Genomic DNA, 56940 nt, shown 5'->3' with positions numbered 1-56940 from the left:
TGCCGAGGTGATCGCCACGGTGGACGCCTGGCTGGACGACAACCGTCCGGCGACCGTCGTGCTCGATCCGGTCATGGTCGCCACCTCCGGCGACCGTCTGCTCGATGAGCGCGCGGAGGCGGCACTGCACCGCCTCGCGCGGCGGGCCGACCTGCTCACCCCGAACATCGCCGAACTCGAGGTGCTGGCCGGACGGCGGGTCATCGGGTGGGACGACGCGCTCGATGCGGCGCGCGACCTCGCGGCAGCCGTCGATGCCCTGGTGCTCGTCAAGGGCGGGCACCTCGACAGCGACGACGCACCCGACGCCCTCGTCGGAGCGGAAGGCGTGATCTCCCACTTCTCCGGTGCGCGCATCGCCACCACCAGCACACACGGCACCGGTTGCTCGCTCTCATCCGCTGTGGCCACGCGCCGTGCGGCAGGGGCCGACTGGTCGCTCGCGATCGCCGACTCTCGCGCCTGGCTGCGCGAGTCGCTGCGCGCAGGAGCGGCGCTCGGCGTCGGGCGCGGTCACGGGCCGGTCAACCACTTCGCCGGCCTCTGGCAACGCGGCGGGCTCGGCACGCGACCGACCGCCGATGACGTGCGCGCCGAATGGTGGGCCGGTATCGCGAGCATCCGTCACGACATCGACGCGCTGCCATTCATCCGCGCACTCGCCGACGGCACGCTCGATCGGGCGACATTCCTGCACTACCTGGAGCAGGACGCGCTGTACCTGCGTGAGTACGCGCGGGTGCTCGCCGAAGCTGCGCGCCTCGCACCCACTGCGGCGGAACAGGCGTTCTGGGCTGAGGGCGCACACGGCGCGATCGCCGGTGAGCTGGCCATGCACGCCTCGTGGCTCACACCGATGACCGGGGTGTCGGCGGCCACGTTCTCGGCCGATCCCACCCCCGTCACGACCGGCTATCTGGACCACCTGCGTGCGACGGCGTTCACCGGCGACTACTCGACCCTGATCGCGGCGGTGCTGCCGTGCTTCTGGCTGTACGCCGACCTCGGCGAACGCCTGCACAGCGGTGCCTTCGGGCCGGAGCCCCTCGATCCGGCGCATCCGTTCGCCTCGTGGCTGGCGACATATGCCGACCCGACGTTCGCGGTCGCCAACGCGCAGGCCATCGCGTACGTCACCGCAGCAGCCGCCAGATCAGATGATGCGCAGCGGTCGCGCATGCGCCGAGCGTTCGACCTGGCCGCCGCGCACGAACGGGCCTTCTTCGATCTTCGGTGACGGCGAACGGCGCGGCGGCCCGGTCGCGTCAACTTGCGCCCGGTGGCGACGACTCGATATCGTCACCGCATGCCTTCGGCCCCGCACAACCGCACGACGCTCTCCCCGAGCGTCGCCGTTGTGCGCCCGCGCCGACGCCGCGGCGGCCGCCGACCATAGGCGACCCCGCTCTGCGCCGACGCTTCGGCGCGGCTGCCGGTGTCGCCGCCTCGGCCCAGGCCCGTCATCGGGCGCACACCGACCGTTAAGGTAGAAGCATGACGTATACCGTCGCCGTCTCCGGCGCATCCGGCTACGCGGGGGGCGAGATCCTGCGGCTCCTCGCCGCACACCCCGACATCGAGATCCGCACCGTGACCGCGCATTCCAACGCCGGCCAGCCGCTCATCGAACACCAGCCGCACCTGCGCTCCCTGGCGCACCTGACGCTGCAGCCCACCACCCCCGAGGTGTTGGCCGGGCACGACATCGTGTTCCTCGCCCTGCCGCACGGCCAGTCCGGCCAGTACACCGACGCCCTCGGCGACACCCCGCTGGTGATCGACGCCGGTGCCGACCACCGGCTCACCTCGCAACAGGCCTGGGACGCCTTCTACGGCGGCCACTTCCACGAGCCGTGGGCGTACGGTGTGCCCGAGCTGCTCACGGCCACCGGAAAGCAGCGTGAGCAGCTGCGGGGCGCTTCGCGGATCGCGGCTCCCGGCTGCAACGCATCGACCGTCAGTCTGAGCCTGACCCCCGGCGTCGCCGCCGGAGTGATCGACCCGTCCGACATCGTCACGATGCTTGCCGTCGGCCCGTCCGGCGCCGGCAAGAGCCTCAAGCCCCACCTGCTGGGCAGCGAACTGCTCGGCACCGCCAACCCGTACGCCGTCGGCGGCACGCACCGGCACATCCCCGAGATCCGCCAGGCGCTCGCCGCGGCCTCGGGAGCCACGCCCGACAGCATCCGCATCTCGTTCACCCCCGTTCTCGTGCCGATGGCGCGTGGCATCCTCGCCACGTCCACCGCGCCGATCGTCGAGGGTGTGACCGACGCGCAGATCCGCGACGCGTGGGAGCAGGCCTACGGCGACGAGACCTTCGTGCAGCTGCTGCCGCAGGGATCGTTCCCGCGCACCGCTGACGTGCTCGGCGCCAATACCGCGCTGATGGGTCTGGCGATCGACCGGGCGGCCAACCGCGTCACGGTGGTCACCGCCGTCGACAACCTCGTCAAGGGCACCGCCGGCGCTGCCATCCAGTCCATGAATCTCGCGCTCGGCCTTCCCGAGGGCCGCGCGCTCACCGTGAACGGAGTAGCGCCGTGAGTGTCACCGCACCCCAGGGCTTCGAGGCGGCCGGCGTCGCCACGGGGCTGAAGTCCACCGGAGCCCTCGACGTGGCCGTCGTCGTCAACCGCGGCCCGCGCAAGATCGGCGCGGCGGTGTTCACCACGAACCGCGCCAAGGCCAACCCGATCATCTGGTCGCAGCAGGTGATCGCCGATCGCATCGTTGAGGCGATCGTGCTCAACTCCGGCGGCGCGAACTGCTTCACCGGGGCCTTCGGGTTCCAGACCACGCACCAGACCGCCGAGAAAGCCGCCGAGCTGCTGCAGGTCAGCGCCGGAGATGTGCTGGTCTGCTCGACCGGGCTCATCGGCACCGGCGACGAGGTCTTCCGCGGTCGGGTTCTTGACGGCGTCGAGCGCGGCGTCGCCGCGCTGAGCGCAGACGGCGGTCAGGACGCCGCCGCGGCCATCATGACCACAGACACCGTCGCGAAGACCGCATCGGTGACGCGATCGGGCTGGACGATCGGAGGCATGGCCAAGGGCGCGGGGATGCTCGCACCGGGACTGGCCACCATGCTCGTCGTCCTCACCACCGACGCCGACCTCGAAGCGGTCGAGGCGGATGCTGCGCTGCGCCGGGCGACGGGGGTCACCTTCGACCGGCTCGATTCGGACGGCTGCATGTCGACCAACGATCAGGTGACGCTGCTGGCCAACGGTGCCACCGGCATCCGTCCCGACCTCGAAGAGTTCACATCGGCCCTGACCGAGGTCTGCCGTGAGCTGTCGCAGAAGCTCCAGCAGGATGCCGAGGGCGCCAGCCACGACATCACGATCGTCGTCACGAACGCCGAGAGCGAGGCCGACGCCGTCGAGGTCGGCCGATCGGTGGCGCGCAACAACCTCTTCAAGGCGGCGATCTTCGGTAACGACCCCAACTGGGGGCGGGTGCTCGCCGCGATCGGCACGACCGACGCGCGCTTCGACCCCTACGACGTCGATGTGTCGATGAACGGTGTGCGCGTCTGCTCCGCCGGTGGTCCCGACCGTCCGCGTGAAGAGGTCGACCTCACCCCGCGGGCGACGCTTGTCGAGATCGACCTGAAGACCGGCGACGCGACCGCGACGATCCTCACCAACGACCTGACCCACGACTACGTGCACGAGAACAGCGCCTACGCCTCATGACAGATCTGCAGGACACCGCCCCAGAGGAAGCCGCCTACAAGGCCGCCACCCTTATCGAATCGCTGCCGTGGCTCAAGCGCTTCCGCGATCAGATCGTAGTCGTCAAGTACGGCGGCAATGCGATGGTCAGCGACGAACTGCAAGAGGCGTTCGCGCAGGACATCGCCTACCTGCGGTACGTCGGCGTGCAGCCGGTGGTCGTGCACGGCGGCGGCCCCCAGATCTCGAACATGCTCGACCGGCTGGCCATCCCCAGTGAGTTCAAGGGCGGATACCGGGTCACCTCCACCGAGGCCATCAGCGTCGTGCGGATGGTGCTCACCGGGCAGATCAACCCCACACTGGTGGCGAAGATCAACTCGCACGGCCCGATCGCGACGGGACTGAGTGGTGAGGACGCCGGGCTGTTCGGCGGGCGTCGACGCGGCATCGTGCTCGACGGTGAAGAGGTCGATCTTGGCCGCGTCGGCGACGTGGTGCAGGTCGACCCGACACCGGTGCTCGACCACCTCGCGGCCGGTCGCATCCCCGTGGTCTCGTCGATCGCGCCCGACCTCGATCACCCCGGTCAGTCGCTGAACGTGAATGCGGATGCCGCGGCCGCGGCCCTGGCGACGGCTCTGGGGGCCCGCAAGCTGGTGATCCTCACCGATGTCGCCGGGCTCTACGCCGACTGGCCCAACCGTGATTCGTTGGTCTCGCACATCACGGCGACCGAGCTCACCCAGATGCTGCCCACGCTCGAATCGGGAATGATCCCGAAGATGCGCGCGTGCCTCGACGCGGTCGAGTCGGGGGTCGATGCGGCGGCGATCATCGACGGGCGGGTACCGCACTCGGTGCTCGTGGAACTGTTCACCAGCAAGGGAATCGGCACAGAGGTGGTCGCAGGATGACGAACTGGAACGACGACGCGGCACGCGATCTGATGAGCCTCGGCGGACGGCTCGCGCTGCTCACGCGCGGTGAGGGCTCCTGGGTGTGGGATGCCGACGACAACCGCTACCTGGACTTCCTCGGCGGCATCGCCGTGAACTGCCTCGGTCACGCGCACCCGGTGTTCGTGGAGGCGGTCTCGGCGCAGGCGGCAACGCTGGCGCATGTGTCGAACTACTTCGCCACGCCCCCTCAGCTCGAGATCGCCGCGCGCCTGAAGCGCCTGGCGGGAACCGGTGAGCGCGGCCGCGTATTCCTGGCGAACTCCGGTACCGAGGCCAACGAGATGGCGATCAAGCTCGCCCGGTTGCACGGTGCACAGCCGTCAGCGGGGGCGGGCGCTGCCCGCACGCGCATCCTCGTCGTCGAAGGAGCGTTCCACGGACGCACGATGGGCGCACTCTCGCTCACCCCGAAGGCCGCCTACCGCGACCCGTTCCTGCCGGCCGTGCCCGACATCGTCGCCGTGGAGCGCACGCTGGAGAGCCTGGAGGCGGCGTTCGCAGAGGGCGGTGTCGCCGCGATGATCGTCGAGCCCATCCAGGGCGAGGCCGGTGTGGTCGAGCTGCCCGAGGGCTTCCTCGCGCGTGCGCGCGCGCTCACGACAGCTCACGATGCGCTGCTGATCCTCGACGAGGTGCAGACCGGGTCGGGACGCACCGGTGAGTGGTTCGCCTTCCAGCGTGAGGGCGTGATCCCGGATGCCGTCACGCTCGCCAAGAGCATCGGCGCGGGCTTCCCGCTCGGCGCGCTGATCACGTTCGCCTCGGCGAGCGACCTGTTCTACCCGGGCACGCACAACTCGACCTTCGGCGGGAACCCGCTGGCCAGCGCGGTCGCCAACGCCGTGCTCGGCTTCGTCGAGGACGAGCACGTGCTCGACAACGTCAACGCGCGTGGCGCGCAGCTGCGCGACGGCGTCGCGGCCCTGCCGCTGGTTGCGGGCACTACCGGCGCGGGTCTGCTCATCGGCATCCGGTTGAGTGCCTCGGTTGCGCCCGCGGTCGCCGCCGCCGCTCAGGAACGCGGGCTGATCGTCAATGCGCCGACCCCCGATGTCATCCGCATCGCTCCCGCCTACACGATCGGCGACACCGAGGTGCAGGAGTTCCTCACCCGGCTCGGCGCAGCCCTCGCCGACGTCGCCGCCACCACCACGACACCCTCGGAGAAGCCATGACCCGCCACCTGCTGCGCGATGACGACCTGACGCGCGCCGAGCAGACCGAGATCCTCGATCTCGCCCTCGAACTGAAGAAGGACCGCTGGGCGAACAAGGCCCTGGCGGGGCCCCAGACCGTCGCGGTCATCTTCGACAAGTCCTCGACCCGCACCCGCGTCTCGTTCGCGGTCGGGATCGCCGACCTCGGCGGCTCGCCGCTGATCATCTCGACCGCGAACAGCCAGCTCGGTGGCAAGGAGACGCCCTCCGACACCGCGCGCGTGCTCGAGCGTCAGGTGGCGGCGATCGTCTGGCGCACCTACGCGCAGTCGGGCTTGGAAGAGATGGCGCGCGGTACGCGCGTGCCGGTCGTCAACGCCCTGTCGGACGACTTCCACCCGTGCCAGCTGCTGGCCGACCTGCTCACGATCCGCGAGCACAAGGGTGAGCTGGCCGGGCTGACGCTGACGTTCTTCGGCGATGGGCGCAGCAACATGGCTCACTCGTACCTGCTCGCCGGTGTCACGGCGGGCATGCATGTGCGCATCGCTTCGCCCACCTCGTACGCCCCGCGCGCTGATGTCGTCGCCGCGGCCGAGGCCCGTGCCGCCGAGACCGGCGGGTCGGTCACACTGCTGACCGACCCGCGTGAGGCCGCGCTGGGCGCTGATGTCGTCGTCACCGACACCTGGGTGTCGATGGGCAAGGAGGAAGAGAAGATCATCCGCCTGCGCGAGCTCGGCGGATACAAGGTCACCACCGAGATCATGTCGCTGGCTGACCCCGAGGCGATCTTCATCCACTGCCTTCCCGCGGATCGCGGCTACGAGGTCGACTCCGAAGTGATCGACGGCCCGCAGAGCGTCGTCTGGGACGAGGCCGAGAACCGGCTGCACGCGCAGAAGGCGCTGCTTGTCTGGTTGCTGGAGAAGAAGACGCAGGCGACGGATGCTGGCGCGAGCCGCGAGGGAGTAGCCCAATGAGCGCGACGAACGGCGAGGGAGCGCACGGCACCAACGAGGGATCACTGTGGGGCGGACGCTTCGCCACGGGCCCCTCGCCGGAACTGGTCGAGCTGAGCCGCTCCACCCACTTCGACTGGGCGTTGGCGCTGTATGACATCGCGGGCTCCCACGCGCACGCCAAGGCGCTCGAAGCAGCCGGCTATCTGGATGCCGCCGAGGCCGAGGCGATGCACGCCGGACTCGACCGGCTGGCCGCTCGTGTGGCGGATGGCTCGCTCGTGGCGCAGCCCGGCGACGAGGACGTGCACGGTGCGCTGGAGCAGGCGCTGATCGCCGAGGTCGGGGCCGAGCTGGGCGGCAAACTGCGCGCCGGTCGTAGCCGCAACGACCAGATCGCCACGCTGGTGCGCATGTACCTGCGCGACCACTCCCGCGTGATCGCCCGCGACCTGCTGCGGGTGATCGATGCGATCGTCGCTCAGGCCGAGTCCCACCCGAACGCCATCATGCCGGGTCGTACGCACCTGCAGTCGGCGCAGCCGCTGCTGCTGGCCCACCACCTGCAGGCCCACGCCTGGCCGCTTGTGCGCGACCTCGAGCGACTGCGTGACTGGATGTCACGGGCATCCGTCTCGCCCTACGGCGGGGGAGCACTGGCCGGTTCGTCCCTGGGTCTTGACCCGGCGCTCGTGGCCAGAGAACTCGGCCTGTCGGGTCCTGCCGAAAACTCGATCGATGGGACGTCGGCGCGTGATGTCGTCGCCGAGTTCGCGTACATCGCCGCGCAGATCGGCATCGACCTGTCCCGGTTCTCTGAAGACATCATCATCTGGAACACGCGCGAGTTCGGCTTCGTCACGCTCGATGACGGCTTCTCGACCGGTTCGAGCATCATGCCGCAGAAGAAGAACCCCGATATCGCCGAGCTCGCGCGCGGCAAGGCGGGGCGTCTGCTCGGAAATCTCACGGGTCTGCTGGCGACGCTGAAGGGGCTTCCGCTGGCGTACAATCGGGATCTGCAGGAGGACAAGGAGCCGGTGTTCGACTCGGTGCAGACGCTGGAGGTGCTGCTGCCGGCGTTCGCGGGCATGGTCGCCACGATGCGTTTCGATACCGCGCGGATGGCGGAACTGGCCCCGGAGGGCTTCTCGCTGGCGACGGACGTGGCCGACTGGCTGGTGCGCAAGGGTGTGCCGTTCCGGGATGCGCACGAGGTCTCTGGCGCGCTGGTGCAGGCGTGCGAGGAGCGGGGGACCGGACTGGAGGATGCCGACGACGACCTGTTCGCGCAGGTCTCGCCGCTGCTCTCGCCCGAGGTGCGGGAGGTGCTGACGATCGAGGGATCGGTGGCGTCGCGTGCCGGGGTCGGCGGGACGGCACCCGTCCGGGTGACTGAGCAGCGGGCCGAGCTGGTGGCGCGCGCGCAGGCGTCGGCGCACGCCCTCGGCCTCTGACGGATTGCTTTTGTCTGACGGATTCCCGTCGCACGACTGTTCGCGAGAAATAACTCATACGGTTATATTTCGCGAATAGTCGTGTTACGGTTATGCCATGACTGTCGTGGCAGTGATCGCTGACATCATCGGCTCGCGTCGCCTCGAAGACCGGACGGCGGCTCAACGCACGTTCGACGAGACGATCGCCAGAGTCGAGAGCGAGCATCCGCTCGCCGAACAACCGTTGCGGCCGACCGTCGGTGACGAGCAGCAGGGTGTCTACGGCGGCCTGGTCGAGGCGCTGACTGCGGTGTTGCTTCTGCAGCTCGCGCTTCCGGACGGGGCTGAGTTCCGGTTCGGTTTGGGCGTAGGGTCCGTCACCACCGTCGAGTCTGCGCATCGCGAACTCGCTGACGGGCCCGGATGGTGGGCGGCGCGCGATGCGATCGAGTTCGTGCACGCCCGACAGGAGCGGGCCCTGCCGAGCGCCCGCAGCTGGATCGTCGGTGCCCCGGGGCAGGATGAGGGCATGGTTGCTCTCATCGCCGCATCGAACGCCTATCTGATGGCCCGCGACGAGATCGTCGTGCGCATGACGGCGCGGGAGAGGCGCATCGCCTACGGCCGGTTCGGGGGCATGTCGCAACGAGACCTCGCCGAGCAGGAAGATGTGACGCAGCCGAGCATCTCGAAGTCACTGCGCAGCTCGGGGGCAACCGCGTTGCTGGAGGGGCTCGATGCGCTGCGAGGTGGCCTCTCGTGATTCTCGCCGGCCTCACCCTCGCGGCCATCGGCGCCGCCGATCTTCTGCGGCGATTCGTGCCGCGCCGTGCGCCGCGCCTGCTTGTGCTGTGCGTGCTGATCGCACTCGTCATCACCGTGGGCATCTGCAGCGACGCCCTTGTGCCGGCCGTGATCGCCGTCGTGCTCGGCGGCGCCTGGATATGGACGATGCCGCTGGAAGCCACAGGGAGGGCATCCTTCTGGCCCGCCGTGGTGCTGGCCGCGATCGTATCCGCGACCACGGCGCTGATGCCCGCGCGAGATGCGCCGGGCCTGATCGGGGAGGTATGGCACCTGCCGGCGCCCGAGGGTGAGATCGCCTTCGATGTCGCCGTGCTGGCTGTCGGCGTCGTGCTTTTCGTCGGGGAATCGGCGAACCTGATCGTGCGCGCCGCGCTGGACCGGGAGGGCACGTGGAGACCCGCCGAGCAGGGTGGGCTGTTCCGAGGTGGACAGCTGCGTCAGCCGCCGCAGGCCGCCACCGGCTTTCAGGGTGGCCGGCTGATCGGTCCGCTGGAGCGCTTCCTGGTCGTCGTGCTGACGCTGGCGGGCGCCTACGCGCTGCTGGCGGCGATGCTCGCGGCGAAGGGCATCGTGCGTTTTCCCGAGATCTCGAAGGACGGCGAGACCGGGGCGCGGGCGGAGTACTTCCTGGTGGGCAGCCTGGTCAGCTGGGTGGTCGCCCTGGGAGCGGCCTTCCTGTTGTGGTGGGGCATCCGCGTCTGATGAACCGGCGCGACGCGTGCGCGCTGATAGCCTGAGTGTCGTGTCTGAAACCGCTCTGACGACAGCGCCCGTGGCGCTCGACCCCGCGTTCGAGAACGTGTGGGACGAGCTGGTCTGGCGTGGGCTCGTCCACGTGTCCACTGATCAAGAGGCGCTGCGCGCCCTGCTCGGCGGAGACCCGATCACGTATTACTGCGGCTTCGACCCGACTGCTCCCAGCCTGCACCTCGGCCACCTCGTGCAGCTGCTGACGCTGCGCCGCATCCAGCTGGCCGGCCACAAGCCGCTCGGACTCGTCGGCGGTTCCACCGGTCTGATCGGCGATCCGCGACCGACGGCCGAGCGCACGCTGAACACCCGCGAGACGGTCGCCGAGTGGGTGGACCGCCTGCGCGCGCAGGTATCGCGCTACCTCAGCTTCGAAGGCGACAACGCCGCCCGGATGGTCAACAACCTCGACTGGACGGCGCCCCTGAGCGCCATCGACTTCTTGCGCGAGATCGGCAAGCACTACCGCGTTGGCACGATGCTGAAGAAGGATGCTGTCGCCGCGCGCCTGAACTCGGATGCCGGCATCAGCTACACCGAGTTCAGCTACCAGATCCTGCAGGGGATCGACTTCCTCGAACTGTACCGCCAGTACGACTGCGTCCTGCAGACCGGCGGATCCGACCAGTGGGGCAACCTCACCAGCGGTACCGACCTGATCCACCGCATCGAGGGAGTCTCGGTCCACGCGATCGGCACGCCGCTGATCACCAACAGCGACGGCACCAAGTTCGGCAAGAGCGAGGGCAACGCCATCTGGATCGACGCCGAGATGACGAGCCCGTACGCGTTCTACCAGTTCTGGTTGAGCACTGCGGATGCTGATGTCGTCGAGCGTCTGAAGGTGTTCACCTTCCTCAGCAGCGCCGAGATCGCCGAGTACGCGGCGCTGGTCGAGAGTGAGCCGTTCCGCCGTGCCGCGCAGAAGCGCCTGGCGCTCGAAGTGGTCACGACGGTGCATGGCGCCGAGGCGACCGCGGCGGTCATCGCAGCATCCGACGCGCTGTTCGGTCAGGGCGACCTGGGCGCACTCGACGCGACCACGCTGCGCACGGCACTCGATGAGCTGCCCAACGCGACGGTGCCGGCGGGCACGCCGGTGGTCGACGCGCTCGTCGCCACGGGCCTGGTCTCCAGCGCATCCGAGGCGCGGCGCGCGATCTCGCAGGGCGGCGTCACGCTGGACGGTGAGCGCGTCGCCGACGACTCGGCGCTCGTGCAGGGGACTCTTCCGGGCGGCGTCTCGGTGCTGCGCCGCGGCAAGAAGACCCTCGCCGGCGTGTTCATCGGCTGATTCCGCGACGCCATGCCGTTCACCCCGAGCCACGCGGTCGTCGCGTTGCCTTTCGTGCGCACACCGCTGGTGCCGGCGGCGATCGCGATCGGGGCGATGACCCCCGATCTGCCGTTGTTCCTGCGCGGCTTCGGGGTGCCGTACGGGTTCACCCATTCGGTGGCGAACGTCGTGTGGACGACGCTGATCGCGTTCGTGCTGTTCGTGGTTTGGCGGGTGGTGATGCGCCCGGGCCTGGTGGCGCTGGCTCCGGATGCCCTCGCGGCACGGCTGCCCGATCAGTGGCGGCAGACGGGTCGGCGTGCCGTCGCCGAAGCCGTCGGCGCGCGTGCGCGGTTCGGCTATCCGCTGCTGCTGGTGCTCTCCTTGATGATCGGTGTGATCTCGCACATCGTCTGGGATCTGTTCACGCATGAGGGTCGCTGGGGCGTCGAGGCGATTCCCGCCCTGCAGGCGGCGTGGGGACTGTTGCCCGGATACAAGTGGCTGCAGTACGGCTCAAGCGCCTTCGGATTGGCGCTCATCGGCATCTGGATGCTGATCTGGCTGCGTCGACGCCCGGTCGCCCCGCGCCCGGCGTTGCTGCCGACGTGGCTGCGCTGGGCGTGGATGGCGGCGCTGCCGATCGTGCTCGTGTCGGCGTGGATGCTGGGGCTCGCGGCCTACGGACCGCTGACCGACGAGTTCACTGTGCGGCATCTGGCGTACGCGACGCTGCCGGCGGCCTCCGGACTGTGGGGTGTGTTGACGGTGCTGCTATGCGTCGCGATCGTCATCGTGCCGCGACGCACAGCGGCTCCGACCGCTCACCACGATGCGGTGTCGGCGCCCCATTCCCGCAGAGACGCATAACGCGTCGGAGCGCCCGGCCAGGTGACGGCGGGTACAACGGTGGTGACGTCATGCCCACCCACCGTGAAGGACTGGGTCTCGGGGTTGGTAGGTGGCTGAGCTGACTCGTCGTGCGCTGATTCCGGTCGGCGGGGCATGCCGAGCAGTTCGGCTGCCACGCGCCGCAGCGACGTGCTGACGAACCAGGTGCCATCTTCGGATGCCCGGCGCCGCAGGGCATCGGCGATCCCCGCGGCCAGCAGATACCCGGCGGAGTGGTCGAGCGCCTGCGCGGGCAGCGCGCCGGGCGTCTCGCCATCGGCCGATTCGCACCACGCGATGCCCGACTCGGCCTGAACGAGGCTGTCGAAACCGCGGGGTGAGTCTGCGCCGGGCCAGGCGGTCAACTGCGCGATGAGAAGGTGCGGATGCCGTTCGCCGAGCAGCTTCGGTGATAGCCCGAGGCGCCGCAGACCCTCGGGGCGATAGCCGAGCACGACGACATCGGCGTCGTGGAGCAGCGACTCGACGAGGTCCGACTCGGATGCGATGTCGACAAGCGCCGTGCGCTTTCCATGCCCGGTGTCGAGATGCTGCCACGCGAACTCGGGGCGCGTCGGCGCGTCGATCCGCAGCACGTCCGCTCCGGCGAAGGCCAGCGTGCGTGTGGCGACAGGGCCGGCGATCACGCGGGTGAGGTCGAGCACGCGCACGCCGTCGAGCGGGCGTGACGCGTTCGAGCGGGGGAGTGCGCGTTTCGGCGCGTTGCCGAGACGCTCGATTGCGACGATCGGATGCTGCCGCAGGGCCGCGTCGGTGGCTGGGTCCTCCCGGCGCACTGGCACGCACAGCCCGCCGCGCGCACGGACGGCCGCGACGGCATGCTGGGTCGAGGTCGCTGCCAACAACGCGCGGAGGTCATCGGACGACGCGTGCGTGTCGAGACTCAGACCGGCGCACAGAGCAACAGCATGGTGCGGATAGTTGGCATGGGTGCGCACCCACCCGTCGGCGGTGCGCCAGAAGCCCGACAGCGGAGACCAGACGTCCGGCTGCTCGCCGTCGATCAGCAGATGGCGGTCACTCCGGTATGCGGCGGCTACCCGCTGCGGATCCGGCGATGAGTTCGGCGTGCCCGCGAGCGCCGCGCCTGCGGCGGCGACGCTGCGCGCGGCCAAATCGCCTACCGCCAGGTGCGCAGGAAGGGGAACGGCGGACTGCAAGCCTGTTGCGGGAGACGACATGCGTCGAGCCTAGAGGCGTCACGTAGCGCGACACGCCCGGGATGCGCGGGTGATTTGCCGGGATGCCCGGATCCACGTAAATTATTACTTGTTCGCCCCAAGCGGTTGAGCGGAAGGCCTCAGGGCCTGGCTCCCCTCCAAGCAGCGAACATCTCATCTTCCACCACCAGTCATGATGGTGTAGGGTAGAGATCCGGGTTCCGGTCCGGCTGCACAGCAGCCCCGGATGACCCGAACTTAGATTGTGAAGTTGCCTTGCGCGTCTGGCCTTTGTTGGTTGGTGTGTGGGTGCGTCCGATCCTTGAGAACTCAACAGCGTGCACTTGTCAAATGCCAAATTATCCTCGTCCAGTCTTTTTGGCTGGTTGAGAATTCCTTTGGATCAAATTATATGTGAATGTCAGCAATGATGTTCGTTTTTTGGTCATGATTGAACTCGCTGCCTGTTCGCCGTTTTCCCGGTGGGTGGGTATGCATCGTTTTTTTACGGAGAGTTTGATCCTGGCTCAGGATGAACGCTGGCGGCGTGCTTAACACATGCAAGTCGAACGATGAAGCCTAGCTTGCTGGGTGGATTAGTGGCGAACGGGTGAGTAACACGTGAGCAACCTGCCCCTGACTCTGGGATAAGCGCTGGAAACGGCGTCTAATACTGGATATGTCCCATCACCGCATGGTGTGTGGGTGGAAAGATTTTTCGGTTGGGGATGGGCTCGCGGCCTATCAGCTTGTTGGTGAGGTAATGGCTCACCAAGGCGTCGACGGGTAGCCGGCCTGAGAGGGTGACCGGCCACACTGGGACTGAGACACGGCCCAGACTCCTACGGGAGGCAGCAGTGGGGAATATTGCACAATGGGCGAAAGCCTGATGCAGCAACGCCGCGTGAGGGATGACGGCCTTCGGGTTGTAAACCTCTTTTAGCAGGGAAGAAGCGAGAGTGACGGTACCTGCAGAAAAAGCACCGGCTAACTACGTGCCAGCAGCCGCGGTAATACGTAGGGTGCAAGCGTTATCCGGAATTATTGGGCGTAAAGAGCTCGTAGGCGGTCTGTCGCGTCTGCTGTGAAATTCCGAGGCTCAACCTCGGGCTTGCAGTGGGTACGGGCAGACTAGAGTGCGGTAGGGGAGATTGGAATTCCTGGTGTAGCGGTGGAATGCGCAGATATCAGGAGGAACACCGATGGCGAAGGCAGATCTCTGGGCCGTAACTGACGCTGAGGAGCGAAAGGGTGGGGAGCAAACAGGCTTAGATACCCTGGTAGTCCACCCCGTAAACGTTGGGAACTAGTTGTGGGGTCCTTTCCACGGATTCCGTGACGCAGCTAACGCATTAAGTTCCCCGCCTGGGGAGTACGGCCGCAAGGCTAAAACTCAAAGGAATTGACGGGGACCCGCACAAGCGGCGGAGCATGCGGATTAATTCGATGCAACGCGAAGAACCTTACCAAGGCTTGACATACACGAGAACGGGCCAGAAATGGTCAACTCTTTGGACACTCGTGAACAGGTGGTGCATGGTTGTCGTCAGCTCGTGTCGTGAGATGTTGGGTTAAGTCCCGCAACGAGCGCAACCCTCGTTCTATGTTGCCAGCACGTAATGGTGGGAACTCATGGGATACTGCCGGGGTCAACTCGGAGGAAGGTGGGGATGACGTCAAATCATCATGCCCCTTATGTCTTGGGCTTCACGCATGCTACAATGGCCGGTACAATGGGCTGCAATACCGTGAGGTGGAGCGAATCCCAAAAAGCCGGTCCCAGTTCGGATTGAGGTCTGCAACTCGACCTCATGAAGTCGGAGTCGCTAGTAATCGCAGATCAGCAACGCTGCGGTGAATACGTTCCCGGGTCTTGTACACACCGCCCGTCAAGTCATGAAAGTCGGTAACACCTGAAGCCGGTGGCCTAACCCCTTGTGGGAGGGAGCTGTCGAAGGTGGGATCGGTAATTAGGACTAAGTCGTAACAAGGTAGCCGTACCGGAAGGTGCGGCTGGATCACCTCCTTTCTAAGGAGCACTGCGGTTCTTCGGGACCGACAGAGCCGGATTCACACCGAATGTGTGTGACCGGAGCTCATGGGTGGAACATTTGACATGGCTCTTGGTGAGTCTTCTGGTTTTAGTACGCCGCTTGCGGTGGGAACGGACTGGGGGATGAGCTGGGGGCCTGCACGCTGTTGGGTCCTGAGGGACCGGGCCGGCCTTCCCTGTTGTGGGGTGGGTTGTTCTGTTTCCTTGTGGCCCCTTTCGTCGTCTCCCTTTGTGGGGGGTGGTGTGGGGGGACCGCCCGTACTTTGAGAACTACACAGTGGACGCGAGCATCTTAAAGAATTATTTGCTGCCAGTCTTTTCCTGGGCTGGTGGCTTCTCATGTGATTTCAAGTCTTTAAGAGCAAACGGTGGATGCCTTGGCATCTGGAGCCGAAGAAGGACGTAGCAATCTGCGATAAGCCTCGGGGAACTGATAAGCGAGTTTTGATCCGAGGATGTCCGAATGGGGAAACCCCGCCAGGCGTTTGTGCGACCTGGTGACTCCCGCCTGAATATATAGGGCGGGTAGAGGGAACGTGGGGAAGTGAAACATCTCAGTACCCACAGGAAGAGAAAACAACAGTGATTCCGTGAGTAGTGGCGAGCGAAAGCGGATGAGGCTAAACCGGGTGTGTGTGATAGCCGGCAGGTGTTGCATGCCCGGGGTTGTGGGACTTTTCTGATCATTCTGCCGAGTGGTCGACGTGATGTGACGGTGTAGACGAATGGTCTTGAAAGGCCAGCCATAGTGGGTGCCAGCCCCGTAGTTGAAACGCTGCTCACAGCGTGAAGAGTATCCCAAGTAGCACGGGGCCCGAGAAATCCCGTGTGAATCTGTCAGGACCACCTGATAAGCCTAAATACTCCCAGATGACCGATAGCGGACAAGTACCGTGAGGGAAAGGTGAAAAGTACCCCGGGAGGGGAGTGAAATAGTACCTGAAACCGTTTGCTTACAAACCGTTGGAGCCTCCTTAGTAGGGGTGACAGCGTGCCTTTTGAAGAATGAGCCTGCGAGTTAGTGATATGTGGCGAGGTTAACCCGTGTGGGGTAGCCGTAGCGAAAGCGAGTCTGAATAGGGCGATTCAGTCGCATGTCCTAGACCCGAAGCGAAGTGATCTATCCATGGCCAGGCTGAAGCGACGGTAAGACGTCGTGGAGGGCCGAACCCACTTAGGTTGAAAACTGAGGGGATGAGCTGTGGATAGGGGTGAAAGGCCAATCAAACTTCGTGATAGCTGGTTCTCTCCGAAATGCATTTAGGTGCAGCGTTGCGTGTTTCTTGCCGGAGGTAGAGCTACTGGATGGCCGATGGGCCTCACCAGGTTACTGACGTCAGCCAAACTCCGAATGCCGGTAAGTGAGAGCGCAGCAGTGAGACTGTGGGGGATAAGCTTCATAGTCGAGAGGGAAACAACCCAGACCACCATCTAAGGTCCCAAAGCGCGTGCTAAGTGGAAAAGGATGTGGAGTTGCTTAGACAACCAGGAGGTTGGCTTAGAAGCAGCCACCCTTGAAAGAGTGCGTAATAGCTCACTGGTCAAGTGATTCCGCGCCGACAATGTAACGGGGCTCAAGCACGCCACCGAAGTTGTGGCATTGACATTTTTGGTAGGCCTTCGTGGTCCAGCCGTGTTGATGGGTAGGAGAGCGTCGTGTGGCGAGTGAAGCGGCGGTGTGAACCAGCCGTGGACGCTACACGAGTGAGAATGCAGGCATGAGTAGCGAAAGACGTGTGAGAAACACGTCCTCCGGAAGACCAAGGGTTCCAGGGTCAAGCTAATCTTCCCTGGGTAAGTCGGGACCTAAGGCGAGGCCGACAGGCGTAGTCGATGGACAACGGGTTGATATTCCCGTACCGGCGAAGAACCGCCCAAGCTAATCCAGTAATGCTAAGTGTCCAAAGCCAGTCATCGTCACCTTCGGGTGGCACCGGCTGGTGGAGCACACGACCCTATGCTGGTGCGGCTAGCGTATTAACAGGTGTGACGCAGGAAGGTAGCCCAAGCCAGGCGATGGTTGTCCTGGTGCAAGTGTGTAGGCCGAGTCATAGGCAAATCCGTGACTCATGATGGCTGAGACACGATGCGGATAAAAAGTGGGTGATCCTATGCTGCCGAGAAAAGCATCGACGCGAGGTTCAAGCCGCCCGTACCCCAAACCGACTCAGGTGGTCAGGTAGAGAATACCAAGGAGATCGAGAGAATCGTGGTTAAGGAACTCGGCAAAATGCCCCCGTAACTTCGGGAGAAGGGGGGCCATCCACTTATACCCACTTGCTGGGAAAAGGGTGTGGTGGCCGCAGAGACTAGTGGGTAGCGACTGTTTACTAAAAACACAGGTCCGTGCGAAGACGCAAGTCGATGTATACGGACTGACGCCTGCCCGGTGCTGGAAGGTTAAGAGGGCCGGTTAGCCGCAAGGCGAAGCTGAGAATTTAAGCCCCAGTAAACGGCGGTGGTAACTATAACCATCCTAAGGTAGCGAAATTCCTTGTCGGGTAAGTTCCGACCTGCACGAATGGCGTAACGACTTCCCAACTGTCTCAACCGCGAACTCGGCGAAATTGCATTACGAGTAAAGATGCTCGTTACGCGCAGCAGGACGGAAAGACCCCGTGACCTTTACTACAGCTTGGTATTGGTGTTCGGTGTGGCTTGTGTAGGATAGGTGGGAGACTGTGAAGCCATGACGCCAGTTATGGTGGAGTCATTGTTGAAATACCACTCTGGTCATATTGGATATCTAACTTCGAACCGTGATCCGGTTCAGGGACAGTGCCTGGTGGGTAGTTTAACTGGGGCGGTTGCCTCCCAAAAAGTAACGGAGGCGCCCAAAGGTTCCCTCAACCTGGTTGGCAATCAGGTGGCGAGTGTAAGTGCACAAGGGAGCTTGACTGTGAGACTGACAGGTCGAGCAGGGACGAAAGTCGGGACTAGTGATCCGGCAGTGGCTTGTGGAAGCGCTGTCGCTCAACGGATAAAAGGTACCTCGGGGATAACAGGCTGATCTTGCCCAAGAGTCCATATCGACGGCATGGTTTGGCACCTCGATGTCGGCTCGTCGCATCCTGGGGCTGGAGTAGGTCCCAAGGGTTGGGCTGTTCGCCCATTAAAGCGGTACGCGAGCTGGGTTTAGAACGTCGTGAGACAGTTCGGTCCCTATCCGCTGCGCGCGTAGGAAGTTTGAGAGGATCTGACCCTAGTACGAGAGGACCGGGTTGGACGAACCTCTGGTGTGCCAGTTGTTCCGCCAGGAGCACCGCTGGTTAGCTACGTTCGGGATGGATAACCGCTGAAAGCATCTAAGCGGGAAGCCGGCCTCAAGATGAGACTTCCATCACCTTCGGGTGGAGAGGCTCCCAGCCAGACTACTGGGTTGATAGGCCAGATGTGGAAGCACGGCAACGTGTGCAGCTGACTGGTACTAATAAGCCGATGACTTGATAACACCAATTCTTTCCAAAGATGAACGCGTCCACTTTGTGGTTCTCGACGTACGGTCGGAACCAAACAACACACCCACGAGTGTGTTGCCGACACATGTCAATAGTGTTACGGCGGCCATAGCGTGAGGGAAACGCCCGGTCACATTCCGAACCCGGAAGCTAAGCCTCACAGCGCCGATGGTACTGCAGGGGGGACCCTGTGGGAGAGTAGGACACCGCCGGACTTCTCTTAAGTAAAATGGCCACCCAGAGCTGGGTGGCCATTTTGCGTTTTACAGTCATACAGGGAGTCAGAATGTCAGATGAGCAGCGGGACCGCCGTAACGAAGGCGATGGCGCGCACAAGCGACGTTCGGACTCCGACCGCAGCAGCGACAATCGCAAGCCGCGGTACTCGGACTCCTCCTCGCGTCGCCCGCGTCGCGATGACGAGCGTCGCCCATATGGGGACCGCCCGCAGGGCGATCGCCCCTATGGAGACCGCCAGAGCCGCGGCGATCGCGATCGTTCGCAGGGTGACCGGGGTCGTCCCCAAGGTGAGCGTCGTCCGTATGGCGATCGTCCGCAGGGTGAGCGTCGTCCCTACGGCGACCGTCCGCAGGGCGACCGCCCGTACCGTGGCGATCGTGACCGTCCGCAGGGTGACCGTCCGTACCGAGGGGAACGGGATCGTCCGCAGGGTGAGCGTCGTCCCTACGGCGACCGCCCGCAGGGCGACCGTCCGTACCGTGGCGATCGTGACCGTCCGCAGGGTGACCGTCCGTACCGAGGGGAACGGGATCGTCCGCAGGGTGAGCGTCGTCCCTACGGCGACCGCCCGCAGGGCGACCGTCCGTACCGAGGGGACCGGGATCGTCCGCAGGGTGACCGTCCGTACCGTGGGGACCGGGATCGTCCGCAGGGTGACCGTCCGTACCGTGGGGACCGGGATCGTCCTCAGGGTGACCGTCCGTACCGTGGGGACCGGGATCGTCCTCAGGGTGACCGTCCGTACCGTGGCGACCGTGACCGCCAGCAGGGTGAGCGTCGTCCCTACGGCGACCGTCCGCAGGGTGACCGCCGTCCGTATGGCGATCGTCCTCAGGGTGACCGCCCGTACCGCGGCGATCGTGACCGCCCCCAGGGCGAGCGTCGTCCCTACGGCGACCGTCCCCTGGGTGAGCGTCGTCCCTACGGCGATCGTCCCCAGGGTGAGCGTCGTCCCTACGGCGATCGTCCCCAGGGTGAGCGTCGTCCCTACGGTGATCGTGACCGCGACCGCTCCCAGTACGGGCGGGATGACCGCGGCTCCAAGCAGTCTTACCGCGACCGTCCCCGCGGGGGAGTGGACCGGCCGCAGAACGAGTTCGCGCCGGTGCGCGAACGCGTACCCGAGCCGCCGCTGCCCGAGGAGATCACTCCGAAGGACCTGCACCCGGCCGCGCGCAACGAGCTGAAGACCCTCAGCAAGGAGAACGCCGAGCAGGTCGCTCGGCACCTGGCGATGGTCGCCCGTCTGATCGACGATGAGCCGGCACGCGCGCACGAGCACGCGCTGGCGGCTTCGCGTCGCGCCGGCCGTATCGCCGTCGTGCGTGAGACGCTCGCCATTACCGCGTACGCAACAGAGGACTTCGCTCTTGCCCTGCGTGAGCTGCGCACCTACCGCCGTATCTCGGGCAAGGACGACCAGATCGCCCTGATCGTCGACAGTGAGCGCGGCGTCGGCCGTCCTGACCGCGCCCTCGAAGAGGGACGCGGCGTCGACCGGGCCGCGCTGACCCCGGATGTGCGCGTCGCCCTGGCAATCGCGATGTCCGGTGCGCGCCTCGACCGCGGCGAGACCGAGCTCGCGCTTGGCGAACTCGAGATCCCCGAACTCAACCCTGACCGTGCCTTTGAATGGAGCCCCGCGCTCTTCTCGGCATACGCCGCAGTGCTCGAGGACCTCGGTCGCGCGGACGAGTCGGCTTTCTGGAACCAGCGTGCCGAGGTGGCGACGTCCGCTCTCGGCCTTGACGGCCAGTTCGACGAGATCTTCGTCGAGGACGGACTCGTCGAGGACTTCGACGATGACTTCGAAGAGCCCGTTGACGGCACCGCAGATGACACAGCAGACGCCGTTGACGCCGCCGTTGACGCCGCAGACGCTGCTGACACAGCAAGCTCCGATGACAACGCTGAGCCTGTAGCATCCGACGACTCTGTATCCGACGACGCCGTATCCGACGACGCCGTATCCGACGACGCAGCATCCGACGAGACCGAAGGGGAGCCCGAGCGCTGATGGCTCTGTTCCGCCGCGCGAAGCCGGCATCCACTCCGCTGACCGACCGCGACGCTCTGCTCGCCGATCTCGATGGCGTCGTGTATGCCGGACCTCACGCGTTGCCGCACGCGATCGAGAACCTGAATCGCGCCGGTGAGTCGATGCGCCTCGGGTACATCACGAACAACGCCTCGCGGACGGACGCCGACGTCGCGGCTCACCTCACGGATCTGGGCCTCACAGTCGCACCCGACGAGGTCGTCACGAGCCCTCAGGCTGCGATGCGCCTGCTGTCGACGATCGTGCCGGCCCCGGCCACGATCTTGATCGTCGGGGGCGAGGGGCTCGTCGTCGAGGCACAGAAGGCCGGTTACACGGTGACGCGCAGTGCCGAGGATGCCCCGGCCGCCGTCGTGCAGGGCTTCGCACCCGAGGTGGCCTGGACCGACCTCGCCGAGGCCGCTTTCGCGCTGAAGCTGCCCGAGGATGAGGGCGGCATTCCCTGGATCTCGACCAACACCGACTGGACGATTCCGCGCGAGCGGGGGGTCGCGCCCGGTAACGGCACGCTCGTGTCGGCCGTGCACACCGCCATCGGACGGCTGTCGACGGTTGCGGGCAAGCCTGAGAAGCCGATCTTCGAAGAGGCCGTCGCACGATTCGGCGCACAGCGGCCGCTCTTCCTCGGCGACCGCCTCGACACCGACATCGCCGGTGCCGTGCGCGCGGGCATCGACTCGGCTCTCGTGCTGACGGGCATCGACCGTCCCAAGCACGTGCTGGCTGCGCCGCAGGGATCGCAGCCCGACTACATCCTCGCCGACCTGCGCGACCTGCACGTTCCCTACCCGGCTACTGCCGAGAAGGACGGCGTCTTCACGGTCAACGGCGCCTCGGTGCGCGTCGTGGATGCCGACGTGCAGATCCTCGCCGAGGGGCAGGCGCAGATCGATCTGCTGCGTGCCGGTGCCGCCGCGATCTGGGCGACCGGGCGCGCAATCTACGCGTTCCGCGTGCCCGAGCGCCTCTACGCCGACCCGTTCCATCGCCCCTGAGCGCCATCCGTCCACAGGTCAGGGCGTCGCCATCGTCTGCCGCGGCGCACGGGATACAGTGGACGGATGGAGCACCCGCGTGACGAGCCGACCGACGCGCTCTGGAGCCGCCTGCGCCTCATCGAGGGGCAGCCGCTGGCTGATCGTGCCGCCGCGTATGCAACCGTGCACGACGAGCTGATGAAACGGCTCGAGAGCGCTCCGCGCACCGACGACCGCGACGCGGTCCGCTGATGCCCCGGCTCGACGCTGCTCTCGCCGCGCGCGGTCTGGCGCGCTCGCGCACGCACGCGGCCTCGCTGATCGCCGAGGGGCTCGTGCGCATCGACGGCGTGATCGCGATCAAGGCCTCGACGGCGGTGACGGACGACGCGGACCTCGCCGTCGACGGCGGTGATCACTACGTGAGCCGCGGGGCGCACAAGCTCATCGCCGCATTGGACGGCTTCGACGTGGCGGTGCAGGGCCGCCTGGCACTCGATATGGGTGCCTCGACCGGTGGCTTCACGCAGGTGCTGCTCGAGCGCGGCGCGCGGCGCGTGCTCGCGGTCGACGTCGGTCATGGTCAATTGGCGCCCGCTCTCGCGGCTGATCCGTCCGTCGTGCTCGTCGAGGGCTTCAACGTGCGCCATATGACCGCGCAGACCCTCGCCGAGGCCACAGGCGAGCCCGCGCGCCCGGATCTGATCGTGGGGGATCTGTCGTTCATCTCGCTCGCGCTGGTGCTGCCCGCGGTGGCCGAGACCGCTGGTGCGCACGCCGATATCCTGCTGCTGATCAAGCCGCAGTTCGAGGTCGGGCGCACGGCCGTCAAGGGCGGCTTGGTCACCAGCGCCGCGGCTCGCGTGGACGCGGTCGAGCGCACGCTGTGGAGCGCGCACGACGCCGGGCTCGGAACCCTCGGCATCCTGCCGTCGCCGATTCTGGGTACGCACGGCAACGCCGAGTACCTGGTGCACCTCGCTCCCGGGCGCGGCACCGATCCGTCACAATGGACGGAGCAGATCGCACAGTTGGCAGGAGGACGATGAACGAGCGCCGCATCCTGGTCGTCGCCCACGCCAAGCGGGAGGACACCGTCGTCGCGGCACGGCGAGTCGTCGATGCCCTGCGTGATGCCGGAGCGACGCCCGTGCTGCCCGCGCCCGATCACGGCGAGTTCGCCGAGATCGACGAGCGGTTCGCCGACGTGGCAGTGCTGGGCGAGGAGATCGCTGCCGAACAGCTGGAGTTGGCCATCGTCCTCGGCGGCGATGGCACGATCCTGCGCGCCGCCGAGCTGGTCCGCGGTTCCGGGGCGCCGGTGTTGGGTATCAACATGGGCCACGTCGGGTTCCTCGCCGAGATCGACCGGGACGACATGGATGCTGCCGTGCACCGCGTCATCGACCGTGACTACGAGGTCGAGGAGCGTCTGGCACTGTCGGTGCGCGTCAAGGACGTCGCCGGTGAGGTCGTCTACGAGACGTGGGCGCTGAACGAGGCCACCGTCGAGAAGGCCAGCCGTGAGCGCATGATCGAGGTGGTCGTCGAGATCGACGGGCGCCCGCTGTCGAGCTTCGGCTGCGACGGCATGGTCGTATCGACTCCGACCGGATCGACCGCATACAACTTCTCGGCGGGTGGACCGGTGATCTGGCCTACCGTCGAGGCGATTGCTGTCGTGCCGCTGTCGGCGCACGCGCTGTTCGCCAAGCCGCTCGTGGTCGGGCCCGAGGCCTCGGTCGCGATCGAGATGCTCGAGCGCACCGATGGCACGGGCATCCTGTGGTGCGACGGTCGCAGGTCGCACGAGCTGCCGCCCGGAGCACGCGTCGTGGTGCGCCGCTCGGCGCAGCCGGTGCGGCTGGCGCGTCTGCACCCGACCGCGTTCACGAACCGCCTCGTGCGCAAGTTTCACCTGCCTGTCGCCGGATGGAGGGGCGCACCATGATCGACGAAATGCGCATCCGCGGGCTTGGCGTCATCGATGACGCCGTGCTCCCGCTCGGGCCGGGGTTCACCGCCGTGACCGGTGAGACCGGTGCGGGCAAGACCATGGTCGTCACCGGGCTCGGCCTGCTGCTCGGCGCGCGCGCGGACTCATCGGCGATCCGGGCCGGCGCGTCACAGGCATCCGTCGCCGGCGTCTGGGTCGTGCCGCAGCAGGGCGCGGTGACCGACATCGTCACCGACGCCGGGGGAGAGCTGGAGCCGGCGGGGGATGCTGCCGAGCTGTACGTCTCGCGCACACTCAGCGCCGAGGGGCGCAGCCGTGCCAGTGTGGGCGGTCGTCCGGCACCGGCCGCCGTGCTCTCGGCCCTCGCCGAGGAGCTCGTCGTCGTGCACGGCCAGTCCGACCAGCTGCGCCTGCGGTCGGCCGCCGCGCAGCGTGACGCGCTCGACCGGTTCGGGGGACAGGCCGTCGCCGACGCTGTCGCCCGGTACTCCGAGCGCTACCAGGCGTGGCGGGCGTTGGATGCCGAGATCACCGAGCTCTCTGAGAACCGCGACCGGCGCGCGGCTGAGGCCGCGCAGTTGCGCGAGCAGCTCGCCGAGATCGAACAGCTTGAGCCGCAGCCCGGTGAGGACGTCGAGCTCAATGAGCGCGCTGAACGCCTGGCGAACGCCGAGGAGCTGCGTGTGGCGGCATCCGTGGCGCGTTCGGCGCTCTCCAGCGAAGAGGATGCCCCTGACGTGACGGCGCTGGTCGCCGAGGCGCGGCGGTCACTGGAACGCGCTCCGGATCCGCAGTTGGCCGGGATCGCCGAAGGCCTCACCGATCTCGGTTACCGCACGGCCGACCTCGCACTTCAGCTGTCGGGCTACCTCGCCGACCTCGACGACTCGGGCCCGCACGAGCTCGCGGCCGTCGAAGAGCGCCGCGCCGCGATCGGCGGGCTGATCAGGCAGCACGGGTCGCTCGAGGCGGCGCTGGAGGTGTGGCGCACCGGATCGTTGCGCCTGGCCGAGCTCGACGACGACGGCGACCGCATCGAACGCCTCGAAGCCGACGCCGCGCGCGTCCGCGACGAGCTCGACGAAGCCGCGTCGGCATTGACCGCTGTGCGCACCGATGCCGCGGCGCGCCTCTCGCACGCCGTCACTGAGGAACTGCACGCCCTCGCGATGCCGGATGCCCGATTCGAGGCACGTGTCTCGGCCGGAGCCGAATCGCGCCATGGTCGCGACGACGTCGCCCTGCTGCTGGCGCCGCACCCCGGCGCTGAGCCGCGCTCGGTCTCGCGAGGCGCCTCGGGCGGTGAGCTGTCGCGCGTGATGCTCGCCATCGAGGTCGTCATCGCCGGAACCGACCCGGTTCCGACCTTCGTCTTCGACGAGGTGGATGCCGGCATCGGCGGCGCCGCGGCGATCGAGGTCGGCAGGCGCCTGGCGCAGCTGGCCCGCACGTCGCAGGTGATCGCCGTGACACACCTCGCCCAGGTGGCGGCGTTCGCCACCAACCACCTGTCGGTGGTGAAATCCCATGATGGTGCCGTGACAGCATCCAGCGTCACGCGTCTGTCGGGGGAGCCGCGCGAGGCCGAGATGGCCCGTCTGCTCTCGGGACTCGCCGATTCCGACGCCGCACTGACCCACGCCCGTGAACTGCTGAGCCTCGGCTCGAGCGCGACCTGATAGGATAGAAGCCCGTGATGAACTCTTCTGCAGCGGGACCCGACAACGACACCACAGCCACCACGAAGCACATCTTCGTGACGGGCGGTGTCGTTTCGTCTTTGGGTAAGGGCCTCACCGCAGCCAGCCTCGGAAACCTGCTCACGGCACGCGGACTCCGCGTCGTGATGCAGAAACTCGATCCGTATCTCAACGTCGACCCGGGCACCATGAACCCGTTCGAGCACGGCGAGGTCTTCGTCACGGACGACGGCGCTGAGACCGACCTCGACATCGGCCACTACGAGCGCTTCCTGGGCATCAACCTGTCGCGCGCCGCGAACGTGACGACCGGGCAGGTGTACTCGCAGGTCATCGCCAAGGAGCGCCGCGGCGACTACCTCGGCGCGACCGTGCAGGTGATCCCGCACATCAGCGACGAGATCAAGCGGCGCATGCGCCTGCAGGCCGACGAGACCCCCAAGCCCGACGTGATCATCACCGAGGTCGGCGGCACAGTCGGCGACATCGAGTCGCAGCCGTTCCTCGAGGCCGCGCGCCAGCTTCGTCACGAGCTGTCCCGCGACAACGTCTTCTTCGTTCACGTCTCGCTCGTGCCGTTCATGGGCGCCTCCGGCGAGCAGAAGACCAAGCCGACCCAGCACTCGGTGGCGGCTCTCCGCCAGGTCGGCATCCAGCCCGATGCGCTGGTGCTGCGCAGCGATCGTCCGGTCAGCGAGAGCAACCGCAACAAGATCGCGCTGATGTGTGACGTCGACAACGAGGGCGTGGTCAACACCGTTGACCTGCCGAGCATCTACGACATCCCCTCGACGCTGAACGAGCAGGGGCTGGATTCGTACATCATCCGCCGCCTCGGCCTGGACGCCAAGGCACGCGACGTCGACTGGACGCGCTGGAACCAGGTGCTGCACGCCGTGCACAACCCCAAGCACGAGGTCACGATCGGCCTGGTCGGCAAGTACATCGACCTGCCCGACGCCTACCTCTCGGTGACCGAGGCGCTCAAGGCCGGTGGCTTCGCGCAGGAGACCAAGGTCAACATCCGCTGGGTGCCCTCGGACTCGTGCGAGACGCCCGAGGGTGCTGAGAAGGCGCTCGGTGATCTCGATGGCATCCTGGTGCCCGGTGGCTTCGGCATCCGTGGCATCGAGGGCAAGGTCGGCGCGCTGCGCTTCGCCCGCGAACAGGGCATTCCGACCCTGGGCCTGTGCCTGGGTCTGCAGATGATGGTCGTCGAGTTCGCCCGTCACGTCGCCGGCATCGACGGTGCGTCGTCGACCGAGTTCGACCCCGAGACTGCGGCGCCCGTGATCGCGACGATGGCCGAGCAGATCGAGATCCTCGACGGCGGCGACCTGGGCGGCACCATGCGTCTGGGCCTGTACGAGGCTGCGCTGAGCGAGGGATCGCTGGCCCGCGAGCTGTACGGCGCAGAGACGGCATCCGAGCGCCACCGCCACCGCTACGAGGTCAACAACGCCTACCGTGCGCGCCTGTCCGAGGCGGGGCTCGTCTTCTCGGGACTCAACCCCGAGCTCGACCTGGTCGAGTACGTCGAGCTGCCGCGCGACGCGCACCCGTTCTACATCGCGACCCAGGCGCACCCCGAGCTGCGTTCGCGTCCGACCGAGCCGCACCCGCTGTTCCGCGGTCTCATCGGCGCGGCCATCGAGCGGCACCGCTCGAGCGAGCTGTTCAGCGAAGACGACTGATCAACGGATGACGCAGTTGCAGGACGAGCCGTTCGCGCCCGAGGTGATCAGCAGCGATCTGATCCACAACGGCTGGGTGTGGGACGTGCGCTCCGACCGGATCCGGTACGGTGACGGCGAGATCGTGCGAGAGTACGTCGCGCACACCGGCGCGGTCGCGATCGTCGCGCTCGACGAGGATGACCGGGTGCTGTTGATTCAGCAGTACCGGCATCCGATCCGTCATCGCGACTGGGAGCTGCCCGCCGGTCTGTTGGACGTGCCGGGGGAGGACCCGCTGTGCGCCGCACGGCGGGAACTCGCCGAGGAGACCGACATCACCGCCGAGAACTGGGAGCACCTGGTGTCGTCGTGGACGACGCCGGGCGGCAACGACGAGATGATCCACGTCTTTCTCGCCACCGGGATCTCGGCGGCCGAGGTCGCGCACGCCCGCGAGGCGGAAGAAGCCGACATCCGTGTGGAGTGGGTGCCGCTGGCAGAGGCTGCGGATGCTGTGCTTGCCGGGCGCATGCACAATGGCATCCTCTCCATCGGCGTGCTCGCCGCGGAGCGGCGGCTGCGTCTGCAACGGCACGACAAGGGCTGACGTGCAGCTCGATCGGGCGCTGGACGCGTACCTGCGGCACGTCACGATCGAGCGCGGCCTGTCGGAGCACACGATCGCGGCCTACCGCCGCGATCTGGGCGGGTACGTCGCGTGGCTCGAGGCGCGCGGGGTGGCGACGACGGATGCCATCACCGCGACGATCGTGTCGGAGTTCATCGCCGAGAGATCGAGCGCGCAGCCGCCACCGGCGGCGACTAGCCTCGCGCGGCTGCAGTCGGCGGTGCGTGGTTGGCACCGGTTCCTCGCGCGGGAGGGCATCGCGCAGGATGACCCCTCGGCGCGGTTGCGTCCGCCGAAGACGCCGCAGCGGTTGCCGAAGGCGCTGACGATCGAGCAGGTCGAGCGTCTGCTGGCCGCGCCCGCGCCGGATGAGCCGATCGGCATCCGCGACCGTGCCCTGCTGGAGCTGTTGTACGCCACCGGTGCGCGTGTGTCGGAGGTCGTCTCACTCGATGTCGACGACCTCGCCCACGGCGATGTTCTGCGCGTGCGAGGCAAGGGCGATAAAGAGCGGATCGTGCCGGTCGGGTCGTACGCCAGAGCCGCCGTGGAGGCGTACCTGACCCGGGTGCGCCCGGCGCTCGCGGCGAAGGGTGCGGCGTCGGCGCGTCTGTTCCTGGGAGCACGGGGGGCGCCGCTGTCGCGTCAGAGCGCCTGGCTGGTGATCCGCGCGGCCGCCGAGCGCGCCCAGATCGTCGCCGATGTGTCACCGCACACCCTGCGGCACTCGTTCGCGACGCACCTGCTGCAGGGCGGTGCCGACGTGCGCGTGGTGCAGGAGCTGCTGGGCCACGCGTCGGTCGCGACGACGCAGATCTACACGCACGTGTCGGTGGACACTCTGCGCGACATCTACGCCACCTCGCATCCGCGGGCGCGCTGAGCCCGCACGAGGCGGCCGGTTGCCGCGCGCCGAGCGGAATCCCGGCCGTCGTACGGCTACAATCGACCAAGCACGGAAGGCGGAAACGGTGGCGCAGAAGGCGACGATGTCCAGGTCGAAGACAAACCAGGGAGACGATGTTCCCCTGGGGCCGACCGGTCGTCCCTACCAGGGCTTCGCCACACCGGCACCGCTTGACAGCCACGGGCCGGCGCGCATCATCGCGCTGTGCAACCAGAAGGGCGGCGTGGGCAAGACCACGACCTCCATCAACCTCGCCGCGTCGCTCGCCGAGTACGGCCGCCGCGTGCTGGCCGTCGACTTCGACCCGCAGGGCGCGCTCTCGGCGGGGCTGGGTATTCCCACGCACGACGTGCCGACCGTCTACGACCTGCTGCTCGACATCAAGCGCGACGCGCACGAGGTCATCGTGCCCTCGAACGTCGAGAACCTCGACGTGCTGCCCGCCAACATCGACCTGTCCGCGGCTGAGGTCCACCTCGTCAACGAGGTGGCCCGCGAGACGATCCTCTCGCGCGTGCTGCGCCAGGTGTCCGGCGAGTACGACGTCATCCTGATCGACTGCCAGCCCTCGCTCGGTCTGCTCACAGTCAACGCGCTCACCGCCGCGCACGGCGTGCTGATCCCGCTGGAGTGCGAGTTCTTCGCACTGCGCGGTGTGGCGCTGCTGATCGAGACGATCGACAAGGTGCGCGACCGACTGAACCCCTCGATCACGCTCGACGGACTGCTCGCGACCATGTACGACCCGCGCACGCTGCACTCGCGCGAGGTGCTCGAACGCGTCGTCGAGGCATTCGGCGACGACGTGCTCGAGACCGTGATCGGCCGCACGGTCAAGTTCCCCGATGCGTCGGTGTCGGGCGTGCCCATCACCGAGTTCGCGCCCGAGCACGCCGCAGCCCAGGCGTACCTGCGATTGGCGCGGGAGCTGGTCGCCCGTGGCGCTGTCGCCTGACACCGAGCCGGCCACGGCGGCAGAGCCCGCTGAGTCCTCGGACGGCTTTCGCATCTCGCTGTCGAACTTCGACGGACCGTTCGACCTGCTGCTGAACCTCATCTCGAAGCATGAACTCGACATCACCGAGGTGTCGCTGAGCCGGGTCACCAACGAGTTCATCGCGTATCTGAAGGAGCTCGACGGCGAGGAGGAGCTCGAGCAGGCCTCGGAGTTCCTGGTCGTGGCCGCGACGCTGCTCGACATGAAGGTCGCCGGGCTGCTGCCACAGGGAGAATTGGTCGACGCCGAAGCCGTCGCGCTGCTTGAGGCGCGCGATCTGCTCTTCGCACGTCTGCTGCAGTACCGCGCCTTCAAAGAGGTGTCGTCGTGGTTCTCGCGCTGCCTGCAACGCGAGGAGCGTCGGCACGTGCGCGCCGTACCGCTCGACGAGAAGCACCGCAGCCGCACGCCGGAACTGGTGTGGTCGCTGTCGGCATCCGACTTCGCGGCCCTGGCGATGCTTGCGTTCGCGCCCAAGCAGATTCCCACCGTCGGGGTCGACCATCTGCATGCGCCACTGGTCAGCATCCGCGAGCAGGCGGCGGTCGTGGTGACGCTGCTGCGCAGCGCCGAGTCCCTCACCTTCCGCGACCTCGTCTCGGGCATCACCGAGCCGGGCGTCGTCGTAGCGCGGTTCATCTCGGTGCTGGAGCTGTACCGGCATGCCGCGCTGTCGTTCGAGCAGCTCGAGCCGCTCGGTGAGCTGACACTGCGCTGGTCGGCCGAGAGCTGGTCGGACGAGCAACTGGCGACGTTGGGCGCTGACTATGACCGTTGAAGGAGCATCCGTGCAGAACGAGGCCGAGCCCGAGACGCCGCTGGCCGAACGCATCGAGGCGATACTGCTGATCGTCGACGAGCCGATCGCGCTGGTTGCGCTGGCCGCCGCCGTGCACGCGCCCGTGCCGGCCGTGCGTCAGACGCTGGAGGCGCTGGTCGAGGACTACGACGGTCGCGGCGCGGGGCCGCGCCGCGGCTTCGAGCTGCGTGAGGTCGGCGGGGGCTGGCGCCTGTACGTGCGCGAGGACCACGACGATCTCATCGCCGATTTCGTCGGGGGACAAGCGCCCGCCCGCCTGTCGCAGGCCGCACTGGAGACGCTCGCGGTGATCGCCTACAAGCAGCCTGTCACACGCGGGCAGGTCGCGTCGATCCGTGCGGTCAACGTCGATTCGGTAGTGCGCACGCTGCTCGGACGCGGCCTGATCACCGAGCTGTTCGCCGACGCCGAGACCGGCGCCATCAACTACGGCACGACCGACGCGCTGCTCGAGCACCTCGGTATCAACTCGATCGACGAGCTGCCGCCCATCTCGCCCCTGCTCGATGACGGGGCCGACGGATTCGACGAAGGGACGCTGCGATGACCGGCGACGACAACACCCCCGCCCCCGAGGGCATCCGCCTGCAGAAGGCTCTGGCCAACGCCGGGGTCGCCTCGCGCCGAGTGATCGAGCAGTACATCGTCGAAGGGCGCATCCGCGTCAACGGCCGCACGGTGACCGAGCTCGGCACCCGGATCGACCCCGAGAACGACCTCATCGACGTCGACGGCACCGCCGTACAGCTCGACGTCTCGAAGCGCTATGTGATGCTCAACAAGCCCACCGGCGTGGTCAGCACCATGAAGGACGAGAACGGGCGGCCCGATCTGCGGCGCTTCACCAAGGACTGGCCGGAACGGCTCTACAACGTCGGTCGCCTCGACGCCGAGACCAGCGGGCTGCTGATCCTGACGAACGATGGCGACCTCGCGCACGTGCTCGCGCACCCCTCGTTCGGGGTCACCAAGGTGTACATCGCCAAGGTCGAGGGGCGGGTCACGGCGCAGACCATTGCGACGCTGACGCGCGGTATCGAGCTGGAGGATGGGCCCATCGCAGCCGACAAGGCGCGGCTGCTCGACTCGTCGGGCGACTCGAGCCTGGTGGAGCTGACGCTGCACTCGGGTCGCAACCGGATCGTGCGGCGCATGATGGCTGCCGTCGGGCATCCGGTGATCGATCTCGTGCGCCGTCAGTTCGGCCCGCTGCACCTGGGAACGCTCCCGGTCGGCAAGGCACGCGAGCTGACTAAAATCGAACGTGGCGCGCTGCTGACTCTCTCGCGCCAGGATTCCCGGGAGAACGAGTGAGCGAGACCACCGGCGTGCGTGCACCCCAGGTCGCTGCGCGACTCTCGGGCACGGTGCGGGTCGTCGGCGCCGGCCTTCTCGGCGCCAGCATCGGCCATGCCCTGCGCGCGAAGGGGGTCGACGTCGTTCTCGCGGACGCCTCGCCGTCGCAGTTGCGCCTGGCCATCGACTACGGTGCCGGACGCGCGGCCCGCGACAATGACGCCCCGACCCTGATCGTCGTCGCCGTGCCGCCGGATGTGACGGCCGACGTCATCCAGGCCGAACTCGCCGCGTACCCCGGTGCCGTCGTCACCGACGTCGCCAGCGTGAAGCTGCAGCCGTTCGACCAGTTGCGCGCCCGGGGCATCGACCTCACCCGCTACATCGGCTCGCATCCGCTCGCCGGGCGCGAACGCGGCGGGGCGATCTCGGCGCGCGCCGACCTGTTCATCGGTCGCCCCTGGGTGGTGTGCCGCGACGAGCAGACGCGGCCCGCTGACCTGGCCCTGGTCGAAGCGCTCGCCCTCGATGTCGGCGCGATGCCCCTGGAGATGACCCCCGAAGAGCACGACCGTGCGGTGGCCATGACCTCGCACGTGCCGCAGGTGGTGGCAAGTCTGCTCGCCGCCCGGCTGGCCGAGGCCGACGAGGGATCGCTGCGTCTGGCAGGTCAGGGTGTGCGCGACACCACGCGCATCGCCGCGTCGGCGCCCGAGCTGTGGGTGCAGATCCTGGGCGCCAACGCGGCTCCCGTCGTCGAGGTGCTCGATGCGCTCGCCGACGACCTGCGGAGCGTCGCGGACGCGCTGCGCGCTCCGGATGCCGCCGGCGCGCGCCGTACCGTGGCCGACGCCATCCGCCTCGGCAACGAGGGCGTGGAGCGTCTGCCGGGCAAGCACGGTCAGAACCGTCGATTCGAGACACTGGTCGTCATGGTCGACGACACCGCCGGTCAGCTGGGGCGCCTGTTCGGCGAGCTCGGCGAACTGGGCGTGAACGTCGAGGACCTTCGCCTGGAGCACTCTCCGGGCGCCCAGTTCGGTCTCGCTGAGATCAGTGTCGCGCCGGCCGCGCTGCGCGGTGCGATCGAGGGACTGGAAGAACGCGGCTGGCGGATTGCGGGGAACACCAATGACTGACCTCTCGACGGACTCGGCGCACCAGGCGCGCAAGTTCATCGCGATCGACGGCCCGGCCGGGTCGGGCAAATCCAGCGTCTCGAAAGAGGTCGCCCGCCGGCACGGCTTCGGCTACCTCGACACGGGCGCGGCCTACCGGGCGCTGGCTTGGTACGTGCTCGATCGTGGATTCGACACGGCGGATGCCACGGCTGTGCGGTCGGCAGCATCCGACTTCCCGTTCGCTCAGGCTCTCGACCCCGATGACCGGCGCGTGTCGGTGGGCGGCGTCGACGTGACCGACGCCATCCGCGAGCCGCGGGTGTCGTCCGCGGTCAGCGGCGTCGCGCGCGTGCCCGAGATCCGGGCGCAGGTGAACGAGATGTTCCGGCGGATCGTGGCGGAGGCCGAGTACCCGGCCGTCGTCGTCGAAGGCCGTGACATCACCACGGTGGTGGCGCCGGACGCCCCCGTGCGCATTCTGCTGACCGCCGCCCCCGAGGTGCGTGCCGCGCGCCGCGCGGGCGAACTGGCCGGCGAGAACGCCGCAGCTGTCGCGGAGGCGCTGCACAAGCGCGACGCATCCGACAGCACCGTCGTCGACTTTCTCAACGCTGCCCCGGGCGTTGACGTCGTCGACTCCACAGACCTTGATTTCGCGCAGACCGTCGACGCCGTGCTTGCGGTCATCGACCGGCGCGACGCAGACACAGGAGCATGAACATGGCCGACGAAGAAGAATACGAAGGCGCGCCCGACCAGCTCGCTGACAAGCTCGCCGCGATCGACGAGAACGCTGCCGAGCAGCGCGCTGACTTGATGCGCGCGACGCTCAGCGACTACGAGCTCGACGAGGACGACGCCGACCTGCTGGCGGGACTTTCGCTCGGCGAGGACGGCATCGAGTACTCGCCGGCTCTGCCGGTGGTCGCCATCGTGGGACGCCCGAATGTCGGCAAGTCCGCCCTGGTGAACCGCATCCTCGGTCGCCGTGAGGCCGTCGTCGAGGACACGCCGGGCGTGACCCGCGACCGGGTGACCTACAAGGCTGAATGGATGGACCGGCGCTTCTCGCTGGTCGACACCGGCGGGTGGGAGCCCGACGCCAAGGGCATCGACCGGTCGGTCGCCGCCCAGGCCGAGGTCGCGATCGACCTCTCGGACCTGGTGCTGTTCGTCGTCGACGCGAAGGTCGGTGCCACATCGACCGACGAGCACGTCGTCAAGCTGCTGCGCAAGAGCGGCAAGCCGGTGTTCCTCGTCGCCAACAAGATCGACGACGCGCGCCAGGAGCCCGAGGCCGCCGCGCTGTGGAACCTGGGTCTGGGCGAACCGCACCCGGTCTCGGCGATCCACGGTCGCGGGGTCGCCGACCTGCTCGACCTGGTCATGGCGAAACTGCCCGAGGTCTCGGCCGTGGCCAAGGCCGAGATCGGCGGGCCGCGTCGCGTCGCGATTCTCGGACGCCCGAACGTGGGCAAGTCGTCGCTGCTGAACAAGGCCGCGGGCGAGGAGCGCGTGGTCGTCAACGACCTCGCCGGCACCACACGCGACCCGGTCGACGAGATCGTCGAGATGGGCGGCAAGATGTGGCGGCTGGTCGACACCGCCGGCATCCGCCGTCGTGTGCACCTGCAGCAGGGCGCCGACTTCTACGCATCGCTGCGCACGTCTGCCGCGCTGGAGAAGGCCGAAGTCGCCGTCGTCGTGCTCGACGTCAGCCAGCCCATCAGCGTGCAGGACCTGAACATCATCGACATGGTGCTCGAATCCGGGCGCGCGCTCGTGCTGGCGTTCAACAAGTGGGACCGCCTGTTCGACGACGACATGGAGAACATCGACCGCCGCCGCTACCTGGAGCGCGAGATCGAGCAGGATCTGGCGCACGTCGCGTGGGCTCCGCGCGTGAACATCTCGGCCAGGACCGGGCGCCACCTCGACAAGCTCGTGCCCGCCCTTGAGCTGGCGCTGGAGAACTGGGACCGCCGCATTCCGACCGGCAAGTTCAACGCGTTCATCACCGAGCTCGTCGCCGCGCACCCGCACCCGCTGCGGGGCGGCAAGCAGCCGCGCATCCTGTTCGGCACGCAGGCGTCGACGCGTCCGCCGACGTTCGTGCTGTTCACGACGGGCTTCCTCGACCCCGGCTACCGCCGATTCGTGCAACGCCGTCTGCGCGAGCTGTACGACTTCGAGGGAACGCCGATCGTCATCAACATGCGTGTGCGGGAGCGGCGCAAGAGATAGCATCCGACGCGTTCACGCGGGATAATGGGAGGTTGAAGCCGCGACCCCGCGGCGACAACCACAGTGCCCATGACACAGCGCCCACAAGGCCCGCGTGAAACGAGGATGCGATGACGCACACCCTGCCCCTGCCGGAGTTCACCCACGAGCGGGTGGAGGTGATCACCGGGCCGCGCAGTGGACTGTTCATCGCCGTGGCGCTGCACTCGTCTGTGCTGGGCTCTGCCCTTGGCGGTGCGCGGCTGTGGACGTACCCGCACTGGAGCGACGCGCTCGGTGACGCTCTGCGGCTCTCGGCGGCGATGACGCTGAAGAACGCGGCGGCCGGGCTCGACGCGGGTGGCGGCAAGTCGGTGATCGGCCTGCCGCCGGGCACCGTGCTCGACGCCGACCGTCGCCGTGCGGCCTTCCTCGACCTCGGTGACGCCGTCGAGCTGATGGGTGGGCTGTATCGCACCGCAGAAGACGTCGGTTCGACCACCGATGACATGCTGACCGTCAGCGAACGCACGCAGCACGTCGTCGGGTTGCCCTCGACCGTGGGCGGCTCAGGCGAGCCCGCAGGGCCCACGAGCCTCGGCGTCTATGCGTCGCTGCGCGCGGTGCTCGAGCGGGTCGTGGGATCGTCGGATGCCCGCGGTCGCCGCATCGTCATCTCGGGCCTGGGGCAGGTGGGCGGTCGTCTTGCATCGCGGCTGGCTGAGGACGGCGCCGAGCTGACGGTCACCGACATCAACCCGGCGCGGCGGGAGTTCGCTACGTCGATCGGGGCGACCTGGGTGGAACCGGGCACCGAGCACCTGGTGGCCGGCGATGTCTTCGTGCCGGCCGGTATCGGCGGTGTGCTGACCGATGGGGTCATCGACGCGCTGGATGTGAAGGCCGTATGCGGTCCCGCGAACAACCCGCTTGCTGACCACTCGGGCGCAGGGCGCCTGGCGGAGCGGGGCATTCTGTACGCGCCCGACTTCGTCGTGAACGCGGGTGGCGTGATCTACCTCGATCTGGAGGCCAAGCAGATCGGCACGAGCGACGAGATCATGGCGCGAGTGGCCGGTATCGGCGACACGGTCGGTCGGATTCTCGACGACGCCGCTGAGCGCGGTGTGACCCCGCTGCAGGCAGCGGAGGAGCTGGCGGCGTCGCGTCTGCGCGCTGGGGCCGAGCTCGGGGTTCGGTAACGCGCGCACACTGAGCGTGCCGCGGGCGGTGCGGCGTGGAAAGGTGGAGGGGTGAGCATCATCCCCCCGGCGCCTGGAGAACCGCGCCGCCCGCAGGGCCCTCGTAATCCCGGAGACGCCTGGGTCGTCGCCGAGACGGGCGAGAAGTACTGGGGCCGATTCGGTGCCGCCGGGCTTCTGGCCGTTGACCCTGTGCATGGTGTGCTGCTGCAGCACCGCGTGGGCTGGAGCCACTTCGGCGGCACGTGGGGGTTGCCCGGAGGGGCGCTTCACGAGGGGGAGTCCGCGCTCGTCGGCGCGATTCGTGAGGCGCAGGAAGAGGCCGGGGTGCCGGACGGTGCGGTGCGTGCGCGCTTCACCCGGGTGCTCGATCTGAAGATCTGGTCATACACGACCGTCGTCGCCGATGTGGTCGAACCGTTCGAACCCGTCATCAGTGACCCCGAGAGCCTCGCGCTCGAGTGGGTGCCGGTGGATGCCGTCGATGAGCGGCCGCTGCATCCGGGCTTTGCCGATGCCTGGCCGGCGCTGCGGGTCTTGTTGGCGGTGCGACCCTCGATCGTGGTGGATGCTGCCAACGTGATCGGCTCGGTGCCGGACGGCTGGTGGCGGGACCGCGCTGGTGCCGCCGAGCGGTTGTGTGATCGGTTGGTGGCATGGGCGGCTGCGGGAGTCGAGCCGGGGGTGTTTGGCGGGGCTGGGGTGCCCGAGGCGCTTGGGGAATCTGAGGCGTTTGGGGCGCTTGGTGAGCCGGGTGTCCGTTGGTATCCGGACGTCACGATGGTCGTCGAGGGCGCGGCGCGGAAGATGGCGGGTGCGGGTGCGGGTGGTGGTGCTGGTGCTGGTGCTGGTGCTGGTGCTGGTGCTGGTGCTGGTGCTGGTGCTGGATCTGGCGTGGCGTTTGATGCAGGCGACGTCGGGGTCGTGCAAGCGGACGGACACGGCGACGACGCCATCGTTGGTGAAGCGCGTCGCCTGGTCGCTGCGGGGCGTGAGGTCATCGTCGTCACGAGCGATCGCGAACTGCGGACGCGGGTCGAAGCGCTCGGTGCACGCACCCAGTCGGCCGGCTGGATGCGGGATCAGCTCGACGCTCGTTCGGCTCGCAGGGGGCGCTGAGCGCGCTCAGTTGCTGAGCGTGTGCAGTTAGCGCGGTGTTGCAGTTGCGGCGTCGGGGCAGACTGAGTCCTCCCGACGGTTGAAGCCAGCTAGAAGGGCGCCGGTGCGGCTTCTGGTGACGGGACGAACATCACGCGCCGAGGTGCGGCGTCGGCGTAGGTGCTTCCGTTTGGCGCGGTCCATTGCAGATCGCCCCCGGGAAGCTGCCTTGCTCTCCAACGATGCTGCTCAGGGAAGTCGGGATGCTTGAGCGCGTGATGCGTCTTACACAGGTGCGCGAGGTTGTCGAGTGACGTCGGCCCGCCGAGCGCATGATCGTGGTTGTGGTCGAGCTCGGTGCGGTGAATGGGCATACGACAACCGGGGAACCGGCAGTGCTGATCGCGCGCTTGCAGGAAGCGCCGCATGCCCGCGGTAGGCATGTAAGTGTCGCTCTCGGTGAGCTGCCCGGTCGGGTCGAGGAACAGGCGCGTCCACGCGGTGCTGCGTCCGGCGAAGGCGCGAGCGGCCTCGGGGTGAAGCTCACCGTGTCCGTCGAGCTGCCCGGGACGGTCGTCGTCACCCAGGAGTGTGTTGGCGCTGACGGTGACCTGCACGGTCGCCGTGATGTTGTCCATGCCTGTGCCGAGATCCTCTGACGGTGTGGCGGTCAACAGCAAGTCGGTGAGCACGTCGGTGCGGATCTGGTCGAGCGTGCGCTGGTCGGAGGGCAGGCGGATGATGGTCGGCCCGTCAGAGATCATTTGCTCGACGAAGTCCCAGTACGCATCGACGTCGTCGCCGAACGGGGCGTTGTCGGGCGGCACTGCCAACCCGTCGTAGAAGTCCTGCCCGGTGCCGGTGCCGGTGCCGGTGCCGGAGCCGGTGTCGGAGCCGGTGTCGGAGCCGGAGTCGGAGCCAGAGTCGGAGTCGGTGCCAGGCGTGCTCACCACCATGAGGTCGCTGTCGGGCACGCGGGCGGACTCGTCGCCGAGATCTTCCCGCAGACCAGAGTCGTTCTGCAGGGCGCGGTCGTTTTGCAGAGCAGGGTCGTTGTCGAGCTTGTCTTGTAGGGCGTCTTCGTCCACGGGGAGCACGGGGAAGGGGTTCTGATCGACGTTCTGGGTCTGGATACGGCCGAGCTGGGTGAGGCGGTCGTGAATAGCGATGGCGAGGTGCTCGGGCAGGACGACCTGCAGCAGGGCGAGCCCGTCGCCGACGGAGCGCACGGTGACGGTGCGCTCGGCCAGCGCCCGCTCGTGGCGTGCGGTGATGGTGCTGCCAGCCAATGCCGCAGCGACTTCGCGCGCATGGGTTCGCGTGCGCGATGGAGCCTCGGACTCGGCGAACACGACCGTAGCGGCCTCATACAGCGCCATCGTGCCTGCTTCGACAACCCCGTTCTGTACGGCCTCGCGCACGGGTGCGGCGGCGTGCAGGATCTCGTGTACATGCGATGCGGTCACAGATCCGGTACGGAACGACGCTTCGAGCAGCGGGTAATCACCCGTGGAGAGGAACCGCGCATCGTCAAAGGCACGTTCCACGGCGCCTCGCGAGGAAGGCACAGCTGCGCAGTGCTCGGCGATCATCGAGCGCCAGATCGCGTCGCGATGCTGCGGTTGATCGGCCACATCGTCATCCATCAGAGCGACCCGCGCAGCCAGTAGATCTGAGGCGCGTGCCTCGGCGCGGTTGATCTCGGCCCGCACGGCGACCCACTGCTCGAGCAGCGCGGCCTGCTGCTGCATGCGGTCGACGAGTGGAGCGGACATGCCTCCATGTTAGAACTAATGTTCTAAGTAAACAAGTGCATATCCTTACTTTTCTAGAAGATTCTCGAATCCCTAGTCGGCGAGAGGAACGATCATCGGTGCTGAGTCGGGAAGCGACACCACGATCACCCGCGGCGCCTGGATACTCGCGAGCTCGCCGGGCAGATCCACGTGTGCGCGGGGAGCCGGGGTCGCTTCCGCGGGCGCGAGCGGAGCCAGGGTCGCTCCCTCGGCAGCGCGCCACACCGTGACGGCGGCGCCGGTGCTTTCTGCGATCTGCGCGCTGAGCTGTGCTGTTCGGGGATCGTCAGCATCCGCCGTCACAAGGATGACGCGACCGATCGACGCACGACGCGCCGCAGACGGCGCGATGCGTCGGTCGTGGCGCCAGATCGCGAAGTGATAGCCGAACACGACAGCTGTGGCGCTGAGCAGCCCGAGCGGAGCCCGGATCTGCTCGACCAGTGCGGCCGGCCGTGCGTCGTCGAGCAGGAAGTCGAACAGGCGGTATCCGATGATCAGCAGAGTGATCAGGCCAACGATCGCGCTCGCGCCGAACACGGCGACGAGGTACACACGGCGGGCGGGTTCGGCAGCATCCGCCGTCGTGGTGGTGCGTGTCGGACGCCACGCGACCCACCAGGCGACCGCGCCCACGGCGAGGGCGCTGATGCCTCCGAGCAACAGCGTTCGCGGCACGTGCGCGCTCAGCGTCGGGGCGAGCGCAGCGAGCAGGGCGTTGATAACGACTCCGAACCCGCTGGCCGCACCGACCAATGCGATCGCCGAGATCACGAGGCGGCCGGCGAGGCGCGCGGTGTGCTCGCGCTGGGCGAGCACCGCGCTGTGGTGCACCCATACCGCCGCGGCGACCAGCGCTGTCGCGACGGCGACGTCGAGTGGTGCGAGCACCTCGTTCGAGGGGGCGGTGTCGAAGATCAGACGCAGGCCGACGTACAGGGTCGTGCCGAGTGCGAACAGTCCTGCGCCCGCCGAGACGCCCACAACGGCCACGAGCACCACGTCCGCGAAGACACCCGGGGTCGAACGTACCCGGTGGTAGAACCAGTGCCACCACCACAGGGCCGTTCCGAGCAGCAGCCAGACAAGCCCCTGTAGAACGGCGATGGGCCACGGGCGTGACGCCGCCAGGATGTGAGAGGCATCAACCAGAGCCTCGGAAAGCAGCGCCGAGAGCGCGGACACAGCGCCGAAGGCGGCGATGGCCAGGGCATAGAGCGATGAGAGTTCGAGCGGTAGGCCGACAAGTCGAGTCGGTGCCGTCGCCGATCGCGACCGCAGTCTGACGTGCCACAACCAGATTCCTGTCCACAGGACGCCGCTGGCGAGCTGCCCGGGACGCCAGTGGCCGTCGAGGCCCGCGGTCGCGGCGAGCCCGAGTGAGACCGACGCAGCGATGAGCGATGTCACGGTCATTGCCGTGACGTACAGCGCCCACACCAGTGAGGCGCGCTCACCGGGGTCGGTGAGCCGGCGCCGCAGGAACCACCACAGTCCAGCGCCCAAGGGCACGCCGATCACCGTGAATGCGAGCGAACGGGCGAGGCCTGCGTCGTCATCGACGAGTACCGCTCCTGCGCCGAGGGCGCGGTCGGCGAGTCCGCTCAACCCGGCGGTGGCGACGCAGACGAGCGCGAACAGGAGGGCGTAAAGGATGATGCGCCGTACGATCGCCTGTGCGCTCCGCGGCGGCGGGACGGGAATTGCGGGGGCGGCCATCACGGTGTGCCATTCGGATAGCAGATGGTGAATTGCCAGGGCGCACCATCGATCAGCCAGGTATCGCCGTCGCGCACGAGGTCGAAGACCTCGTCGCTCTGGTACTCGTCGCTGATGGGTCCGGATCCGCTCACGGTGGTGATGACCACCCGCACGCGTGCGGTCTCATCGTGTTCGGTCGTGCTCACCAGCACGACGCGGTTCTCATCTGCGATTGGTGGCAGGCGATCGCAGTCTTCGGTGATCTCGGGGGCGAGCAGATCCATTGCCGCTGCCGTATCGCCGTCGTTCACCGCCTGCACATAGCGCTGCACGACCCCTTCGGCACTGTCGGGGTCGTACGTGGCGGATTGGCCCCGGGTGAGTACGGCGACCAACGCGATCGCGACGACCACCGCGACCAGCGCCAGAAGCACCCAGAGGGCCAGCCGTGACTTGCGAGCATCATCACTCATGGCTCCCACGAACCTCTCTCCCGTCGCGAGTGGCAACACGCCGCATCCGCGCGGATGCCCATAGTGTACGACCGAACCGCGCGCGCATGAGGGAGAATCTGCGCGGCGCCAGGGGACTGGCGGCGCGTCAGTCGCGTCCGCGCAGTCGATCGATCTCGCGACGCTCTCGCTTGGTCGGGCGTCCCGCTCCGCGGTCACGCACCGCGAGCAGCGCGACGGGGTCGCGCGGTGGGGTGCGATCGTCGTACGCGGTCGCGGCAATGGGCGCCCCGACCCGCTTCGACAGGGTCTTGCGCACGACGAGGATGCGATCGAAACCCGACATGCGAACGCGCACCTCATCGCCGGGTTTGACCGTCTGCGCGGCCTTCGTGCGCTCGCCGTTGATGCGAATATGCCCCGCGCGGCATGCGGTCGTCGCCGCAGATCGGGTCTTGTAGACCCTGATCGACCAGAGCCAACTGTCGACGCGCACGGGTGTGACAGCATCCGATGCGGCGGGGGACGACGTCTGGTTCGTCATCGCGATGTCTCCTCTCGCAGGGGCGCCGGCGTGCGTCCGGTGGGGATGCTTCGCGGGTCGGGGGCGTTGCACAGGTGATGGAGCGCGCCGGCGATGATCAGGCCCTGGCCGAGTGTGTAGGTGAGCATGACGGCGGGGCTGGTCCAGTCGGGCATCCCGTCGAGGAAGAGACGGAACGCGAGGATCGAATCGCTGAGCAGAAACAACGCGCCGCCCACCGCGAGAGTGGGGTTGCCGCGCGCGGCGGTCGCCGCGGTGCCGGCCAGCACGAGTCCGTAGGCGGCGATGCCGAGCAGGAGGCCGTCTGATTGCGGGCCGACGACGACCAGCATGCCGACCCACCAGGCGGCGTAGACCAGCGTCCACCATGGCAATCGACGCACAGCGGTGTATCGCAGAAACAGCACGATGTAGGCGATGTGCGCGAGGCCGAAGAAGAGCAGCATCAGTGGCAGTTCGGGCCCGCCGGGGAAGAACGTGCCGGCGCCGTCGCCGAGCCACGAGAACAGCAGGGCGGCGCCGAGTAGTGCGATGGTTCCGCGGGGTCGCAGGCGTGGTGCGGCGGCGAGCACTGGCAGAGCCAGCAGGGGCATCAGCGTCAGTTTCGTGGGCGCCGCGAGGGGACTCTGCAGGGTGAGCGCGGTGACGTGGATGATCGCGAGGACGATGTACGGGGCCCAGACGGCGATGTCGAGGGGGCGGATGCTACGCAGCATCCCTCCATCGTATTCAGGCGTTCATGACTCGACGGTGACGTCTTGCACCTCGCCGTCGGGGCTGAGGTGCGCGGCGGGCCAGTATCCGGTGGGGAAGTGCTCACCGCACGCGTCGGTGAAGTGCAGCACGGTCTCGTCGGTTGTGACCTCGATCGCGTCGAGTTGCAGGTCGGTGGCGCCGGCGTCGAGCTCGGCGGATGTGGGGTCAGCGTCGCTGAAGCGCGTGAAGACGGCATCCGCGGCTCGGCGGCGGATGCCGTCGATATCGGTGACCAGTGCACGGGCGCGGGGGAGGAGGGCGCGGACGGCGTCGATGTCGGCGCCGTCGACGATGAGGTCGAGTTCGCGATCGTCGTGCGGGATGCTGGCGGCGTACCAGTCGTGGATGACGGTGTCGCCGTCGTCGAGCGTCGTCTCGGCGCGGGTGAGCCGGCCGAGGGTCGGGTCGTCGATGATCGGTTGTGCGGAGGTCATAGCGCCACCGTAGCGGTCTGCGGTGACGTATCAGTCGTGCAGCGGGCGCGTCACGAGGACTCGGCCGCCCGTGAGGGTGGCATCGTGGGTGAACCCGGCGGCCAGGAACGTGGTGAGCGCGCCGTGGAACATGTCGTTCGCGCGGTGGGTGCCGTGGGTGTTGTCGACCGGGTACGCCTCGACGAGCCGGGCGCCGCTCTGGCGGGCGTGGTCGATCGCGGCGTCGAGGAGGATGGCGTTGAGGCCGGTGCCGCGGTGTTCGCGACGCACGACGAAGCACGTGACCGCCCACACGGAGTCGTCGTCGAGGGGTTCGGCGGTGGCGCCGACGATGGAACGCGTGTTCAGGATGCGTAGCTGGGTGGGACGTGGCCCGACGCGGATCCACCCGGCCGCTTCACCGTCGACGTATGCCACGAGCCCGGGCGTCTGACGTGTGGCGATCTCGTCGTGCAGCAGGTCGCGTCGCTCGTCGACCGACGTGGACTGCCAATCTTTGTTGCGCACGACGGGCCAGATGCACTGGCAGCTGCGCCCGTCACCGCCGCCGGAAAGGGCGTGCTGCACATCGCCCCATCGTTCGATCGTCGCCCGCTCTGTCGTGATCGTCGCCATGTTCGCACGCTACGCCGGGCGTCGGACATCGGCAATCATCCCGTGCCCCTCGTGCGCGCCACGCCCGGAAAACACCAAGGTGTGCGCCTGGTTCGCGAGGCCCGTTCGCGTCGGCTAGGATAGGGGAGTTGCCTGCGCGAAAGCGCGGTCGTCCACGGGCTGTGGCGCAGCTTGGTAGCGCACTTGACTGGGGGTCAAGGGGTCGCAGGTTCAAATCCTGTCAGCCCGACCACATTGAGGCTCGGAATCACGCGGAAGTCGCGAGGTTCCGAGCCTCTGTCGTATCCGCCGCCGTGCCGTGGTTGTGCACCCGTTGTGCAGTTGCTCGCGGGACGAGCGCTGAAGCGCTCTCGGCAGCACGCCGAGCGGCATCGCCGATCAGGTGCGTGTAGATGTCGCTCGTGACCGAGATCGACGAATGACCGAGCCGCTTCGACACGAGCGCGATGTCGGCGCCGCTCGCGAGCAGCAGCGACGAGTGCATGTGCCGCAAGCCGTGCAGCGTCGAGCGCGAGCTCGGTGGTTTCGGTGTGCACCTAGCTCTTGGTCGTCTCGATCGAGGCGCACCCGAGGAGGTCGGTGACGATGTGGAGGGGTACGTCGCCGGAGTCAGGGGACCTCGACACCCCGGGCGGGCATTGACCTAGGGGTGAGACGACTGCGGTTGGGGCCGATTCTGCGTTGCTTGCAGGTCGGAAGCACACCCGACACCGGCTGTCGCGTCGCAATGCGCGGTCGGTAGATGAGACTTCGCTAATGTACGGATCATGACCCGAATCGAAGGGGAGTCGGCTCAGGCCAAGGGCGCGGACGGTGCCCAGCGCGCGAAGCGGTGGCTGGAGTCAACCACGCGCGTCAACGCGCAGTGGGTAAATCCCAACCCTCCCGCCGTCGCGAAGCTGACCTTCGCGTGGCCTCACGGTGGGCAGAACTTCTCGTTCGACCTCGGCGGCACGCTCAAGTACGGCGACTACGACGGCCACGAATTCTTCGCTGAGTCGAAGAACTACGCCGAGCCCAGTGACCTGCCGAAGCACTACTCGAAGTTTCTCGCGCAGTGCTACGTCGCTTACGACAAGATGCCGTCCCGGGCTGACCACTTCATGTGGATCGCGTGGAGCCCTCACTCCATCACGGACTGGCCGAAGCTGACCACGGCGGACTACGTTCGTGCCCACGTCCTCAAGCACCGCGAGAGGGTGTTCGGGACCGACGACGAGGCGGAAGCCGCAGCCCTCGTGGACGAAGGCGTGGTGTCGGCAGTGGCGAGCAGACTGTGGCTTGTCATCCTCTCGACGAAGCAGGAGACGCTAGTCATCTCGAAGGAGCACCGGAGCGTCATCGAGGCTTACGAGACCAGGAAGGGGGAGTGATGGCTGACGTATCCGCCTTCGCCGCCCTCATTCACGACGGCCTGTTCGACCCTTCTCCCAGCGAGTCCATCCTCCGGGTCAAGGATGCAGTAGCTAAGGAGCTGACTGCGCTCGACTCGACCGCCCGGGTGAAGCGAACAGACTACTTCAACCACACCTTCGCGCCCGACTTCGTCATGACGTGGCCGGACGCAAGCTCGCGCCGGGTGTACCTGCGCATGGCCTACGACCTCGATGCGCTTGTGGATGACGTGGCGCTCATCGACTCCACAGATCCGCTCATCTTCGGTCTAACGCCCGCAGAGTCCGTCGAGGCCAAGCCCCATGTGGACGAGGTGATCGGGGACAGCGATGCGATGTTCACAGAGCCCGCCGCGCTGGAGAGGCTGATCGACCGGAAGAAGGACGACTCGACCGCCAACATGCTCAGCAATGCCTTGGCACAGGGTGGGCGGGGCTCGTTCGTCGGTGATGAGGCAGTCGAACTTGCTGACGTGGTTCAGCGTGGGTTCGTCGCAGCCGCCGAGGTCGAGTCGGGCGGAACAGCCGAGGCTGTGCAGACCATCAGTAACCGGTTACAGGGGCAGCAGGCGTGGCGTATGAACCGCGTGCTCCAGGCGGTCTGGGAGGGGAGCGAGGGGTCTCTCTCGACCTTCCCCGGCAAGGCGGACGTGTCCGGGCGGCTTAATACCGAGTCGCTGAGCTACCTCGTCAAGTACATGCGCACCGATGACCGCGACTTCTGGCGACGAGTGGGGCGCGGGCTCACGTTAGCCGACCTGGAGAGCCTCGACTTCGCGGCAGCACAGGCCAACATCGAGAGCCTCATCCAAGCCAATCTCGATGTCATTCCCGCGCGAGCCACCGTCGTCAAGCCGGACCCGCTCGGGCTCGATGAGCCTGCCGCCGGGGCACGCTTTGGCTGGAACAAGCGCGGTAGTCACATCACGTTCGAGGCACCGAAGCTGTTCGCGGTGCTCGGGAGCGCGAAGACGGACCTCCGCGACGTGGATGAGGAAGCAGCGGCGGCGGTGTCCGTGGACGCGTTCATCGACCGCGCGAGGAGTACCGACTTGGTGGAAGTGACCATCCACTCCGGCCCTGACCACATCAGTGTCAAGAACGACGAGGGCGCGATCAGCACGGAGCGCCTACGCGGCGTGTCCGCGACGTTTGGCGGCTCAGCAGAGGTGGCCCAGGCGATCGCGGGTTCGCGAACCGGGCGCGTGACCGTCGACCTGCCCGAGCGGTCGGGGACCGGCAAGACGCAGAGCAAGGTGCGCATGGCCGACCTGCTCATGACGACGATCCCGCTCGTGGTCGATGTGCCCGACGACGTGTGTGAAGGCATCGAAGAGTTCCTGCAATACGAGGTAGACAACGGCCAACCTCAGCTCGACATGTTCGCGCTGGAAGCGGGCGAGGCGCGCGACGGGATGCCTATGCTTCTGTCGGGCAATCCGGCGGACGATCTGCCCCCGTTCCTCGCGCTCGAAGCCTTCACCGAGGACGTGACCGAGATCAACGGGGATTCGCCAGCGTCGGATTAGTTACCCTCGAGGGTGGGTGTCCTGACTGGAAGCCACTAGGCGCGCTCGATGATCATCATCAGCCGGTTGAGCGAGCACGCGGTGGCCTGCCGAACAGTTCGACGTCGCTACGGCGCGCTCCGCGACCATCAGCCGCATAGCTCGGGACTGCCGAGATGGCGGTTCGTTCGTTCCATGGCGAGGGTGAGTTCCGAGGTGTCGGTGTGCAAGTAGCCCTTGGTCGTCTCGATCGAGGCGTGTCCGAGGATGTCACGGACCACGTGAAGCGGGACGCCGGCGTTGGCGAACCATGTGACACCTGCGTGCCTGAGGTCATGTCGTTGCAGACCGGGGTGGCCGAGGCTTTGCACCAAATTGGTCCAGTCGGTTGCTCGCGAGAGCGTTCCCGTAGTGACGACCCCGCCCCGGGGCCCTCGGAGCAGCGGCTGATCATGTTCGCGGCCGTCGGTCATGCGTCGGAGTACGGGCTCCAACCGGAGGATCGGTACCCTGATTCGCCCTGAGTTTCGTTCCGTCCTTTCCTTTTGGAGGATGGATTCATGCCAGGACCGTATCCGGACGAGTTCCGTCAGCGCGCGTTGCGGATGTTGAGCGAGGCTCGCCCCGATCACAAGACCGATCACGCCGCGATCACGCACGTCGCAGCCAAGCTCGGCATCAATCCCGAGACGCTGCGATTGTGGAAGAAGCGCCTCGACGTTGACGAGGGCCGCCAGCCGGGGACCTCGAGCGAGGCGCAGGCGGAGATTAAGCGGTTGAAGAAGCAGATCGCCGAGTTGGAGAAGGCGAACGAGATCCTCCGGTCCGCGAGCGTGTTTTTCGCGACCGAGCTCGGCCGCCCCTCGTCGAGATGATCGCGTTCGTCGACAAGATGCGTGATCGTTTCGGGGTCGAGCTCGTCTGCCGTGTGATGCGGCAAGCCGAGGTGGGGTTCCTCACCGCTCGCGGATACCGGGCTGCGAAAGCGCGTCCCGCGTCAGCGCGGCAGCTGCGGGACGAGCTGTTGATCCCGGAGATCGTGCGGCTGCATGCGGAGAACTACGGCGTCTACGGGGTCCGGAAGATGCATGCGCTACTGCGGCGGCAGGGCTGGGTGATCGGTCGGGATCAGACCGGCCAGCTGATGCGGATCGCGGGTGTTCGCGGGGTGAAACGGTCGAAGAAGGTCTTCACCACGAAGTCCGACCCGTTGCACGAGAAGCCGAGGGATCTCGTGCAACGCAGGTTCACCGCCGACGCACCCCGCAGGCTCTGGGTCGCGGACGTGACCTATGTCGCGACGTGGTCCGGGTTCGCTTACGTCGCGTTCGTCACCGATGTGCTCTCCCGCCGCATTGTCGGATGGAACGTCGCCGCGACGCTCAAAGCCGACATCCTGCCGCTCCAAGCGTTGAACATGGCGGCGTGGGCCGCGGACGGGAACCTCCACGCACTTGTCCATCACGCTGACCACGGGGCGAACTACCTCGCCGTGGTCTACACGGATCGCATCGAGGAGCTCGGCGCGACGCCGTCGACCGGAACCGTCGGCGACAGTTTCGACAACGCGATGGCCGAGGCCATCAACGGGCTCTACAAGACCGAGTTGATCCGTCGCCGCGGCCCGTGTCGCACGGTCGAGCAGGTCGAACTCGCGACACTCGAGTACGTGTGGGGGTGGAACAACCAGCGCCTCCACGGAGAACTCGACATGCGTACCCCCGCCGAGGTCGAAGCCGACTACTACGCTGGCCTCGACAGACCCTTGGGAACACCCGTCTCCCAAGCCGCCCGATAGGAACGAAACTCAGAGCGAATCAGGCTAAGACAACTCCTCACATCTCGACCCCCGCCCCGAAAGGCTGACGCAATGAAGCTCACCGCCGTTTACGCTAGGTTCTTCCGCTCGCTGAACTATGACTACGTTCGACTGTCCAACCCGAACTACCGCCCGGACCCATGGGACGGCACACCTTCCGGAGCGCAGTACCCGTTCGTTCGGCTGCGCCTGGAAGATCAGATCACTACTGTCGTCGGCGGCAACGAGTCAGGCAAGAGCCAGGTACTCGCCGCCGTGCGCGCGGCGCTGACCGGCGAAGGATACGAGAGAAGCGATTTCTGCCGTTACTCGCCGTTCTTCTCCGTCGACAAGACACTCATTCGACCAGAGTTCGGGGCTGAGTTCCGAGACATCAGTGACGCTGACATCAAAGCAATCGAGGAAGCAACGGGCGAGACGGGACTCAGCGGAACTGATCGTGTTGCCATTTTCCGGATGAACACGACCCCGCAACTTCGTCTTTATGCTCATCGCGGGGATCAGTGGCTGGAACCCAGTCATGTCAAGAAGCCGACGCTCTTGAACGAAGCCGGTCTTCCAGCGCCGTTCAACATCGACGCCGATGTGCCCCTGCCAGATAGCGTCCCCCTGGAGTTCCTGGCCACAGGCAAAGCGACGGCAGCTGTCGGACGCAGCGTGCTTCGCAGCATCTGGGATGCCTTCACGAACAACTCCAACTGGTTTGACTCGAAAGACTCCGTCGTCAGCCAGGCGAACGAGATCTCGACATCCTTCAAGACCTCGACATCAATCAACGAAGAGGAACTCAAGAAATACCATCTCGCTGCTGATCTGTTGCTCAAGGTCGCGGGCCTCGACCGTTCCCAGTTCGTGGAGTTGCAGAACGCAGTTCGCACCAAGAACGGGTACGCGAACAGCATCGTCGACACGATCAACAGCGAGTTGTCTAAGGCACTTAACTTCCCGCACTGGTGGACGCAAGACAGTCAGTTCGAGTTGTTCGTCGCCCTCTTCGAGTACGACCTGGTCTTCATGATCCGGGACCGGACTGGACGGTCCTATGGATTCGACGAGAGAAGCGATGGCCTCAAGTACTTCCTAAGCTACTTCGTGCAGTACCTCGCCCACGAAGCACCGAGCGACGGACGACCAGAGATCCTGCTGATGGACGAGCCTGACCGATTCCTATCGAGTTCCGGTCAACAGGATCTCCTAAGAGTGTTCGCAGACTTCGCGGACCCCGAAGACGACGCCCGCGCTCCAGTACAAGTCCTGTACGTCACGCACTCGCCGTTTCTGATCGACAAGAACCACGCCGAGCGCATTCGAGTACTCGAAAAGGGCGAGCACGACGAAGGTACGCGCATCGTCGCGAGTGTCGCGCAGAACCACTACGAACCCCTCAGATCTGCGTTCGGGAGCTTCGTGGGCGAGACAGCCTTTATTGGCACCTGCAACCTCATGCTGGAAGGACCGTCCGACCAGATATTGCTCGCGGGGATCTCGAGCTGGCTGGGACGTCAGAACGCCCCCGACCGCGAAAGGCTTGATCTCAACCGCATCACCCTCGTCCCTGCCGGCGGGGTCAGCCAGGTGCCGTATCTGATCTACCTGGCCCGAGGGCGTGACATCGAACAGCCGGCGGTGATCGCGCTGCTCGACGGCGATAAAGCAGGCAACGATGCCCGCGCAACGATCCGAAAGGGTGGTGCTCGACGCAAGGCACTCATCGCGGACAACCTCGTGCTTCAACTATCCGATGCAGAACTCGAAGGCATCACGACCGACAACCCACACGGCAGGGTCGCCATTGAAGATCTGATCCCGTTCAACATCGCGATCGCAGCTGCGAGCCGCTACTGCGCTGAGTTCGTCCCCGACATTGATATCTCGATGCTCGGACTCAGCGCTGGCACGGTGTTCGATGAAGCACCGGCCAAAGCGGGAGCCAAAGGAACGATCGACGCTCTGGAGCAAGCCATCCGCAAGCTCACGTCACAGGAGAGCTTCGAACTGAACAAGATCGGTTTTGCCCGGAGTGTTCTGACAGAACTCGCGAGCGACGCGGTGCAAGAGGAGGATCGCCAGCTGTTGGCCACGAACTTCCGTCAGCTGTTCACAGCTCTTGGTGTCAGACAGCGAGCAGCGGTTCGCGCCGAGAGCGTCGAACGCGTCTCCAGCCGCATCAACCGCGCGCGAGATCGGTTCATGCGTGAGCATGTCTCCACTGCAACGCGCGAGCACGTCCTGCTTCTCATCGAGGAGATCTCTGGACAACTCGACAACTCCGAGGAAGCCGAAGACGTTCGGGCTGAGATGCGCTCATGGCGACCTCGGTTCCACCTCGATGATGACCCACGCGAGGCCATCGAAGATATTGAAGAGCTTCACACCGCTCTTCGGTCGCTCGCATACCTCGGGAAGCGCAAAGCCGCCAACGAGCCAGTAAGTTTCACGCCCAGTTCCGACACGGCACAGGGAACGTCGGGGATCGCCGGCGACGCTGGCTTGCCTGAAACCGTTGACGCGGCCCCAGGGGCAGTCTCCCAAGCGTGAGTGGTGAAATTTCGAGAGGAGAGAATGCATGAGCGCATACCTGGTCACTTATGACCTGAACGCACCGGGGCAGGACTATGAGTCGCTAATAGAACGCATCAAGTCCTATGGCACATGGGCAAACTTGATGAAGTCCACATGGATTGTGGTATCCAACAACTCGGCAGACGCCGTGTACACCCACCTACGAGGGGCGATGGACGACAGCGGCTGGCTGTTTGTCGTCGACGTCTCAGGCCAGGATCGTCAGGGCTGGCTGACGAAGGACACTTGGGAGTGGATTCGCAAGCACGTATAGGCCGGCGCGCCGAGATAGGCCCCGCGCTCCTGAGTCGCGTCGTGCCAGATCCGGTCCTATTCATCGACTTCCGAGCCTTCCGAGTGGGGGACCAGAAGGGGACCAGAACCATGCAATTCATGCATCTCGTGAGTCACGCTGCATGATCTGAGGCCCGGAATCACGCGGACTTCGGTCTCGACGACGCCGTCTGGACGCCTGGGGGTCAAGGGGTCGCAGGTTCAAATCCTGTCAGCCCGACGTAAACGCAGAAGAGGGCAGATCCGCCAAGGATCTGCCCTCTTCTGCGTTTACTCGCGCTCGCAAAGCGGGGCCCCGCGGCGCCTAGAGGCTCCGCGCGCAGCTGAGGCTGGGACTCAACGGAATCTTGGGAGTTGCGGCGCGTGGAGAGCGTAGTGGTAGTGGCTCTGACAGCGGTTCAGTCTTTGTCGGGGGTGGTGCGACTCCGGTATGCACTCGCACAGGGTCATTGTCGCCTCGGGTCGGCTCCCGGCTCGTTGGCCAGGCAAAGGGTCGGATACTGCCCACGCACATTCGTTGGGAAGCGGTCCCGGTCGAATAGACCACGCCCCGTTGCGCTACGTTGAGCGGGTGACTCATGCGACAGTGCAGCCGGGCTGGCACAGGGATCCTTCGGGGAAGTTCGAGCAGCGGTATTGGGACGGTGTCGTCTGGACGGAACACGTGTTCTCGAACGGTGTGCAATCCACCGCGCCGTTGACTCCCGTTCCTGCAGAAGCGAATCAGGTGTCATCGTCTGTGGTGGGTAGTGCGGTGCCGCCACAGGGCGCTGTTGCCGCCGCGCCGAAGGACGCGTCACCAAAGCACCAGACGCCTGCGGAGAACGCGCTGGCTCTGGAGACCGTTCCACTGGTCGGTGCGCGCAAGCACGCCGAGAAGCTGCGTACCGAAGTCGCACGGCTCCAAGGACTCATCAATCAGTACGGTCTGCAGGAGGTTGCAGCGCTTGAAGCACTGAAAGCCCATCTGGCAGGCGAAGCCGCCGAAGCGCGAGCCCAGATCGGGGAGGCCTCATCCGAGCTTGCGGCGCGCCGAACTGAGATCGCGGCCGCCCAGGCGTCCTTGCTCGACCTGCGCGGCGCCCATGAGGTGCAGGAGCTCGGGCTGTACGACTACGAGCATCCGGCAGAGGATTCCGTCGCCCTGGCGACCCAGCTGGAAGCACTGCGCACTGACATCAAGACCGCTGTGCGCGCCGGCCGCGCCACGCAGGCGACGAGCAACTTCACCTTCAACAACAGCTCGGCCAAGGGGGCGAAGTTCGTCCGCGACATGTCCAAGCTCATGCTGCGCTCTTACAACGCCGAGGCAGAGAACTGCGTAAAAGCAGTTCGCGCCGGCAACCTTGCCACCGCCCAGAAGCGTCTCACCACAGCGATGGAGCAGATCGCTCGTCTCGGCACCATGATCGACCTGAGCATCACGTCGTACTTCCATCAGCTCCGTTTGCGTGAGCTCGAACTCGCCAATCGTCACCTGCGCGCCGTCCAAGCAGAGAAGGAAGCTGACCGAGCCCACCGGGAAGAACTCCGAGAACAGCGAAAAGCAGAGAAGGAGCTCGCAGCAGAAAAGGTACGCCTCGAGAAGGAACGGGGACATTACGCGAATACGATCGCGACTCTGGAAGCAAACGGCGACCACGAAGGCGCGGAACGGATGCGCGCACGCCTTGCCGATGTCGAGCACGCCATCGAGAACGTCGACTACCGCGCTGCCAACATCCGCGCCGGCTACGTCTACGTCATCAGCAACATCGGTTCTTTTGGACCAGATGTCGTCAAGATCGGCCTGACGCGACGCCTCGAACCGATGGACCGGGTCAACGAACTCGGAGACGCATCCGTGCCCTTCAGGTTTGACGTGCACGCGCTCTTCTTCGCCGACGATGCCGTGTCGATCGAGGCCATGTTGCATCAGCACTTCGCTGACCGACGCATCAACCAGATCAACATGCGCCGCGAGTACTTCCGCACCACGCCCACCGAGGTGCGCGAAGTTCTCAAAGCCCACTCCGTCGAACTGCTCGACTTCAAGCTAGAGCCGGCAGCGGAGGAGTACCTCGCCACACGCGCACTGCAGGGAATCTGACTCCGTATCGCCGGCCACTCAGCGATGCTGGTCGAAGAGCACGACGTTGCCGTCAGGATCGGTGATCACGAAGCTCCCCGGTCCGGCTTCGCTCTCGACTTCGCTCACCAGCGCGACTCCGTCCGCCTTGAGCGCGGCTTGAATCTCGCGCACATCGGTGAAGGACGGCGTCTCTTGACCGGCCTGATCCCAGCCGGGATTGAACGTGAGGATGTTGCTGTCGAACATCCCGTGAAACAGGCCCAGCGTCGTGTCACCGTTGCGCAGAATGAGCCATCCCTGGTCGGCATCACCGCCGACGACAGCAAACCCGAGCCGCTCGTAGAACTCCCTCGAGTCCTTGAGATTCGATACCGCCAGGCTTACCGAGAACGCGCCGAGGTCCATGCCGCCGACGCTACCACCCGGCATTGAGCCCCAACAGGCGAAGAATCTCACCCCCCTCTCACCGACCACTCACCCTCTCTCACCGACCACTCAGCCGGCCGCCGTATCGCTGCGGCATCCGCTCTTCATACCGTCGAATCGACCGAGAACGGCGGAAGGAATGCACATGCGTACAGGAGTGAAGATCGCGATCTGGGTCGCGGCGTCGGTGGCCGCGGTGGTCGTCGCAGGTGGGGGAGTGCTCGCGTATGCGAACCGGCCCCTGTCGCAGTCCGAGGCGGATGCTGCCATCAACGAACGACTCGTAGACACCGTGACGAAGAAAGACCCCGTCTCGGCGGCGCTGTTCGCGACCTACGACGGACGCACCGGCGAACTGCACGAGTACGCGGCAGGTACGTCGTCGACGAAGCCCGCGACAACCGACAGCCCGTTCCACGCGGCGAGCGTGGGAAAGACAATGCTCGCCGCCGTCTACGCGCAGCTCGTCGATGAAGGGCGCATCACCCTCGACGACTCGATCTCCGAACACCTCGACGCTGAGACCCTCGACGGACTGTTCACCGTCGACGGCACCGACCACAGCGGTGAGGTGACATTCCGCCACCTGCTCGGCCACACCTCGGGCATCGCCGACTACTTCGAAGGGCCCGTGCTGCGCGGGCCGTCGATGATCGATATCGTCACCGACGACCCCGACCGGGCATTCACTCCCGAAGACCTGCTCGCGTTCTCGCGAGAGAACCAGACCCCGGTCGCCGCCCCCGGCGAGGAGTTCGCGTACTCCGACAGCGGGTACATCCTGCTCGGCCTGGCACTCGAACGCATCGAACAGCAGCCCTACGCCGACGTACTGCACGGGCGCATCTTCGCGCCGCTCGGCATGCGCGACAGCCACCTGCTCACCGATCACGGAACTGGCACCGACATCCTGCCGCTGACCGTGCGCGGCGTCGACCTCAGCGACCGCGCCGCGCTGTCGGTCGACTGGGCCGGTGGGGGAGTCGTCACCACCCTCTCCGACCTCGTGACCTTCACCCGCGCCTTCACCTCGGCCGAACTGTTCTCGCCCGAGATGCTCGCCGAGCTGACCACGTTCACCGGACAGTACGACACCGGCATCCACTATGGACTCGGCGTCATGCAGTTCCGCTTTGCGGAACTCTCGCCGATGCTGTTCTCGATGACCGACATGCACGGCGCCGTCGGCTCCACCGGCACCTACGCCCTCTACGACCCCGAGAACGACCGCATCTACGTCGCCAACTACGGATCACTAGACTTCGCACAGAAGGCCATCGAGGAGCTCATCCAACTGCGCCTGCTCGTCGAACGCATCGCCGCGTGAATCGACCGCGATCGAAGGGGGAGGGCGATGATCGAGATCGTCTGCTCGGATGCCCTCCGACCCCGCCTCGAACGTGAACTCACCGCCGCCGGCATCCCCACCGCTACGAGTGCAGAGACCACCACCCACTCCCGGTGGGTGCTCGTCGAACGCGGACACACTGCGCCCGACCACGCACCGGCGATCGTCTTCGACGCGCTCGACTACGTGCAGGTCGTCCGGCTGCTCGCCTCGGGCATCCGCGGTTCCGCACAGACTCCGCGCACGATGATCGGACAACGCGACGACGCGTTCGTCGTGCTCGCCGCCCGCGACGTGCTCGTCATCGAAGCCGCCGACGACGGCGCGACCGCGGTGACCGCCTCGGGAACGGCACGGATGCGCGGCACCCTGCAGCAGATCGAGACGGCCTGGGGCCCGCTCGGTTTCGTGCGCGCCAACCGTTCGCAACTCGCGAACCTCAGCCACGTGCGAGAGATCGTGCCGTGGTTCAACTCACGCTACGTGCTGCGCATGACCGGTGGCAACGACGTGGAGGTCTCGAAGATGTACGCCAAGCACCTGCGCGCCAGGCTCGGAATCTGAGAACGGAGCAGACACATGGACGTTTCCGCGATCGCCAAGTCGGGCCTTCTCGGCCTCATCATCGGCACCGTGCTCGCCGTCATCGGCTCGGCCGGCACCACCCCGCTCGAACGCGTGGTCACCGTGCTGCTCTGCGGCATCATCGGCCTCGCCATCGGCGCCACCACCGAATGGCTCACCTCGCTGCTGCCGACACGCATCGCCCGCACCGCAACCTACTTCGTCATCAGCGCAGCCATCGCGATCACGATCTCGGTGATCGTCACCGCCGCGCTGATCGCGATCAGCCCCGGCGTCGTCGGCTACCACCTGTGGGCGATCCCCCTGTTCGTCGTCACCATCGTCGGCATCGGAAACCTCGTCGACTACCAGCTGTACCGCCGCGCGCAACGGCGCCTCGCGGCCTACCAAGCCGGACTCGACGACGAGACAGCTGATCCCGTTCGGTGAGTCATCAATCGGCGGACTGGTGCTTCACCAACATGTCGGGTAGTGTCAAGAGCACGTGAGTGAAGTTGTGTTTCTGCCGGAGTCCTCTCCGGGCCGACTCTCTCAGATTGGTTCATTATTCTCTCGCCCAAGGCATCGCGGTACACGCGGACACCGGTGGCGCTCACCAGACCCCGAGGCGACGCCGTCGCCACGGCAAAGCGGATCAACACCATGGTCCAGACAACGAAGGAATGACGTCATGGCCACTGGCACCGTCAAATGGTTCAACGCCGACAAGGGCTTCGGGTTCATCGCACCCGACGACGGCTCGGACGACCTGTTCGCGCACTTCAGCGCCATCAACAGCAGCGGATACCGCAGCCTCGAAGAGAACCAGAAGGTCTCGTTCGACCCCGAGCGCGGCCCGAAGGGCATGCAGGCAGCGAACATCCAGGTCCTCTGACCTGAAGTGATGCGGGCGTTCAGTCCGGGCTACGGCCCGGGCTGGGCGCCCGTTCTGCATCTGACGCGAGAGAACCCGCCGCGCTCACTCGCCGAACAGCCGGCCACCGCGTGCCCGCGCCACGACGATGCCGCGCTGCGACGTCGGGAAGCGGTCGAGCATCGCGCGCAACTCCTCGGCGTTGACATCGGCGCCGAACGCTTCGGCGCCCGGTTCGAGCGCGATCCCGGACGCCAGTGGCCCC

General features: G+C 66.6%; 53 protein-coding genes, 1 tRNA gene and 3 rRNA genes (2 of these 57 cut by a window edge). 44 read left to right on the top strand and 13 right to left on the bottom strand.

The features are described 5' to 3' along the window. The 11 genes from PTQ19_RS09905 to PTQ19_RS09855 all read left to right on the top strand — a co-directional run. Positions 1–1237, top strand: the 3' portion of a protein-coding gene (locus PTQ19_RS09905) for a bifunctional hydroxymethylpyrimidine kinase/phosphomethylpyrimidine kinase (RefSeq protein WP_274367193.1). Its footprint begins 890 nt before the window's first position; 1237 of the gene's 2127 nt are visible here — the last part of the coding sequence; its start codon lies off the left edge, out of view; its stop codon occupies positions 1235–1237. Positions 1238–1494: 257 nt separating this feature from the next. Further along, positions 1495–2547 carry an N-acetyl-gamma-glutamyl-phosphate reductase gene (argC, locus tag PTQ19_RS09900; RefSeq protein WP_274367192.1) on the top strand — a complete coding sequence of 351 codons (1053 nt, stop codon included), beginning with the start codon at positions 1495–1497 and terminating at the stop codon, positions 2545–2547. After that, the gene (gene argJ / locus PTQ19_RS09895) at positions 2544–3701 is read left to right on the top strand and encodes a bifunctional glutamate N-acetyltransferase/amino-acid acetyltransferase ArgJ (RefSeq protein ID WP_274367191.1); all 1158 of its coding nucleotides are present in this window, start codon (positions 2544–2546) and stop codon (positions 3699–3701) included. The genes argC and argJ overlap by 4 nt, the downstream gene beginning before the upstream one ends. Continuing rightward, positions 3698–4597 carry an acetylglutamate kinase gene (argB, locus tag PTQ19_RS09890; RefSeq protein ID WP_179410456.1) on the top strand — a complete coding sequence of 300 codons (900 nt, stop codon included), beginning with the start codon at positions 3698–3700 and terminating at the stop codon, positions 4595–4597. The genes argJ and argB overlap by 4 nt, the downstream gene beginning before the upstream one ends. Beyond that, a complete protein-coding gene (locus PTQ19_RS09885) occupies positions 4594–5817 on the top strand; it encodes an acetylornithine transaminase (RefSeq protein ID WP_274367190.1) in 1224 nt (407 codons plus the stop codon). The genes argB and PTQ19_RS09885 overlap by 4 nt, the downstream gene beginning before the upstream one ends. Further along, positions 5814–6782 carry an ornithine carbamoyltransferase gene (gene argF / locus PTQ19_RS09880; protein ID WP_274367189.1) on the top strand — a complete coding sequence of 323 codons (969 nt, stop codon included), beginning with the start codon at positions 5814–5816 and terminating at the stop codon, positions 6780–6782. The genes PTQ19_RS09885 and argF overlap by 4 nt, the downstream gene beginning before the upstream one ends. Beyond that, positions 6779–8218 (top strand): argininosuccinate lyase, encoded by a 1440-nt coding sequence (gene argH / locus PTQ19_RS09875; RefSeq protein WP_274367188.1) that lies wholly within the window; start codon positions 6779–6781, stop codon positions 8216–8218. The genes argF and argH overlap by 4 nt, the downstream gene beginning before the upstream one ends. Before the next feature lie 97 nt (positions 8219–8315). Then, on the top strand, positions 8316–8963 hold the full coding sequence (locus PTQ19_RS09870; RefSeq protein ID WP_274367187.1) for a SatD family protein: 648 nt from the start codon (positions 8316–8318) through the stop codon (positions 8961–8963). Then, positions 8960–9709, top strand: coding sequence for a hypothetical protein (locus PTQ19_RS09865; RefSeq protein WP_274367186.1), 750 nt, complete (start codon positions 8960–8962; stop codon positions 9707–9709). Before PTQ19_RS09870 ends, PTQ19_RS09865 begins: the two co-directional genes overlap by 4 nt. Positions 9710–9749: 40 nt before the next feature. Continuing rightward, positions 9750–11051 carry a tyrosine--tRNA ligase gene (tyrS, locus tag PTQ19_RS09860; protein WP_274367185.1) on the top strand — a complete coding sequence of 434 codons (1302 nt, stop codon included), beginning with the start codon at positions 9750–9752 and terminating at the stop codon, positions 11049–11051. Positions 11052–11063: 12 nt separating this feature from the next. After that, the gene (locus tag PTQ19_RS09855; protein WP_274367184.1) at positions 11064–11903 is read left to right on the top strand and encodes a DUF4184 family protein; all 840 of its coding nucleotides are present in this window, start codon (positions 11064–11066) and stop codon (positions 11901–11903) included. On the opposite strand, the gene PTQ19_RS09850 is transcribed toward PTQ19_RS09855, so the two are convergent. Beyond that, positions 11858–13126: a CoA transferase gene (locus PTQ19_RS09850; RefSeq protein ID WP_274367183.1), complete on the bottom strand. Its 1269-nt coding sequence runs from the start codon at positions 13124–13126 to the stop codon at positions 11858–11860. The two genes, PTQ19_RS09855 and PTQ19_RS09850, sit on opposite strands and share 46 nt — an antisense overlap. Before the next feature lie 483 nt (positions 13127–13609). On the opposite strand from PTQ19_RS09850, the gene PTQ19_RS09845 reads away from it, so the two are divergent. From PTQ19_RS09845 to rrf, 3 genes are all read left to right on the top strand, one after another. Further along, a 16S ribosomal RNA gene (locus tag PTQ19_RS09845) occupies positions 13610–15134 on the top strand. Between the two features lie 369 nt (positions 15135–15503). Then, positions 15504–18609, top strand: a 23S ribosomal RNA gene (locus tag PTQ19_RS09840). Between the two features lie 105 nt (positions 18610–18714). Next, positions 18715–18831 (top strand): 5S ribosomal RNA (gene rrf / locus PTQ19_RS09835). The 16S, 23S and 5S rRNA genes sit together here, the layout of an rRNA operon. A 74-nt stretch (positions 18832–18905) precedes the next feature. Here rrf and PTQ19_RS09830 read toward each other — a convergent pair. Next, positions 18906–20021, bottom strand: a complete 1116-nt coding sequence (locus PTQ19_RS09830; RefSeq protein WP_274367182.1) for a hypothetical protein — start codon at positions 20019–20021, stop codon at positions 18906–18908. On the opposite strand from PTQ19_RS09830, the gene PTQ19_RS09825 reads away from it, so the two are divergent. From PTQ19_RS09825 to PTQ19_RS09740, 18 genes are all read left to right on the top strand, one after another. Then, positions 19962–20873 carry a hypothetical protein gene (locus PTQ19_RS09825; protein WP_274367181.1) on the top strand — a complete coding sequence of 304 codons (912 nt, stop codon included), beginning with the start codon at positions 19962–19964 and terminating at the stop codon, positions 20871–20873. The genes PTQ19_RS09830 and PTQ19_RS09825 overlap by 60 nt on opposite strands. After that, positions 20873–21910: an HAD-IIA family hydrolase gene (locus PTQ19_RS09820; RefSeq protein WP_274367180.1), complete on the top strand. Its 1038-nt coding sequence runs from the start codon at positions 20873–20875 to the stop codon at positions 21908–21910. The genes PTQ19_RS09825 and PTQ19_RS09820 overlap by 1 nt, the downstream gene beginning before the upstream one ends. 66 nt (positions 21911–21976) lie before the next feature. Continuing rightward, on the top strand, positions 21977–22144 hold the full coding sequence (locus PTQ19_RS09815) for a hypothetical protein (RefSeq protein ID WP_179410468.1): 168 nt from the start codon (positions 21977–21979) through the stop codon (positions 22142–22144). Continuing rightward, the gene (locus PTQ19_RS09810; protein ID WP_274367179.1) at positions 22144–22941 is read left to right on the top strand and encodes a TlyA family RNA methyltransferase; all 798 of its coding nucleotides are present in this window, start codon (positions 22144–22146) and stop codon (positions 22939–22941) included. The genes PTQ19_RS09815 and PTQ19_RS09810 overlap by 1 nt, the downstream gene beginning before the upstream one ends. Further along, positions 22938–23843 carry an NAD kinase gene (locus PTQ19_RS09805; protein WP_179410470.1) on the top strand — a complete coding sequence of 302 codons (906 nt, stop codon included), beginning with the start codon at positions 22938–22940 and terminating at the stop codon, positions 23841–23843. Before PTQ19_RS09810 ends, PTQ19_RS09805 begins: the two co-directional genes overlap by 4 nt. After that, positions 23840–25528, top strand: a complete 1689-nt coding sequence (gene recN / locus PTQ19_RS09800) for a DNA repair protein RecN (protein WP_274367178.1) — start codon at positions 23840–23842, stop codon at positions 25526–25528. Before PTQ19_RS09805 ends, recN begins: the two co-directional genes overlap by 4 nt. A 17-nt stretch (positions 25529–25545) precedes the next feature. Continuing rightward, positions 25546–27243, top strand: coding sequence for a CTP synthase (locus tag PTQ19_RS09795; RefSeq protein ID WP_274367177.1), 1698 nt, complete (start codon positions 25546–25548; stop codon positions 27241–27243). A gap of 7 nt (positions 27244–27250) precedes the next feature. Beyond that, positions 27251–27832, top strand: a complete 582-nt coding sequence (locus PTQ19_RS09790; protein WP_179410473.1) for an NUDIX domain-containing protein — start codon at positions 27251–27253, stop codon at positions 27830–27832. 1 nt (position 27833) lies between these two features. Further along, positions 27834–28736, top strand: a complete 903-nt coding sequence (gene xerD / locus PTQ19_RS09785; RefSeq protein ID WP_206824934.1) for a site-specific tyrosine recombinase XerD — start codon at positions 27834–27836, stop codon at positions 28734–28736. A 106-nt stretch (positions 28737–28842) separates the two neighbouring features. After that, positions 28843–29715, top strand: a complete 873-nt coding sequence (locus tag PTQ19_RS09780; RefSeq protein ID WP_179410475.1) for a ParA family protein — start codon at positions 28843–28845, stop codon at positions 29713–29715. Continuing rightward, positions 29699–30535, top strand: a complete 837-nt coding sequence (locus PTQ19_RS09775; RefSeq protein ID WP_224818913.1) for a segregation and condensation protein A — start codon at positions 29699–29701, stop codon at positions 30533–30535. Before PTQ19_RS09780 ends, PTQ19_RS09775 begins: the two co-directional genes overlap by 17 nt. Then, the gene (gene scpB / locus PTQ19_RS09770) at positions 30525–31124 is read left to right on the top strand and encodes an SMC-Scp complex subunit ScpB (protein ID WP_274367176.1); all 600 of its coding nucleotides are present in this window, start codon (positions 30525–30527) and stop codon (positions 31122–31124) included. Before PTQ19_RS09775 ends, scpB begins: the two co-directional genes overlap by 11 nt. Further along, positions 31121–31891, top strand: a complete 771-nt coding sequence (locus PTQ19_RS09765; RefSeq protein WP_274367175.1) for a pseudouridine synthase — start codon at positions 31121–31123, stop codon at positions 31889–31891. Before scpB ends, PTQ19_RS09765 begins: the two co-directional genes overlap by 4 nt. Then, complete coding sequence (locus PTQ19_RS09760; protein WP_274367174.1) at positions 31888–33012, top strand: prephenate dehydrogenase; 1125 nt, start codon at positions 31888–31890, stop codon at positions 33010–33012. The genes PTQ19_RS09765 and PTQ19_RS09760 overlap by 4 nt, the downstream gene beginning before the upstream one ends. Next, positions 33005–33712, top strand: coding sequence for a (d)CMP kinase (cmk, locus tag PTQ19_RS09755; protein ID WP_274367173.1), 708 nt, complete (start codon positions 33005–33007; stop codon positions 33710–33712). The genes PTQ19_RS09760 and cmk overlap by 8 nt, the downstream gene beginning before the upstream one ends. A gap of 2 nt (positions 33713–33714) precedes the next feature. Beyond that, positions 33715–35238 carry a ribosome biogenesis GTPase Der gene (gene der, locus PTQ19_RS09750; protein ID WP_274367172.1) on the top strand — a complete coding sequence of 508 codons (1524 nt, stop codon included), beginning with the start codon at positions 33715–33717 and terminating at the stop codon, positions 35236–35238. A 110-nt stretch (positions 35239–35348) separates the two neighbouring features. Continuing rightward, positions 35349–36419, top strand: coding sequence for a Glu/Leu/Phe/Val dehydrogenase family protein (locus PTQ19_RS09745; RefSeq protein WP_274367171.1), 1071 nt, complete (start codon positions 35349–35351; stop codon positions 36417–36419). 51 nt (positions 36420–36470) lie between these two features. After that, positions 36471–37538, top strand: coding sequence for an NUDIX domain-containing protein (locus tag PTQ19_RS09740; protein ID WP_274367170.1), 1068 nt, complete (start codon positions 36471–36473; stop codon positions 37536–37538). 89 nt (positions 37539–37627) lie between these two features. On the opposite strand, the gene PTQ19_RS09735 is transcribed toward PTQ19_RS09740, so the two are convergent. The 7 genes from PTQ19_RS09735 to PTQ19_RS09705 form a co-directional block, all read right to left on the bottom strand. Next, positions 37628–39292 carry an HNH endonuclease signature motif containing protein gene (locus PTQ19_RS09735; protein WP_274367169.1) on the bottom strand — a complete coding sequence of 555 codons (1665 nt, stop codon included), beginning with the start codon at positions 39290–39292 and terminating at the stop codon, positions 37628–37630. Between the two features lie 72 nt (positions 39293–39364). Continuing rightward, positions 39365–41032 (bottom strand): DUF5671 domain-containing protein, encoded by a 1668-nt coding sequence (locus tag PTQ19_RS09730; protein WP_274367168.1) that lies wholly within the window; start codon positions 41030–41032, stop codon positions 39365–39367. Beyond that, positions 41032–41487 (bottom strand): hypothetical protein, encoded by a 456-nt coding sequence (locus PTQ19_RS09725; RefSeq protein WP_274367167.1) that lies wholly within the window; start codon positions 41485–41487, stop codon positions 41032–41034. The genes PTQ19_RS09730 and PTQ19_RS09725 overlap by 1 nt, the downstream gene beginning before the upstream one ends. A 127-nt stretch (positions 41488–41614) precedes the next feature. Next, a complete protein-coding gene (locus PTQ19_RS09720; RefSeq protein WP_274367166.1) occupies positions 41615–42010 on the bottom strand; it encodes an RNA-binding S4 domain-containing protein in 396 nt (131 codons plus the stop codon). After that, complete coding sequence (locus PTQ19_RS09715) at positions 42007–42726, bottom strand: lysoplasmalogenase (protein ID WP_274367165.1); 720 nt, start codon at positions 42724–42726, stop codon at positions 42007–42009. The genes PTQ19_RS09720 and PTQ19_RS09715 overlap by 4 nt, the downstream gene beginning before the upstream one ends. A 21-nt stretch (positions 42727–42747) precedes the next feature. After that, on the bottom strand, positions 42748–43200 hold the full coding sequence (locus PTQ19_RS09710) for a hypothetical protein (protein ID WP_274367164.1): 453 nt from the start codon (positions 43198–43200) through the stop codon (positions 42748–42750). Positions 43201–43230: 30 nt separating this feature from the next. Beyond that, on the bottom strand, positions 43231–43815 hold the full coding sequence (locus PTQ19_RS09705; protein ID WP_274367163.1) for a GNAT family N-acetyltransferase: 585 nt from the start codon (positions 43813–43815) through the stop codon (positions 43231–43233). 155 nt (positions 43816–43970) lie between these two features. Between PTQ19_RS09705 and PTQ19_RS09700 the strand changes: the two genes are divergently transcribed. Next, positions 43971–44047, top strand: a tRNA-Pro gene (locus PTQ19_RS09700). Positions 44048–44062: 15 nt separating this feature from the next. Here the strand turns inward: PTQ19_RS09700 and PTQ19_RS09695 are convergent. After that, the gene (locus PTQ19_RS09695; RefSeq protein ID WP_274369066.1) at positions 44063–44317 is read right to left on the bottom strand and encodes a tyrosine-type recombinase/integrase; all 255 of its coding nucleotides are present in this window, start codon (positions 44315–44317) and stop codon (positions 44063–44065) included. Positions 44318–44582: 265 nt separating this feature from the next. On the opposite strand from PTQ19_RS09695, the gene PTQ19_RS09690 reads away from it, so the two are divergent. After that, positions 44583–45188 carry a hypothetical protein gene (locus PTQ19_RS09690; RefSeq protein WP_274367162.1) on the top strand — a complete coding sequence of 202 codons (606 nt, stop codon included), beginning with the start codon at positions 44583–44585 and terminating at the stop codon, positions 45186–45188. Further along, positions 45188–46738: a hypothetical protein gene (locus PTQ19_RS09685; protein WP_274367161.1), complete on the top strand. Its 1551-nt coding sequence runs from the start codon at positions 45188–45190 to the stop codon at positions 46736–46738. Before PTQ19_RS09690 ends, PTQ19_RS09685 begins: the two co-directional genes overlap by 1 nt. Positions 46739–46866: 128 nt before the next feature. Here PTQ19_RS09685 and PTQ19_RS09680 read toward each other — a convergent pair whose 3' ends face one another. After that, positions 46867–47190: a tyrosine-type recombinase/integrase gene (locus PTQ19_RS09680; RefSeq protein WP_274367160.1), complete on the bottom strand. Its 324-nt coding sequence runs from the start codon at positions 47188–47190 to the stop codon at positions 46867–46869. An 87-nt stretch (positions 47191–47277) separates the two neighbouring features. On the opposite strand from PTQ19_RS09680, the gene PTQ19_RS09675 reads away from it, so the two are divergent. The 5 genes from PTQ19_RS09675 (at position 47278) to PTQ19_RS09655 (ending at position 53481) form a co-directional block, all read left to right on the top strand. Then, positions 47278–47592 carry a transposase gene (locus PTQ19_RS09675; protein ID WP_274367159.1) on the top strand — a complete coding sequence of 105 codons (315 nt, stop codon included), beginning with the start codon at positions 47278–47280 and terminating at the stop codon, positions 47590–47592. Next, positions 47589–48515 carry an IS3 family transposase gene (locus PTQ19_RS09670; RefSeq protein WP_274367158.1) on the top strand — a complete coding sequence of 309 codons (927 nt, stop codon included), beginning with the start codon at positions 47589–47591 and terminating at the stop codon, positions 48513–48515. Before PTQ19_RS09675 ends, PTQ19_RS09670 begins: the two co-directional genes overlap by 4 nt. Positions 48516–48587: 72 nt before the next feature. Further along, positions 48588–51074 carry an AAA family ATPase gene (locus PTQ19_RS09665; protein ID WP_274367157.1) on the top strand — a complete coding sequence of 829 codons (2487 nt, stop codon included), beginning with the start codon at positions 48588–48590 and terminating at the stop codon, positions 51072–51074. Positions 51075–51102: 28 nt separating this feature from the next. Further along, positions 51103–51372, top strand: coding sequence for a hypothetical protein (locus PTQ19_RS09660; protein WP_274367156.1), 270 nt, complete (start codon positions 51103–51105; stop codon positions 51370–51372). A 573-nt stretch (positions 51373–51945) separates the two neighbouring features. Beyond that, positions 51946–53481, top strand: a complete 1536-nt coding sequence (locus PTQ19_RS09655) for a DUF4041 domain-containing protein (RefSeq protein WP_274367155.1) — start codon at positions 51946–51948, stop codon at positions 53479–53481. Between the two features lie 18 nt (positions 53482–53499). Here PTQ19_RS09655 and PTQ19_RS09650 read toward each other — a convergent pair whose 3' ends face one another. After that, positions 53500–53868, bottom strand: a complete 369-nt coding sequence (locus PTQ19_RS09650) for a VOC family protein (protein ID WP_206549563.1) — start codon at positions 53866–53868, stop codon at positions 53500–53502. Between the two features lie 166 nt (positions 53869–54034). Between PTQ19_RS09650 and PTQ19_RS09645 the strand changes: the two genes are divergently transcribed. The 4 genes from PTQ19_RS09645 (at position 54035) to PTQ19_RS09630 (ending at position 56696) form a co-directional block, all read left to right on the top strand. After that, complete coding sequence (locus tag PTQ19_RS09645) at positions 54035–55216, top strand: serine hydrolase domain-containing protein (RefSeq protein ID WP_274367154.1); 1182 nt, start codon at positions 54035–54037, stop codon at positions 55214–55216. Between the two features lie 27 nt (positions 55217–55243). Beyond that, positions 55244–55801, top strand: a complete 558-nt coding sequence (locus PTQ19_RS09640; protein WP_274367153.1) for a LytTR family DNA-binding domain-containing protein — start codon at positions 55244–55246, stop codon at positions 55799–55801. 15 nt (positions 55802–55816) lie between these two features. Further along, positions 55817–56251 carry a hypothetical protein gene (locus PTQ19_RS09635; protein ID WP_274367152.1) on the top strand — a complete coding sequence of 145 codons (435 nt, stop codon included), beginning with the start codon at positions 55817–55819 and terminating at the stop codon, positions 56249–56251. Between the two features lie 241 nt (positions 56252–56492). Then, complete coding sequence (locus PTQ19_RS09630; RefSeq protein ID WP_222447004.1) at positions 56493–56696, top strand: cold-shock protein; 204 nt, start codon at positions 56493–56495, stop codon at positions 56694–56696. A gap of 84 nt (positions 56697–56780) precedes the next feature. Here PTQ19_RS09630 and PTQ19_RS09625 read toward each other — a convergent pair whose 3' ends face one another. Continuing rightward, a protein-coding gene (locus tag PTQ19_RS09625) for an NADPH-dependent F420 reductase (RefSeq protein WP_274367151.1) crosses the window boundary here: on the bottom strand, positions 56781–56940 show its 3' portion. 587 nt of this gene lie beyond the right edge of the window; only the last 160 of its 747 coding nucleotides appear in the window; the start codon falls outside the window, past its right edge; its stop codon occupies positions 56781–56783.

This window comes from Microbacterium esteraromaticum, from assembly GCF_028747645.1.
Classification (GTDB): domain Bacteria; phylum Actinomycetota; class Actinomycetes; order Actinomycetales; family Microbacteriaceae; genus Microbacterium; species Microbacterium esteraromaticum_C.
Note: the sequence above shows the minus strand (reverse complement) of the source record. Positions and strands in the feature narration are given on the sequence as shown.

Excerpts from the sequence above, each read along its gene's own strand:
- PTQ19_RS09795 (WP_274367177.1), top strand. The coding sequence starts at position 25,546 with ATGAACTCTTCTGCAGCGGGACCCGACAACGACACCACAGCCACCACG.
- PTQ19_RS09820 (WP_274367180.1), top strand. The coding sequence starts at position 20,873 with ATGGCTCTGTTCCGCCGCGCGAAGCCGGCATCCACTCCGCTGACCGAC.
- PTQ19_RS09855 (WP_274367184.1), top strand. The coding sequence starts at position 11,064 with ATGCCGTTCACCCCGAGCCACGCGGTCGTCGCGTTGCCTTTCGTGCGC.
- PTQ19_RS09805 (WP_179410470.1), top strand. The coding sequence starts at position 22,938 with ATGAACGAGCGCCGCATCCTGGTCGTCGCCCACGCCAAGCGGGAGGAC.
- PTQ19_RS09680 (WP_274367160.1), bottom strand. The coding sequence starts at position 47,190 with ATGACCGACGGCCGCGAACATGATCAGCCGCTGCTCCGAGGGCCCCGG.
- PTQ19_RS09725 (WP_274367167.1), bottom strand. The coding sequence starts at position 41,487 with ATGAGTGATGATGCTCGCAAGTCACGGCTGGCCCTCTGGGTGCTTCTG.
- PTQ19_RS09715 (WP_274367165.1), bottom strand. The coding sequence starts at position 42,726 with ATGCTGCGTAGCATCCGCCCCCTCGACATCGCCGTCTGGGCCCCGTAC.
- PTQ19_RS09670 (WP_274367158.1), top strand. The coding sequence starts at position 47,589 with ATGATCGCGTTCGTCGACAAGATGCGTGATCGTTTCGGGGTCGAGCTC.
- PTQ19_RS09790 (WP_179410473.1), top strand. The coding sequence starts at position 27,251 with ATGACGCAGTTGCAGGACGAGCCGTTCGCGCCCGAGGTGATCAGCAGC.
- argB (WP_179410456.1), top strand. The coding sequence starts at position 3,698 with ATGACAGATCTGCAGGACACCGCCCCAGAGGAAGCCGCCTACAAGGCC.
- cmk (WP_274367173.1), top strand. The coding sequence starts at position 33,005 with ATGACTGACCTCTCGACGGACTCGGCGCACCAGGCGCGCAAGTTCATC.
- PTQ19_RS09675 (WP_274367159.1), top strand. The coding sequence starts at position 47,278 with ATGCCAGGACCGTATCCGGACGAGTTCCGTCAGCGCGCGTTGCGGATG.
- PTQ19_RS09735 (WP_274367169.1), bottom strand. The coding sequence starts at position 39,292 with ATGTCCGCTCCACTCGTCGACCGCATGCAGCAGCAGGCCGCGCTGCTC.
- PTQ19_RS09665 (WP_274367157.1), top strand. The coding sequence starts at position 48,588 with ATGAAGCTCACCGCCGTTTACGCTAGGTTCTTCCGCTCGCTGAACTAT.
- der (WP_274367172.1), top strand. The coding sequence starts at position 33,715 with ATGGCCGACGAAGAAGAATACGAAGGCGCGCCCGACCAGCTCGCTGAC.
- PTQ19_RS09870 (WP_274367187.1), top strand. The coding sequence starts at position 8,316 with ATGACTGTCGTGGCAGTGATCGCTGACATCATCGGCTCGCGTCGCCTC.
- PTQ19_RS09850 (WP_274367183.1), bottom strand. The coding sequence starts at position 13,126 with ATGTCGTCTCCCGCAACAGGCTTGCAGTCCGCCGTTCCCCTTCCTGCG.
- PTQ19_RS09810 (WP_274367179.1), top strand. The coding sequence starts at position 22,144 with ATGCCCCGGCTCGACGCTGCTCTCGCCGCGCGCGGTCTGGCGCGCTCG.
- PTQ19_RS09685 (WP_274367161.1), top strand. The coding sequence starts at position 45,188 with ATGGCTGACGTATCCGCCTTCGCCGCCCTCATTCACGACGGCCTGTTC.
- PTQ19_RS09690 (WP_274367162.1), top strand. The coding sequence starts at position 44,583 with ATGACCCGAATCGAAGGGGAGTCGGCTCAGGCCAAGGGCGCGGACGGT.
- PTQ19_RS09650 (WP_206549563.1), bottom strand. The coding sequence starts at position 53,868 with ATGGACCTCGGCGCGTTCTCGGTAAGCCTGGCGGTATCGAATCTCAAG.
- PTQ19_RS09635 (WP_274367152.1), top strand. The coding sequence starts at position 55,817 with ATGGACGTTTCCGCGATCGCCAAGTCGGGCCTTCTCGGCCTCATCATC.
- PTQ19_RS09745 (WP_274367171.1), top strand. The coding sequence starts at position 35,349 with ATGACGCACACCCTGCCCCTGCCGGAGTTCACCCACGAGCGGGTGGAG.
- PTQ19_RS09780 (WP_179410475.1), top strand. The coding sequence starts at position 28,843 with ATGTCCAGGTCGAAGACAAACCAGGGAGACGATGTTCCCCTGGGGCCG.
- scpB (WP_274367176.1), top strand. The coding sequence starts at position 30,525 with ATGACCGTTGAAGGAGCATCCGTGCAGAACGAGGCCGAGCCCGAGACG.
- PTQ19_RS09710 (WP_274367164.1), bottom strand. The coding sequence starts at position 43,200 with ATGACCTCCGCACAACCGATCATCGACGACCCGACCCTCGGCCGGCTC.
- argH (WP_274367188.1), top strand. The coding sequence starts at position 6,779 with ATGAGCGCGACGAACGGCGAGGGAGCGCACGGCACCAACGAGGGATCA.
- recN (WP_274367178.1), top strand. The coding sequence starts at position 23,840 with ATGATCGACGAAATGCGCATCCGCGGGCTTGGCGTCATCGATGACGCC.
- argF (WP_274367189.1), top strand. The coding sequence starts at position 5,814 with ATGACCCGCCACCTGCTGCGCGATGACGACCTGACGCGCGCCGAGCAG.
- argC (WP_274367192.1), top strand. The coding sequence starts at position 1,495 with ATGACGTATACCGTCGCCGTCTCCGGCGCATCCGGCTACGCGGGGGGC.
- PTQ19_RS09645 (WP_274367154.1), top strand. The coding sequence starts at position 54,035 with ATGCGTACAGGAGTGAAGATCGCGATCTGGGTCGCGGCGTCGGTGGCC.
- PTQ19_RS09885 (WP_274367190.1), top strand. The coding sequence starts at position 4,594 with ATGACGAACTGGAACGACGACGCGGCACGCGATCTGATGAGCCTCGGC.
- PTQ19_RS09720 (WP_274367166.1), bottom strand. The coding sequence starts at position 42,010 with ATGACGAACCAGACGTCGTCCCCCGCCGCATCGGATGCTGTCACACCC.
- PTQ19_RS09640 (WP_274367153.1), top strand. The coding sequence starts at position 55,244 with ATGATCGAGATCGTCTGCTCGGATGCCCTCCGACCCCGCCTCGAACGT.
- PTQ19_RS09815 (WP_179410468.1), top strand. The coding sequence starts at position 21,977 with ATGGAGCACCCGCGTGACGAGCCGACCGACGCGCTCTGGAGCCGCCTG.
- PTQ19_RS09630 (WP_222447004.1), top strand. The coding sequence starts at position 56,493 with ATGGCCACTGGCACCGTCAAATGGTTCAACGCCGACAAGGGCTTCGGG.
- PTQ19_RS09765 (WP_274367175.1), top strand. The coding sequence starts at position 31,121 with ATGACCGGCGACGACAACACCCCCGCCCCCGAGGGCATCCGCCTGCAG.
- PTQ19_RS09730 (WP_274367168.1), bottom strand. The coding sequence starts at position 41,032 with ATGGCCGCCCCCGCAATTCCCGTCCCGCCGCCGCGGAGCGCACAGGCG.
- PTQ19_RS09660 (WP_274367156.1), top strand. The coding sequence starts at position 51,103 with ATGAGCGCATACCTGGTCACTTATGACCTGAACGCACCGGGGCAGGAC.
- PTQ19_RS09705 (WP_274367163.1), bottom strand. The coding sequence starts at position 43,815 with ATGGCGACGATCACGACAGAGCGGGCGACGATCGAACGATGGGGCGAT.